This window comes from Cellulosimicrobium sp. NPDC057862, assembly GCF_042797035.1.
Classification (GTDB): domain Bacteria; phylum Actinomycetota; class Actinomycetes; order Actinomycetales; family Cellulomonadaceae; genus Cellulosimicrobium.
The window spans coordinates 112,930-168,323 of sequence record NZ_JBHVMH010000001.1; the positions used below are offsets into that span (position 1 = coordinate 112,930).

Consider the following 55,394-nt stretch of genomic DNA (forward strand, 5'->3'; position numbering starts at 1 on the left):
ACGAGCGAAGCGTCCGTGGACCCATCGCTCGCACCGTGACGCAGCGGCCGTTCGGGCCGGTCGGCCGTCGCGCGCGAGGTCAGGAGTCGAGCGACGCGAGCACCTCGTCGACGGCCGTCCAGAGCTGGCGGCGGACGCCGAGGTCCTCCGTCTCCGTGTCGGGGTCGCCCCAGGGCTGGTCCAGCCAGGGCGGCGTCGCGACGAAGTGGCTCGCGCCGTCGCCGTGGATCGCGACGGTCGTCCTGGCTCCCCGGTCGGCGAGGCTGCCCTCCGCGCGCCGCAGGAACGCGCACGAGTCCCACAGCTCGTCCTCGGTGCCGCACGCGAGCACGACGGGACCGTCGATCTGCTCGACGGGGATCCGGGCCTCGGGGCTCGCCGCGGTCTGCGCGTGCACGTCCGACGAGCACGGGAGGGGCTCGTCGCCCAGCGTCCAGGCAGAGCGCGTGTAGTCCGGGTACCCGCACATCACGGCATCGGCGCCGACCGGGGCGATCGCACCGTGCACGAGCTCCGGCCGGTTCGCCGCGAGCCACAGCGCCATCTCTCCGCCGCGCGAGACGCCGAACGCGAGGACGGCGTCGTCGTCCACACCCGGCTGCTCCCGGAGCCACGCGAGCGCGTGGAGGAACGTCTCGACCGGCACCTCCTCGAGCGACGACGGCTGGTCGACGCCCTGGAAGTACCCGATGCCGAGCGCCGGGTATCCCAGGCCGGCGACTGCCTCGGCGATCATCCGCCCGCCCTGCGACCCGCCGTCGGACCCGCCGAACGCGAGGACGGCGGGACGCGGGTCGTCGGCGGAGAGCCCTTCGGGGACCACGTACGCCCCGGGGAACCCCTCGGCCCCCGTCTCCCGGACGGTGACGTCGAAGGTCGGAGTCGGCCCGTCGGTGGCGGGGCCGGACGTCGGGTCGGTGGTCGGGTCGTCGGAGGCCGCACCCGCGGTGCACCCGGTGAGCACGACGGCGGCGAGAACGACGAGAGCGCACCGGCGGGTCGCGGTGCCGTGCGGACGGTCACGTCGTCGTGGGGCCATACGCCACCCTAGCGAGACGGGCGAGCACGGGCGACCACGGGCGAGCACGGGCCTGGATCGTCCCGGGGATCTCCCGGATCGGTGCCGCCATGTCTTCGGCGAGCGTCCTTTCTCACGGTCCAGCGACGTGACACTCCGCAGATGCGGGTCTATCGTCGCGATCATGCCGCACTTTCGGATTCGCGAGGCCGCGAGCCTGCTCGGGGTCAGCGACGACACCGTCCGCCGATGGGTCGACGCCGGCGACCTCGCCGCGAGCGTCGACGGCGCCGGGCGCAAGGTCGTCGACGGCGCGGAGCTCGCGCGCTTCGCCGTCGCCCAGTCGCACCCGACGCCCGACCCGTCCGGTGTCGCGCGCTCGGCGCGCAACCGGTTCGTCGGGATCGTGACGGACGTCGTCAGCGACACCGTCATGTCCCAGGTCGAGATGCTCTGCGGGGGCCAGCGCGTGGTCTCGCTCATGAGCACCGAGGCCGTGCGCGAGCTGCGTCTCGAGCCCGGAAGCCTGGCCGTCGCGGTCGTCAAGGCGACGACCGTCGTCGTCGAGACCCCTGGAGGAACCGCGTGAGCGCGTCCGCACGGCCCCGCACGACCACCCGCACGACCGCCTCGCGCCGCCGCGCCCGTGGAGCCCTCGCCGCGCTCGGGACGGCGGCCCTCGTCGCCGCGCTCGCCGCGTGCGGCACCGGTGCGGACGCCGGGGACGACGCCGCGCCGTCGGACGGCGCCACGGACGCCGCGAGCACGCCGGCCGAGGAGCGCACGCTCACGGTCCTCGCCGCGGCGTCGCTCCGCGACGTGTTCACGGACCTCGCGGCCGACTTCGAGGCCGAGCACGACGGCGTCACCGTGGCGCTCTCGTTCGCCGGGTCCGCCGACCTCGGCGACCAGATCCTCGCCGGGGCGCCGGCCGACGTCTTCGCGTCCGCGGACGAGCGCAACATGACCCGGGTCGTCGACGCGGGCGACGCGTCCGACCCCGTCGCCTTCGCGACGAACACGCTGACGATCGTCACCCCGCCCGGCAACCCGGCCGGCGTCGAGACGTTCGCCGACCTCGCGCGCGACGACGTCAAGGTCGTCGTGTGCGCGCCGGAGGTCCCGTGCGGCGGCGCGACCGACACGGTCGCCGAGGCTGCCGGCGTCACCATCCACCGCGTGAGCGAGGAGGCCAACGTCACCGACGTGCTCGCCAAGGTGACGTCAGGAGAGGCCGACGCCGGCCTCGTGTACGTCACTGACGCGACCCTCGCGGGCGACGACGTCGACGTGGTGGACGTGCCCGAGACCGACGCCGCGCTCAACGTCTACCCGATCGCGCTCGTCGCGGCGGCCGAGGAGGCCGGTCCGGAGCAGGTCGAGCTCGCGCAGGCGTGGATCGATCTCGTGACGGGCGACGCCGGGCAGGCCGCGCTCGCCGCCGCGGGCTTCGGCGCCCCGGACGCGGCGACGCCGTGACGTCCGCCCCGCCCCGCCGGTCCTGATGCGCGGGCTCCCCCGCTGGGTCCTCGTCCCGGCGCTGCTCGGCGCGCTGTTCGTCGTCGTCCCCGTGGCGGCGATGGTCGCGCGCGTCGAGCTGGCGCCGGGGCCGGACGGGACCGGCGGCTTCTGGGCCCTCGTGACGTCTCCGGCCGCGCTCGACGCCCTCGGCCTGTCGCTGCGCACCGCGCTCGTCGCGACGCTGTGCTGCGTGCTGCTCGGCACGCCCATGGCGCTCGTCCTCGCTCGCACGACGTTCCCCGGGCAGCGCGTCGCGCGCGCCCTCGTGCTGCTGCCGCTCGTCCTGCCGCCGGTCGTCGGCGGCATCGCGCTGCTCCACACCTTCGGGCGCCGCGGGCTGATCGGCCAGCACCTCGAGGTGCTGGGGATCGAGGTCGCGTTCACCACGACGGCCGTGGTCCTGGCCCAGACGTTCGTGGCGCTGCCCTTCCTCGTCCTGAGCCTCGAGGGCGCGCTGCGCACGCAGGACACGCGCCTCGAGGACGTCGCCGCGACGCTCGGCGCCCGCCCGACGACGGTGCTGCGCCGCGTCACGCTCCCCCGCGTCCTGCCGGGGCTGCTGTCGGGCGCGGTGCTCGCGTTCGCGCGGGCGCTCGGGGAGTTCGGCGCGACCCTCACCTTCGCGGGCGCTCTCCAGGGCGTCACGCAGACCCTGCCGCTCGAGATCTACCTCCAGCGCAGCGCCGACCCGGACGCCGCCGTCGCGCTCTCGTTCGTGCTCGTCGTGGTCGCGGTGCTCATCACGGCGGCCGTCCACGGTCCGCGCGTGCTCGGGGGTCCGGGTGCGCGCACGGCGCGTCCCCGGCGGGGGGCGCAGGACGCCCGCGCGGCGGGCACCGTGCCCGACGGCGGTCGGCGCGTCCGCGCGGACCTCTCACCCGGGAGCGGCGAGGGCCGGGCGGCGGTACCAGGCGCCGACCCGACGCCACGCGCCGAGACGCCCCCCGCCGCGCTCACCGTACGTGCCGTCGTGCCGGAGCGCGGCCTCGACGTCGACCTCGCGCTCGCCCCGGGCGAGGTCGTCGCGGTGCTCGGCGCCAACGGGGCAGGAAAGTCCACGCTCGTCCAGGTCGTGGCGGGCCTCCTCCCGCCCGGCGACGCGCACGACGCCCGGGTCGCCGTCGGGGACGACGACGTCACGCGGGTCGCACCGCGCCGCCGTCGGCTCGCGTGGCTCAGCCAGCGACCGCTGCTCTTCGAGAACCTCTCGGTCGAGGACAACGTCGCGTTCGGCCTCCGGGCACGCGGTGTGCCGCGTGCCCGCGCCCGCCGCGAGGCGCGGGCCGCGCTCGGGCACGTCGGCGCCGCCGACCTCGCGACCCGGCGCTCGACCGACCTCTCCGGCGGGCAGGCGCAGCGGGTCGCGATCGCCCGGGCGCTCGTCACCGACCCGCGCGTGCTCCTGCTCGACGAGCCGCTCGCGTCGCTCGACGTCGGCGTCGCGCAGCACGTGCGGTCGGTGCTGCACCACGCGCAGCGCGACCGACCCCGCACGACGCTCCTGGTGACCCACGACCTGCTCGACGTGCTGCTGCTGGCGGACCGCGTCGTCGTGCTGGAGGACGGCCGCGTCGTCGAGGACGGCCCGGTGGACCGGGTCCTCACGCGGCCGCGGTCCCGGTTCGCGGCCCGCCTCGCGGGCGTCAACCTGCTCGCGGGGAGCGTCGTGCACGTCGCCGTGCCGGAGCCCGTCACGGTGGGGAGCCTCGGGACGGGGCCGGGCAGGCAGGGCTCCGGCGGGGCGGACGCGGCTCTGGTCCCGACCGAGGCGGGACCGGACGAGGAGGCCGCCGCACGCGAGGCGACCCTCGCCGTCGACGGCACGCAGGTCCGTGTGCGCGGGACGGCGGACGAGCCGCTCGCCGCCGGGGACGGGGCCGTCGCGGTGTTCGAGCCGCGCACGGTCGCCGTCCACCGGGCGACGCCCGGGGGCAGCCCCCGCAACGCGTACCGGGTGGTCGTCACGAGCGTCGAGCCGCACGGTCCGCTGCTGCGCGTGTGGGGGCGCGTGACCGGCGAGGGCCCGGGCGACCCGGCCGCGGGGGCGACGACCGCCGTCGGGCACGACGCCCCGCGCCTGGCTGCGGACCTCACGCCGCGAGCCGTCGCCGAGCTGCGCCTGGTCCCGGCCGAGCGCGTCTGGTTCGTCGTCAAGGCGGCCGAGGTGCGCGTCCACCCCCGCTGACACGCCGAACCCGGGGTCGTTCCCCACGACGCGCCGGTCGTGAGGAACGACCCCGGGTTCGGCACCGCGGGCGTCAGACGGCGGCCGGTGCCTCCGGAGCGGGGGCGACGACCGCGTCCTCCGGGGTGGTCCGCGCGCCGCGGGACCACTCGCCGCCGCGTGCCGTGACCGCGACGAGCAGGACGACGAGCCCGACGGCCGTCATCGCCGCACCCGCCCACAGGGGCGACGTGAAGCCGAGCCCGGCGGCGATGGTCAGTCCGCCGATCCAGGCGCCGAGCGCGTTGCCGATGTTGAACGCGGCGATGTTCGCCCCCGACGCGAGGGTCGGCGCGCCCTGCGCGAACGACATGACGCGCATCTGGAGACCCGGGACGGTCGCGAACCCGAAGGCGCCCATGAGGACGAGGCTCACGACGGTCATCACCTGGCTCGTCGCGGTGAGCGCGAAGACGCCCAGCACCACGGTGAGCGCCGCGAACAGCACGACGAGCGTCGTGCCGAGGCGGCGGTCTGCCGCGCGCCCACCGACGAGGTTGCCGACGAACAGCCCGCCGCCGAACAGCACGAGCAGCCACGGGACCGACGCCGACGTGAACCCGCCCACCTCGGTGAGCGTGAACGCGATGTACGTGAAGGCGCCGAACATCCCGCCGAACCCGAGGACGGTGATGGCGATCGAGAACCACACCTGCGTGCTGCGGAAGGCGGCGAGCTCGCCGCGCAGCCCGGTGCGGGCCGACGCGCCGCCCGTGCCCGGGGCGACGGCCCCGCCGGGTGCCGTGGCGTCGTCGCGAGACCCGACGCGGGACGGGACCAGGAGTGCGATGCCCGCGAGCGCGACGACGCCGATGGCGGTGATGGCCCAGAACGTCGCGCGCCACCCGGCCGCCTGGCCGAGGAACGTGCCGAACGGGACGCCGAGCACGTTCGCGGTGGTCAGCCCGGCGAACATGATCGAGATGGCCCCGGCGCGCTTCTCGGGTGCGACGAGGTCGGCCGCGACGACGGCGCCGATCCCGAAGAACGCGCCGTGGCACAGCGCCGCGACGACGCGGCCGAGGAGCATGGCCTCGTACGTCGGCGCGACGGCCGACAGCAGGTTGCCCGCGATGAACAGGACCATGAGGCCGAGCAGGGCCTTCTTGCGGTCGACGCGCGTGAGGGCTGCGGTGAGGCCGATCGCGCCGACCGCGACGGACAGCGCGTAGCCCGAGATGAGGTAGCCGGCGACGGACTCGGTGACGCCGAAGTCCGCGGCGACCTCGGGCAGCAGGCCCATGATGACGAACTCGGTGAGCCCGATGCCGAAGCCCCCGATGGCGAGGGCCCAGAGGGCGACTGGCATGACGATCTCCTGGTACGGGACGTGGGGGTGGGGTCAGGTGGACCAAAGCGTGCGCACGCGTTCACCTGGCGCCTGCACTAGTTGCAGACGCTTGCTATCGATAGTTGCACACGCCGATTAGTTGCACAAGCGCTATAGTTGTGGGGTCACGCTCGCACCCGAGGAGGACGCCATGGGCATCGCCGACGACGCCGTCGAGGTCCGCGCGCAGGGCTGGCGCACGCTCGCCGCGCTGCACGGGCTCATCGACGCCGCGCTCGAGCGCGCCCTGCAGGCCGAGCACGACCTCTCGGTCGTCGAGTACACCGTCCTCGACGCGCTCTCCCGGCAGGACGGCTGGCACATGCGCATGCAGCAGCTCGCGCGCGCCGCCGCCCTCTCCCCCAGCGCGACCACCCGGCTCGTCAACCGGCTCGAGGACCGCGGGCTCCTCACGCGCATCCTGTGCCAGGACGATCGCCGAGGGATCTACACCGAGCTCACGCCCGCGGGCGAGGCGCTGCTGCTCGCCGCGCGGCCCACCCACGACGCAACCCTCGAGGCGGCCCTGCACGACGCGACCCAGGCGCCCGAGCTCGCGTCGCTCGTCGACGCGCTGCACGCGCTCCCGGCTCCCGCCGGCGCGGCATAGCCCGCCCGACGCAGCCTCGCCCGACGCGGCGCCACGATCGACCGTCCGGTCAGGCCCGCTGGTCGACCCCGCCGAGCGCGGCGCGGACCTCGCCGACGATCGCCGCCATCGCCGCCTCCGCCGCGCGCGGGTCGCCGTCCGCGACCGCGCGCGCGACCGCCTCGTGCTGGTCCAGCGCCTCGGGGACGGGGGACGCGGGCATGAGGCCCAGGTGGGTACGACCGCTGAGCACCGCGGCGACGACCCCGGCGAGGGCGCCGAACATCTCGTTGCCGCTCGCGCGCAGCAGCAGCTCGTGGAAGCGCACGTCGAGCGCGAGGAACTCCTCGAGATCCCCCGCCTCCCCGAGCATCCGCATGCGCGCCGCCGCCGCCACGAGCTCAGCGCGCTCGTCGTCGGTCGCGAACCGCGCGGCGCCCGCGGCGGCCAGCGGCTCGACGGCGTGGCGCAGCTCGGTGAGCGTGCGGAGCTGCGGGTCGCGCCCCGGACCCTCCAGGCGCCAGCGGATGACGCGCGGATCGAGCACGTTCCACTCCTCGATGCCGAGGACGACGAGCCCGACGCGACGCCTCGACCGCACGAGGCCGAGCCCTTCGAGCAGCCGCATGACCTCACGCGCGACGGTGCGCGAGACGCCGAACTCGGACCCGATCGACTCGAGCGTGAGCGGCGCGCCCGGCGAGACGCCTCCGCTGGTGATACGGCGTCCGAGGGCGTCGAGCACGGTGGTGTGCAGGACCGTCGTCGCCATGGTCAGCAGCCTAGCGGCGCCCATTGGTGATATCAATCACTTGCCAAAGGTGCTACCAATACCGCACAGTGGTCGGCAGTGGGGACCACGACGGTCGCCACCCGGGACGGGTTCCCGCCACGAGACGGCACCCCGACCGGACGCCCCGCCCGACACGGAAGTCGACACGATGGACACGGACGTCAGCACCACGGTCCGCGACGAGAGCGCCGCGACCGCCCAGGACCCGGCAGAGCGCACGGAGCCGCCCCAGCACCTCGTCGTCATGGGCGTCGCGGGCTCGGGCAAGACGACGGTCGCGACGCTGCTCGCGCAGCGCCTCGGGACCGAGTACGCCGAGGCCGACCAGTTCCACCCCGAGGCCAACATCGCCAAGATGAGCGCCGGGACGCCGCTCACGGACGAGGACCGCTGGCCGTGGCTCGAGGCGATCCGCGACTGGCTGAGCGTCGAGGCGGACGCCGGACGCTCCGGCGTCGTCACCTGCTCCGCGCTCAAGCGCTCCTACCGCGACCTGCTGCGCACCGCGCGCGGCCGCGTCTGCTTCGTCCACCTCGACGGCAGCCCCGAGCTCCTCGCCGAGCGCATGGAGCACCGCAGCGGCCACTTCATGCCCACGTCGCTCCTGCCCTCGCAGCTCGCCACGCTCGAGCCGCTGGACGACGACGAGCCCGGCTTCACGGTCGACGTCACCCGCACGCCGGAGGAGATCGCCGACCTCGTGCTCGACCGGCGCGCCGGCTGCGGGCGGACCGACCCCGGCACCTCGACCGGCGCCTCGACCGAGACGGAGGTGCGGTGATGATCGGCACGCTCACGCAGCACGCCACGACGTTCGCCCCGTCCGCCGTCGCGGCCGTCGCGCGCGCCGCGGAGGACACGCCCGCGACCGATGCCGGGACCGCCCAGCTCATCCTCGCCGCCGTCGTCGGCATCGCGACGATCGTCGTGCTCATCGTGTGGCTCAAGCTGCACCCGTTCCTGGCCCTCATGATCGGCTCGGCGGTGCTCGCGGTCGTGGCCGGGATCGACTTCGTCGACGCGTTCACCAGCTTCTCCGCCGGGCTCGGCTCGACCGTCGCCGGGGTCGGCGTGCTCATCGCACTCGGCGCGATCATCGGCAAGATGCTCATCGACTCCGGGGGCGCCGACCAGATCGTCGACACGATCCTCGGCAAGACGACGCCGCAGCGCCTGCCGTGGGCCATGGCGCTCATCGCCTTCGTCATCGGGATCCCGCTGTTCTTCGAGGTCGGCGTAGTCCTCCTCGTTCCGGTGGTCATGCTCGTGGCCAAGCGGGTGCGCACCAACCCGATCCTCGTCGGCATCCCCGCTCTCGCCGGTCTGTCGGCGCTGCACGGCCTCGTGCCGCCGCACCCCGGGCCGCTGCTCGCGATCGACGCGCTCGGAGCGGACCTCGGCCTGACGCTCGGCCTCGGCCTGCTCGTCGCGGTCCCGACCGTCGTCGTGTCCGGCCCCCTGCTCGCCAAGCCCCTCGCGCGCTGGGTGCCGCTCCCGCCGCCCACGTCCGTGCTCGGCGTGTCCGAGCGCGACGAGGACGCGCCGCGCCCGAGCTTCACCGTCTCCGTGGGCGTCGTCCTGCTGCCCGTGGTCCTCATGCTCGCGCGCACCCTCGTCGAGGTCAGCGGGTCCATCGACACCGGCTGGGGCCGCGTCTTCGAGTTCATCGGGACGCCGCTCGTCGCGCTCCTCATCACCGCGCTCGTCTCGCTCGTCGTGCTCGGCTCCGCGCTCGGCCGCACGCGCGACCAGGTGAGCAAGCTCGTCGACTCCTCGTTCGCGCCGATCGCGGGCATCCTCCTCATCGTCGGCGCCGGCGGCGGCTTCAAGCAGACGCTCGTCGACTCGGGCGTGGGCGACGTGGTCGCGAAGGGCATCTCGGACGCGAACATCACGCCGCTGCTCGCGGGCTGGCTCGTCGCCGTCCTCATCCGCGTCGCCACCGGGTCCGCGACCGTCGCGACCATCACCGCCGCGGGCATCATGGCCCCCATCGCCGCGACCCTCCCGCCGACGCACGCAGCGCTGCTCGTGCTCTCCATCGGCGCCGGGTCGGTGTTCCTGTCGCACGTCAACGACGCGGGCTTCTGGCTCGTCAAGGAGTACTTCGGCATGACGGTCGGGCAGACGTTCAAGACGTGGTCGCTCATGGAGTGCGTCCTGTCCGTCGTCGCGCTCGTCGTGATCCTCCTGCTCGGCCTCGTGGTCTAGCGCCCCGGGGCGGGGGCTCACGCCGGGTCGTGCCGCGCGTGGAAGTCCCGCAGCGCGGCACCGACCTCCTCGGGACGCTCGAACGGCAACGAGTGGGTCGCGCCGGGCCAGACACGGGCCTCGACGTCGGCGACGTTCTCCCGTGCGCGGGAGACTGCCGCGTCGGGGTCCGCGTTCACCGCGCTGTCCCCTGCCATCGCCGCCCAGACGGGCACGGCGAGAGCGCGGAGCTGGTCCGACGTGAAGAGCGCCGGGAACGACCGCCGGGAACGATAGTGGCGGGTCCCCGCCGCGATCACGGCGGTCACCGGGTCGTCCGGGTCGATCCGGTCGGTCCCGCCGATGCGGGCCAGCGCGACGTCGCGCCAGCGCTGCGGCAGGAACGGCACGGTCGACGGGATCGACAGCAGCACCACCTGTCAACGGATGCGCGAGAAGGTCTGCACGGGGTCGAGCAGGCTCAGCGACGCCACGCGGCCCGGGCGCCGCACCGCGAGGTTCGTCGCGCTCCACCCACCGAACGAGTGGCCGACCACGTGCACCCGGTCCGCGCCCATCCCGGCCAGGGCCTGGTCGATCCACGCGGCCTGGGCGTCCGGTGTCCGCAGCGGCGCGGTCTGCACGCTCAGTCCCGCGTCGCCGAGGGCGTCGAGCGCGTAGACCGGACGGTTCTCGAGGAGCGCCGGGAGGTTCGTCCCCCACATGGGGACGGCAGCGCCCCACCCCGGCAGGAGGAGCGCCGGGGTACGGTCGTGCGCACCGCTAGCGCCGTCCGACGGCGCGAACCGGTACGCGCGGACGGTCCCGAAACCTGTCGGGACGTCCCACGCGCGTTCCGGCGGCGGCAGAGCGGCCATCGCCACGCGGTAGGCGGACTCGAACGCCTCCCGGCCGGAATCGTCGCGCCATCCTCCGACCCCGGAGGAGCGGTCTTCCCGCGGCGCGGTCGTCTTCTCGGCCATGCGGCCACGGTCCCATCCTGGCGGTTGCAATGCAAGTGCATCGTAACGACCGGAGGCGTGCGAGGATCGACCCGTGCCTCGCGACGTGGACCACGACCAGCGCCGCCGCGAGATCGTCCTCGCGGTGTGGACGATCGTCGCGCGCCGAGGCATCGAGGGCGTCACGCTGCGCGGCGTCGCCGCCGAGGCCGGCATCTCCATGGGCCGCGTCCAGCACTACTTCGGCACGCGCGACGAGCTCGTGCGGCACGCGTGCCGCCTCATGGTCGAGGGCGCCCGGGCCGAGCACGCCGCGCAGGGCGAGGCGCTGCCGCCCGTCGAGCGGCTGCGGCTGCTCGTCCATCGTGCCGTCCCGACGACGCCCGGCTTCACCCTGGGCGTCGCCGTCTGGACCGCATTCCACGCGAAGAGCGTCGACGACCCCGAGATCGCGACGATCCTCGCCGACGCGCACCGGGGCGGCGTCCGCGAGGGTGCCGCCCTGGTCTCCGAGGCCCGCGAACGGGGCGACCTGCCCGACGGCGAGGACGCCGACGCGCTCGCGCTGCGCCTCCTCGCCCTCGCCGAAGGTTACGGTGCGCGCGTGCTCGTCGGCAGCCTCGACGCCGCCGACGCGCTCGCCTCGCTCGATCGCGAGATCGAACGCACCACCGCGGCGCCGCGCGCCTGAGCGCGCGACGCCGCCGCGCTCGCTCCGGGTGCTCCCTGGCCAGGACCGTCTCGACCGCGTCGCGAGGACCGCCCGGGCGCGAGGCCCGGGCGGTCCCGTCATGGTGAGCGTCAGCTCCGGTCGGTGAAGACCGGGGTGTAGGCGGCCGGGTCCGCGACCCAGGACTTCCGGCGGAAGCGCTGGAGCGACAGGCCGACGAGCGTGAGCAGCCCGGCCATCACGAGCAGCCCCAGGTCACCGCCCGCACCGGTGGTGGCGAGGGCCGTCGGGGCCGACGCCATGACGGTCGAACCGCCGGTCACGGCCATGGCGCCGTTCCCGGTGACCGGGTTCAGCACGCGGGTCACGGTGCCGTCCGTGCCGTCCGAGGTCCCCGGGTCAGCGGGGTCGGTCGGATCGGACGGGTCCGTCGGGTCCGTCGGGTCCGTCGGGTCGGTCGGGTCCGTCGGGTCCGTCGGGTCGGTCGGGTCCGTCGGGTCGGTGGGGACCGCCGCCGTCGGGCACGCGGCGGAGGCGTCGCCCAGCAGGCCCACACCCACACCACAGACCGTGACGGGGACCGTCACCGGCAGGTCGACGTCGAGGTCGGGCAGCGCGCCGAGCACGCCGTCGTCCCCGAGAACTCCGTCGAGCAGGCCGTCGTCGCCGAGCACGCCGTCCAGCAGACCGTCACCCGACGAACCGCCGCCGAGCAGGTCGTCCACGAGACCGTCCTCGCCGATGACCCCGTCCAGGAGGCCGTCGTCCCCGCCGAGCACGCCGTCGCCCAGGAGACCGTCGCCGAGCAGGTCGTCGACGAGGCCGCCGTCGCCCAGGACGCCGTCGAGCAGGCCCGAGCCGTCGGACGTGTCGCCGGAGCCGGCACCGTCGCCGGAGCCCGCACCGGCGCCACCGCCGACCGTCGCGTCGCCACCGACGCCGACCGCGACGCCCGAGACGTCCACGGGGACCGTCACCGGCACGTCGACGTCCACGTCCGCCGCGCCCGCCGGGGCGGGCTCGGGGGCGGGTGCTGGTGCTGGCGCCGGGTCCGTGGCCGGCGCCACCGCGGCGTCGCCCAGGACGCCGACGGCGACGCCCGACACGTCCACGGGGACCGTCACCGGGACGTCCACGTCGATGTCCGCCGGACCCGCCGGGGCGGGCTCCGGAGCAGGCGCGGGGGCCGGCTCGGCGGCCGGGGCGGCGGGCGCCGGGGTCACGGTCGCGTCGCCGAGGGCGCCCACCGCGACGTCGGACACGGTCACGGGGACGTGCACGGGCACGTCGACCGAGACGTCGGGCAGGGCTTCGGTCACCTGGCTCAGCGGAGCCTCGACCGAGACGTCCAGCCCGAGGTCGCCGAGGAGGTCGCCCTCGGCTGCGTGGGCCGCTCCGGCCCCGACGACCACGAGGCCGCCTGTGACGAGCGCTGTGCGCAGCGCGCGCCGAACGAAGGTGTGCATGATCGTTCTCTTTCCTGCTCAGAAGTGGCTGGCGCACGACGGCGCCGGGTCGCGTCTGCCGCGCGGGGCGCGGCGGCGGACCACCTCAGGCAGGAGAGACGGGGACCTCGAAGAACGTCGAGGGGTGCTTCGACCGCGCGTCGTCGACGACGGCGGTCCAGGACGAGAGCGCGGGGGCGCCGGCGCCGTGGCCGACCGCCGCGAGGTCGCCGCCCGACCCGGCGCGCTGCGCGCTGCCGGAGGGGGTGGGCGTGGTGCCGAGCCCGCCGTCGGCAGGGATGCCGCGAGGTGTTGCGGGACCGCCCGCAGGCGCGGCGGTGCCCGGCGGGGCGTCGACGAGGGCGGCCCCATCGTCGATCCCCGAGCGCGACACGCCGGACTCCGACGGGCCTGCGCGGTCCGCCCCGGTCGCGGGTGCGGACGGCAGCACGCCGCCCGGCGCGAGCGGGGCCGGCGGTGCCGTCGGGCCGAGGTCGGGGGCGATCGGTGCGGAGCTCTCCGGTTCCACCGGGCCGGTCGGGGCCGGAGCCTCGGGGCCCGTCCCGGGCGCCTCGGGGAGCACGGGCGCGAGCGGGTCCAGCGGCGTGAGCGGCCCGGTGACGGGACCGAGCACCGGCTCGGTGACCGGCGCCAGCACGTCGAGGACAGGGGCCAGCGCCTCCAGGACAGGCGTCACCGGGTCGAGCGCCGGAGCCACGGTCTCGAGGACCGGGTTCACCACCGGTGCGACCGCCTCGACGACCGGCGTCGCGGCCGGCACGACCGCGTCGAGGACCGGCGTGGTCACGGGCGCGACGGCATCGGTCACGGGCTGCACGACGGGCGCCACCGGCGCCACGGCCTGCTCGACCACGGGAGCGACCGGAGCGACGACCTTCTCGACCACCGGGGCGACGGGCCGCACGACCTCCTCGACCACGGGGGCGGCCGGGGTCACGACCTTCTCGACGACCGGGGCGACCGGCCGGACGACCGGGGCGACGACGTCGCGCACGACCGGCTCCACGACCTCCTGCACGACCGGGTCGACGACGGTCTGGACCGTCGAGGTCACGGGCGACAGGGCCTTGCCGAGACCGAGCGGGTCGTCCGCGGCGGACGCGCCGCCCGCGGTCGCGACGGCGAACGCGAGGCCGGCACCGAGGCCGCCACCGGCCACGAGAGCGCGCACGAGCCAGCGACGGGCGGCTGGTGCGCGCCTGCCCTGCGCGTCGTGCGTCGCGTCCATCGTGCGCCCCGTGGGTCGTCGGTGCAGCGAAGGGTCGGGCCGGCAGGCCCGTCCGGGGTCACGGTAGGCATGCCCGTGTGACGCTCACCACCGGGAGCGCCCGATTTCACCCGACGGTTGCCCCGAACACCAGGCCGAGCAGGTAGGTCGCCGCGGCGGCGCCGAACCCGATGGCGATCTGCCGCAGGGCTCGCGTGAGCGGCGAGGTCCCCGAGAGCAGGCCGACCGTGGCGCCGGTGGCGAGGAGCGCGATCCCCACCAGGAGGGCCGCCACGCCCACGGCCACGAGGCCCGTGAGGCCGAAGAGGTAGGGCAGCACCGGGATGAGCGCGCCCGACGCGAAGAAGAGGAACGACGACACCGCCGCCCCCATCGCCGTCCCGTGCGTCTCGTGCTCGTCCGTGCTGGGCGGCGGGGCGATGACGGTCTGCTGCGTGTACGTCGCGAGGACGTCGGCGGCGTGGTCCTCGGCCTCGGCGGGTGCCATGCCGCGCGCCCGGTAGACGAGCGCGAGCTCGTTCGCGTCGACGTCGAGGTCGGGGAGCGCTGCGGACGCCTGCGGGCTGGGCGTCGAGGCGTCGAGCAGCTCGCGCTGCGAGCGCACCGACACGTACTCCCCCGCGCCCATCGACAGCGCACCCGCGAGCAGGCCCGCGAGACCCGAGAGGAGGACGGTGCTGTTCGACGCCCCGGACGCCCCGATGCCGAGGATCAGCGCGAGGTTGGACACGAGCCCGTCGTTCGCGCCGAACACCGCCGCGCGGAACGTGCCCGACATCCGGTTGCGCCCGCGCGTCGCGAGCCCGCGCACGACCTCCTCGTGGATCCGCTCGTCCGCGGCCATCGTCGGTGTCGCGTCGGCGTCGGTGTCGTACGTCGAGCGCGCCTCGGCCCGCTGCGCGAGCGCGAGGACGAACACGCCGCCGAAGCGGCGCGCGAGCCAGCCGAGCGTCCGCGTGCGCCAGTCGCCGCGCAGAGGCTTGCCGACGTCGTCGCCGAGCAGGTCGAGCCAGTGCCGCTCGTGCCGCTTCTCCGCGTCCGCGAGCGCCAGGAGGATGTCGCGCTCCTCCCCGCTGCGACGGCTCGCGAGGTCGCGGTAGACGGCGGCCTCCGCGCGCTCGTCGGCGAGGAACCGGCGCCACCTCCGCACCTCCTGCGGCGTCGGCGGGCCCCCGAGGGCCGGCGACGAGCCCGGGAGCGCCACCGCCCCCGTCGGTGCCCCCACCGGGGGTTCGGGCGGCGTGCCGGACGGCTGCGCGGGTGTCGTGGGCATGCCTCCATGATCGCGATTTCCGGCCGTGCCGTGTTGCGCGCGGCCGAACGAGGTCCCGGGGGTCTCCCCGACCCGTGTTCCGGACGTCCCCAACCTCGGACCGGCCCGTCGTCCGCCGCCGTGGTTGGATCGGAGCATGACCACTGGAGAGAACGAGCTGTCCCGCCCCGAGGTCGACGCGCCGGAGGGTCCCGCCCCCACGGAGCTCGTCGTCGAGGACATCACCGTCGGCGACGGCCCCGAGGCCACGCCGGGCGCGACCGTGAACGTGCACTATCTCGGCGTCGAGTACGAGACGGGCGAGGAGTTCGACGCCTCGTGGAACCGCGGGCAGTCGATCAACTTCCCGCTGCGCAGCCTCATCGCGGGCTGGCAGCAGGGCATCCCCGGCATGAAGGTCGGCGGGCGGCGCAAGCTCGTCGTGCCGCCGGAGCTCGCCTACGGCCCCGCGGGCGGCGGCCACCGCCTGTCCGGCAAGACGCTGATCTTCGTCATCGACCTGCTGGGCGTGTCCTGACCGATCCGCTGACGAGCAGGAGGGCCCCGGTCGTCGACCGGGGCCCTCGTGCTCTCTGCCCTGCGGCCGGCGCTCGTGCGACAGGCTCTACCGCGCCGGGCCGGGGCACGTGACCAGCGCGGCGTCCGCCTCCGGGACGGTGACACCGGGCGCGGGGCTCGCGATCGCCGCCGGACGGGCGACGTCCCGCTCCCGGCGGGCCGCCCGGAGGCGGACCACGGCGTCCACGAGGACGCCGAGGAGGATCCCGCCGACGACCCCCACCACGACGGCGAGGAGCGGGCTGTCGCCGACCCAGGCGGCGGCGAGCGTGCCGATGAGGACCGAGTACGTGGCCCAGGCGACCGAGGCGACGGCGGAGAGCGCCATGAAGCGGCGCCGCGAGAAGCCCACGGCCCCCGCGGTCACGTTGACCGCCGTCCGCCCGACGGGCACGAACCGGGCACCCAGGACGACGGACGCGCCGCGCCGGTCGAGGGACCGCGTCGCCCACGCGACGGCACGCTGACCGCGCGGACCGCGCAGCGCCGGCAGCGCCCGCGTGCCGAGCGCCCGCCCGAGCGCGTAGGCGAGCTGGTCGCCGCACCACGCGCCGAGCGCGGCGACGAGCAGCACGAGCCCCCAGGCCACGCCCCCGCCGGACTGCGCCCCCACCGCGAGCATCACGATCACGGTCTCGCCGGGGATCGGCGGGAAGAACCCGTCGCCCGCGGTCGTCGCGAAGAGCGTCGGCAGCGCCCACACAGAGTCGACGAGCGCGAGCAGCCACGCCTCGACCTGTCCCCACAGCTCCACGACCCACGCGACCATGCGTCCCAGCCTCGACGGCGCGACCGCCGAGCACCATGGGGTATCCCCCCGGTTCTCCCCTGAGGTGACCCCGACCCGGCGATCGCGGACGGTGGTCCCACGACCCTCCGGTCCGGGGGACAATGTGGCTCGACGCATTCGCCTCCCCGCGCCGCAGCCGGCGGGCGGGGACGTCCGTGATCGAGGAGCGCTGTGATCACTGTCAGCACCGACGGCTCGTGCCTGAGCAACCCGGGCGGCGCCATCGGGTGGGCGTGGATCAACCACGACGGCACGTTCGACTCCGGCGGCGCCGTGAGCGGGACCAACCAGGTCGCCGAGCTGACCGCGCTGCTCCAGGCGGTCCGCGCGCACCCGGGTGCGGAGCCGCTGCTCATCGAGTCCGACTCGCAGTACGCCATCAAGTGCGCGTCCGAGTGGGTCGTCGCCTGGAAGCGCAAGGGGTGGCGCACCGCGGGTGGTCAGCCCGTGAAGAACCTCGAGCTCGTCCAGGCGATCGACCGGGTCATCACCGAGCGCGCGGGGCCGGTGCGGTTCCGCTGGGTGCGCGGCCACGTCGGCGACCCGTTCAACGAGCGCGCCGACCAGCTCGCGGGACTCGCCGCCCAGGACTGGGCCGCCGGTCGCGGCGACCTCGACGGCACGCTCGTCCCCGAGCTCGGCGACCCCACGCGACCGGCGGGTCGGGTGCCTGCCTCCGCGCCCGCCGTCTCGCACGCCGCGGCGCCGAGGCAGCCGGCGCCCGAGCCCGCGTGGGACATGGACACCCTGTTCGACTGACGCTCGGGACCGGGCGCACGGGACGGCCGCGCGGTCGCGCATGATGAGTCCGTGACGACACGCACCCCCGCCGACCTCGTCCGCGAGTTCTTCGCCGTCGTGCGCTCGGGCGACGACCCGGGCCGCGCGGCCGAGTACCTGGCTCCCCTCGTCGCGGCGCACCAGGTGACGTCCGAGGCGCCGACGACGGTCCGGCGCACCCCCGAGCAGTACGCCGAGCACGTCGAGGAGATGCTCACCGCGTACGGGCGCTTCGCCCTGACGGTCGACGAGCTCCTCGCGGACGGCGACCGCGTGTACGTGCGCTGGACCCAGCGCGGCCGCCACGTCGGCGAGGTGGACGGCCACGCGCCGACCGGGGCGGAGGTCGTGCAGGTCGCGAGCTGCGTCTACCGCGTCGCGGACGACCGCGTGGTGGAGTACTGGATGCAGATCGACCGGGCGGGCCTCGCCGCGCAGCTCGGGGCCGCGACGGCTCCTGCTCGACCGTCGGCGGCGGGTGCGACGATGGTCCGGTGACCGTCCTGCCGAGCCCGATCCCGAGCCCCGGCCCAGCGCCCGCCGAGCACGCGGTGGGCGACGGTCCGGGCCCCGTCGCGCACGCCGTGGCCGGCGAGCCGCTCGTCCGGCGCGTCCGGTCGGACCGGCCCCTGGACCTGCACCTCACGCTCGGCCGGCTCTCCCGCGGGCCCCACGACCCGACGTTCCGCCGCACGCCGTCCGGGGACGTCTGGCGCACGACGCGGATGCCCTCCGGCCCCGCGACCTGCCGCCTCGCGCAGACCGGGCCGCGCGACGCCGTCGGGCACGCCTGGGGACCGGGCGCCCACGAGGCGCTCGACGCCCTCCCCCACCTGCTGGGCGAGCACGACGACGACACCGGCTTCACCCCGCCCGCGCCCCTGCGGGACGCGCACCGGCGCAGCCCCGGCCTGCGCATCCCCCGCACCGGGCGCGTGCTGGAGGCGCTCGTGCCCGCGATCCTGGAGCAGCGCGTCCAGACGGTCGCCGCGTGGCGCTCGTGGGGCTGGCTCCTGCGCCGGTACGGCGAGCGCGCGCCGGGTCCCGCGGGCGACGCCGGGATGCTCGTCGTGCCCGACGCCGCCACCTGGGCGCGCGTCCCGTCCTGGGACTGGCACCGCGCGAACGTCGACCCGGGACGTGCGCGGACCGTCGTCGCGGCCGCTCGCGTCGCCCGCCGCCTCGAGGAGTGCGGCGCGCTGCTCGACGCGCAGGGCGCCGCCGCCGCGCACGCCCGGCTCCAGGCGGTCCCGGGCGTGGGCGTGTGGACCGCGGCCGAGGTCGCGCAGCGCGCTCTCGGCGACGCCGACGCCGTGTCCGTGGGCGACTACCACCTCGCCAAGGCGGTCGGCTGGGCGCTCGTCGGCGAGCGCGTCGACGACGAACGCATGCTCGAGCTGCTCGCGCCGTACTCCCCGCACCGCTACCGCGTCGTCCGGCTCCTGGAGCTCTCCGGGAGGGCGCACGCCCCACGGCGCGGGCCGCGCCTCTCGATCCAGGACCATCGGGCGAACTGACCGGACCTCGGGGCGCCGCGACGGCGCACGACGGCGCGCTCGGTCGTCAGCCGACCGTCCCGGCGGAGGCGAGCAGGCCGGCCTCGAGATCGTCGGCGACGCACTGCGTCGCGCGGTCCCGGGCCGACGACCCGGCGCCCGCCGCCTGCTCGGCCGCCTCCCGTGCGTCGGCGCACGCCGCCCGGCGCTCAGCCGTGGTCGCCACCGGGCTCACGTCCGCGAGCGCGGCGAGCGCCTCCGCGTGGCCCGGGAGGTCGTCCACGGAGCGCGGGGCGAGGAACCGCACCGGTCCGTCGGTCGCCGTGCCCGTCCCGTCCCAGGTCGCCACGCACTCCGCGACGTCGCAGGCCTCCAGCAGACCGGTGGACGTCGGCGGGTGGACCGGCTGGTAGTCCGAGAGCACGCCGCGAGGCTGGGGGACGGTCCCCGTACCGGCGTCGACGGTGAGCGCCCAGAGGACCGCGTGCGCGAACGTGACCCCCTCGGCCGTGGCCTCGGGCTCGACCTCGCCGCCCGACAGCAGCACGGGGAGGCTCCGCTCCTGCGCGCCGTCCGTGCCGAGCGCGTCCCACAGGAGGAGGGCGTGGTCCCCGACGCCGTCGTCCTGCGTCGCTCCCAGGACGAGCGCGTGCCGCTCGTCCGGGCTGACGAGCACGGCAGTCGACGTGTCGGGCGTCGTCCAGACGGGCGGGGGGAGGGTCGTGGCGTCCACGAGCGCCCCGAACGTGGCGTCGTCCCCCACGTGCACGTCGACGCGCGCGGGGGCCTCCCCGGCGGACCCGTGCAGGACGAGCAGGAAGCGCTGCCCGTCGGCCCAGGCGTCGAGCCCGGTGTCGAGGACCGTGAGCCCGTCGGCGCGTTCGACGCCGCGCGCCCGCGGGTCCATGAGCCGCACGCCGTCGACCGGCTCGAGGTCCGGGGCGGACGCTGCGGACGGTGGCGCCGCCGGCGCCACCGGTGCCGCGTCCTCCAGCGCGGGCAGCCCGACTGCGCCGCCCACGACCAGCGTCGCGGCCAGACCGGCCCCGACCGCCGCGCTCCGGGCGCGTCGGCGGCGCAGACCGCGTCGCACGCTCCCCAAGGCCACCTCTCCCGACACGTGCGACCCGCGCACGCCGGCGTCGGCCCGTTCCCGCAGCAGCGCCGCGTACTCCTCGTCCGTGCTCATCCCTGCTCCCCCGTCGTCGTCCTGGGCACCGGCCGGCGGCCGGTGTCGTCGTGCTCCTCCGTCACGCGGAGGATGGTGCGCAGGCGGGCGAGGCCGCGAGCCGACGCCGACTTCACGGTGCCCACCGGGACGCCGAGCTCTGCGGCGGTCTCCGCCTCCGAGAGGTCGAGGAGGTGCCGCAGCACGACGACCCGACGCTGGCGTGCGGGCAGCTCGCGCAGCGCACGCACGAGCTCGTCGCGCACGCCCACGGCCTCGGTCACGTCGCTCCGGGCACCGAGACCGGCGTGCAGCGCCTCGTCGGTGAGCAGCACGGTCGGCCGCGCGCGGCGCCACGTGTCGATCCGCGCGTTCGACAGCACCCGGCGCGCGTAGAGGAAGGGGTCGCCGGCCCGTGCCCGGGACCACGACCTGTACGTCCGCTCGAGGGTCGTCTGGAGGAGCTCCTCCGCCCGGTACCCGTCCCCCGCGAGGAACAGGGCCAGGCGGTGGAGCCCCTGCCCGTGCCGGTCGACGAAGGCGACGAACTCCGTGTCCCGGTCCGCGGCGGTCACCACGACGCGGATGCGTCCCCCTGGCGGCGCATCCACCTCGTCGAAACCTGCCTCGGCACTCGTCACGCGTCCCCCTCGTCGACCGGCCCGCGAGGCCGTTCCCTCGCGCACGCCTCTTCACACGCCGCCGGGACGCCCGAGGTTCCGTCCGGGCGCACATTCGTCCACACGGATCTCCGGACGGTCGCCCCGGAGCGTCCGCCGGGGTCCGGACGCGCGACGGCCCGGCCCCGGATCGGTTCCGGGGCCGGGCCGTCGCGCGTCGCGCCTCCCGCCGAGGCGGGCGACGCCTGGTTCACTCGGGGAGCGCGCACACCCCGTCGACGCAGACCGCGGCGTCGTCCGCGCCGACGAGCGTGAGCCCGGGGGCGCTCTCGCGGTGCGGGGCTGCGGCGTCGGCGGCGCTCACGCTCATGAGCGTGGTGCGACGCGGGTTCGCGATGGAGTGGTAGAGGTTCGTCGTGGTGTCGGTCATCTGAGGCCTCCTCGTGGGAATCACGGGCGCCGGTGCACGTGTGGAGCCGGCGTCGGTGCGGGCTGCGTCCCAGTCTCCGTGATACCGAGTCGCAGGTCCACCGCACCGGGGTGTGAGATACGTCGCTCTCCGAACCTGGTCTCGCAGAGCGGACAGGTCAGGCGGCGTCGCGCTCCGCGACCGCCTGCTGCAGCACCTGGACGAAGACCGCCGGGTCCTGGGCGCCCGAGACGCCGTACCGGCCGTCGACGACGAAGAACGGCACCCCGTTGATCCCGTAGGCGCGCGCCTGGTCGATGTCCGCCTGGACGTCCTCCGCGTAGCGCCCGTCCTCGAGGGCGGCGACGACCTCCGTGCGGTCGAGCCCGACCTCGGCGGCGAGGTCGGCGAGCTCCTCGACGCGGCCCACGTGCCGGCCCTCCTCGAAGTACGCCTTGAGGAGGCGCTCCTTCATCTCGACCTGCTTGCCGTGCGCCTTCGCGTGGTGCAGCAGCTCGTGGGCGGTGAGCGTCTTGGTGTGCTGGAGCGCGTCGAAGTCGTAGGAGAGGCCCTCAGCGGCGGCGAGCTGGGTCATCTGCCCGAGCATCTGCTCGACCTGCGCGCGCGGCATGCCCTTGTGCCCCGCGAGGAAGTCCACCTCGGTGCCGTCGAAGTCGACGGGCGTGTCCGGCGCCAGCTCGAACGAGTGGTACTCGATGTCGACCTGAGGTCCGTCGCCGGCCTCGGCGAGCCGACCGAGCGCCGTCTCGATGCGCCGCTTGCCGACGTAGCACCAGGGGCACGCGACGTCGGACCAGATGTCGATCTTCACCGTGGGGGCGGACACGTCCGTCGCGGCGGGGCTGTTCGTGGTCATGTGACCGTTCAACCATCTGGACGACCGCACGATTCCCTCGCGGGCCGGCGTCAGGGCGTGACGTGCGCCGCACGGTAGAGGTCCTGGAGCACCAGGATCTCCGCGCCGTGGTGGATCAGCTCGCGGTTCATGTGCGCGACCAGGTGGACGAACGGCGCCTGGGCGTCGATCTCCGTCGCCTGGCTCAGCCCGACGGTGAACGCGCCCTCGTCGGGCAGCGCGTCCACGCCCGCCCGCCACCGGTCCACCTCCTGCCGCAGGCCCGCGACCGCCGGCCCGACCTCGCCCGAGAACGCCACCGCGTCCCGGCGACGCTCGTGCGGCCCGAACGTCCACTCCCACCGCTCGAAGAAGGCCTCGGTGAGGTGCGCGACCAGCCACCCGATCGTCCTCGGCTGCGACGAGTCCGGACCCTCCGGCCACTCCATCACCCAGTCGCCGACGCCGAGCGTGCGCGGCGTGCGCTCCGTGCCGCGGCGCACGACGCGCAACGAGTCCGGGCCGGGCTCCCACTCGAGCTCCGCCTGGGTGAGGGTCGCGAGCCGCTCCGCGACCTCGAGCCACGAGAACCCGAGCTGGCCGCGCACGACGGCGAGCGACGTCGGGACCGTGAGGATCGACCAGTCGAACTCGGGGCTCCCGTACGCGATCTCCCCGTCCGCCGTCTCGTGCACCATGTCGCTTCCCTCCTGCGGCGCCGTCGCCGCCCGTCGTCTCGGTACCGACGCTAACGGGGACCACCGACGCCGGCGCGCGAGAATGGGTCTCGACCTCTCCGTCTCCCGCCTCGTCCACCGGAGTCCTCGTGCGCGTCCGCCCCCGTACCGTCCTGCTCGTCGCGACCGGGATCGCCGTCGTCCTGCTCGGCGCCCTCGTCGTCTTCCTCGCGATCAACGGCGTCGACGGCATCCCCGGCTGACGCCCCGACGCGCGCCCCGGGCGTCCCCGGGTGATCCTGCTGGAGGACCCCCGCAGGAAGGCCGACCCGTGACCGCGACCGACACCTCCCCCGACCCGCAGCTCGTCCTCGTGCGCCACGGCGAGACGGAGTGGAGCGCGAGCGGTCGGCACACCGGCCGGTCGGACATCCCGCTCACCGTCGCGGGCGAGCAGCAGGCCGTCGCGGCCGGTGTGTGGCTGCAGCGGTGGGCGGACCACCGGGGGCGACGCCCCGCCGTCGTCCTCTCGAGCCCGCGCCAGCGAGCGCGCCGCACCGCCGACCTCGCCGGGTTCCCCGACGCCGCGACCGACGACGACCTCGCCGAGTGGGACTACGGCCCCGTCGAGGGCCGGACCGCGGTCGCGGTCGGCGAGCAGCTCGGGCACGAGTGGCTGATCTTCCGGGACGGCGTGAACGTGCTCGCCGCCGCGAACGGGCACCGCGGCGAGGAGCTCGCCGAGGTCGCCGCCCGGGGCGAGCGCGTGCTCGAGCGGGTCGAGCCGACGCTTCGGCGCGGTGACGACGTCGTCCTGTTCGCGCACGGGCACCTGCTCCGCGTCCTCGCGACCGTGTGGCTCGGGGTCGACCCGTCCCTGGGCGCACGGTTCGAGCTCGGCACGGCCGCGATCTGCCTGCTGGGCTACGGGCACGGGCTGCGCACGGTCGAGGGCTGGAACCTCTCGGCACAGGCCTGAGCCCGGGTGGCCGACCGGCGGGACGGCCCTCCCCCTGCGGACCGCGAGGTGGCACGATGCTGCCCATGGGTCTGAGCGAGAAGCACCTCACCGAGGGTGAGCACGTCGTCATGGAGCTCAAGGAGCACGCCAAGGCGATGTTCTGGCCGTTCGTGCTGCTGGTCGTGCTCGTCGCCGCCGTCGTCGTGACGGTCGTGCTCGTCCCGAACGACGTCGTCCGCTGGGTCGTCGCGGGCCTCGCCCTCGTCGCGGCGATCGTCTGGGTGCTGGTGCCGTGGCTGCGCTGGCGGACCACGGAGTACACCGTGACCAACAAGCGCATCGCGATGCGCTCGGGCATCATCACGCGCACCGGCCGTGACATCCCGCTCTACCGCATCAACGACGTGAACTACGAGAAGGGCCCGATCGACCGGATCTTCGGGTGCGGGACGCTCGTCATCTCCGACGCGACCGACAAGCCGGGCCTGAACCTGCACGACGTGCCCGACGTCGAGAACGTCCAGGTCCGCCTGCACGACCTGCTGTTCACCGCCGACGACGGCTCGGACGACGGCGAGTGGCCGCCGAACGAGCCGCCGCGCGGCCCGCGCGCCCCCCGCATCCCGCGCGCGGAGCGCTGACGCTCAGTCCTCGATGCCTCGCCCGACCGCGATCTCGGCGCGGGCCAGCATCTCGTCCGTCAGCGCGACGTCGCCCTCGAGGTGCGCGACGATGAGGCGGCGCGCGACGTCCACCGCGCGCTCGGGGTCCGCGCCGCGCCCGTTCCACGCCCCGAACCAGTCGGCGAGGGTCACGCCGTGCTCGGGCCGGTAGCACACCGTCACCGCGTCCCCCGCGCGCAGCTCGCCGTTGCGCACGACCCGCAGGTACGCGCCCGTCCTGTTCGCGGCGGTGAAGCGCTTGACCCACTTGTCCTCGCCGAGCCGGCGCGCGAACGTCGAGCACGGCGTGCGGGGCTGGGTGACCTCGAGCAGCGCGGTACCGACGGACCAGCGCTCCCCCACGACGGCCTCGCTCACGGGGATGCCCCGCACGCGCAGGTTCTCGCCGAACAGGCCGGGCGGGACCTCGCGCTCGAGCTGCCCGACCCACCAGTCGGCGTCGTCCTGCCCGTACGCGTACACGGCCTGCTCCTCGCCGCCGTGGTTCGCCCGGTCGGCCTGGAGGTCCGCGTAGAGGCCGAGCCGGCGCACCTTCACGGGCCCGTCGACGGGGCGCTTGTCGATCGCCGTGACGCCGACGGGACCCGCGTCGGGCAGGAGGGCGTGGACGCGGCAGACCGCGAGGACCTCGCCCGTCGGGGCGCTGGAGGCGAGGTCGGTCACGGGCGCGGTCGCGGGGGACGCGGAGAGGTCGGTCGACGGGAGGGGCGGTGCGGCGGGAGACATCCCTCGATTCTCGCAGCGCGCGGTGCCTGAGGACACCGGGGACCAAGGTCTCGGGACCGGTCTCACCCCGCGCGGGTAGCGTCGCCGGCATGAGCGCCACCCGTCCCTCGCGCTGGGAGCAGAAGACCGCCGCCGACCCGTCGCACTCCACCTGGTACGTCGAACGGTTCCGGGCGATGGCGGCGCGCGGGGCCGACCTCGCGGGCGAGGCGCGGCTCGTCGACGCCATGCTGCCCCGCGGCTCGCGGGTGCTCGACGCCGGGTGCGGGCCGGGGCGCGTCGGCGCGGAGCTGTTCGCGCGCGGCCACGCGGTCGTCGGGGTCGACGTCGACCCGGTCCTCGTCGAGGCCGCGCGCGCCGACCACCCGGGTCCCGACTGGCGCGTGGGCGACCTCGCCGAGCTCGACCTGCCCGCCGAGGGCGTCACCGAGCCGTTCGACGCGATCGTGTGCGCGGGCAACGTCGTGACGTTCCTCGCGCCCGGGACCGAGGTCGACGTCCTGCGCCGCTTCCGTACGCACCTCGCGCCGGGCGGGCGGGCCGTCGTCGGCTTCGGGACCGGGCGCGGCTACGCACCCGAGCGGTTCCTCGCCGACGCCGAGGAGGCCGGGCTGCACCTCGACCTCGCCCTCGCGACGTGGGACCTGCGCCCGTGGTCCCCGGACGCCGACTTCCTCGTCGCCGTGCTCGCGGCCGACGCGGCGCCCTGAGCGCCGGCACCGACCGCGCGGCTCAGGCGGGCGTGAACGTGAACGTGACCGCCCCGCTCGACGTCCCCGGCTCCCCCTCCACGTCGTCGACGTGGAGCATGCCCGCGCCGTGCAGGTCGATCGTGTCCCCGAGGTCCGCGCGCAGGACGTCCTCGCCGCGCGGCGAGCGGACCGCGAGCTGCGCGAGCGCGCGCCCGGCCCCGACGCCGACGCGCATCACCCCGACCCGGACGTCGGCGAACTCCGCCTGCGCCCCCTGCGGGACCCGCGCCCGGCGCACCTCGTCGTTGCCTGCCATGCGTCAGCCTCCCGTGTAGACCGAGTCGAAGTTCTCCTTGTACTCCTGCTCGGTGAGCCAGAGGTCGCCGACCTTCTGCTCGCCGTCCAGCATGCCGCCGCCGGGTCCCCACGGGTTGACGACGTGGATCTTCAGCTCGCCGTCGACCTCCTTGACCTCGGTGACGACGTACGCGTGGTTGGGGACGATGCGGCTGTCGTCGACCTCGTCCTCCCAGAACCAGAAGGCGTCGTCGTCCTCCGTGCCCACCGCGACCGGCCCGTCCTGCAGCCGGTCCTGGATGTCGGACAGGCTGAGCTCGCCCGACCGCTCGGCCGGGCGGCCCGTGATGGCCTCGAACGCGTCGTCGGAGTGCCCGCCGTCGATGTCCTGGTAGTCGCCACCGAAGTACTCGGCCGCCGCCTTCTCGTAGATCGAGACCCAGTTCGGCTCGCCGTTCTGGCCCCCGACGCCGTTCTCCGGGACGGTCGGCTCCACGACGATCTCGACCGGCTCCCCGTCCTTGTACATCGTCACGGTGTACGTGCCGTCGTCGTTGAGCCGGATGTGCTCGCGCAGGAACTCCGGGTCGGTCGTCGTGACCGCGCCGAGGCCGGCGAGGAACCAGCAGTCCCCGACCTGGCCCTGGTTGATGTCGTCGATCGAGAAGTCCTCGTTCTCGAGGTCGATCGGCGGGACGTCCTCGTAGTCGCCGAGGTCGTCGGTGAGGCCCGGGTCACCGGGCCGGTCGCCGTCCTCGCCCGGCGTGCTGCGGTCGCCGCCGCCTCCGCCCGACCCGCCCCCGCCAGGACCGCCGACGCCATCGGTGCTCGCGCTCTCCTGCTGGTCCGCCTGGCGCACGACGGCGGTCGCCGCGTCGCCGAGGACCGCACCGACCGCCGCGACGGCCGGGCCGTGCGACGTGGACCACTCGCCGCGCAGCGCGTCGCCGTCCGGCCCCTCCCAGGGGCTGGACGTCACCAGCGCGTCGAGCTCGCCGCGCAGCGACGTCAGCCTGTCGGCGGCCTCGGACAACCGCTGTCCGAGCTGTCGCAGCTGTGCGACGTCCGCCCCGTACATCCCGCTCATGTCTCCCCCTCGCCCGCAGGTCGCCGAGACGGTACCGCCGCGCGCCCACGCCGGTCCATGGGTCGTGCTCCCCATCCACGGGTAGCCGCCCATCTGACCACGCGTCCGACCGCGCTGGTAGCGTCCCCCGCGGACTCGCACGCGACGACCGAGGGGGATCCATGCCGGAGCAGGCCACGACACGGCGCGAGGGCGCGACCACGCGGGCCGCGGGGGTGGCGCTCGTGCTGGCTGCCCTCGCCGCGCTGGCCGCCTGCGGTGCCGACGAGCCGACGGAGCCGGCGCCCGCCGCGGACGCCGTCACGGAGTACGAGCAGACCCGGCAGGACGCCCTCGCAGCCGTCCAGGACGTCTACGGCACGGACGGCTGGGCCGACGTCGACGGGAGCGCCTCGGCGACGGCGCAGGACGACGGTCGCTGCGTCGTCTTCCTTCCCGACGCCAGTGCCACGCCGGGGGGCGCGGACGCGTACGCCCTGCTCGCGGAGGTGCCCGCCGCGCTCGCCCCGGTGCTCGACGAGCACGGGTTCGGCGAGCCCTCCGACGTCGTCGAGGCCGAGCACGGCGGGTCCGCCTCGGTCGAGGCCGAGGACCCGGCGGGGTGGTCGGTGCGCGTGACCGCCGACGGCGACCTGGTCCGCCTCGACGTGTCCGGCCCGGTCGACCTCGACCCGTGCGACGAGGCCGGCCTGCCGGAGCTCGGCTGAGCCGTGCCGTCGTACCGCGTGACCCTCGCCGTGGGCCTGCTACGCCCGGGCGCCGACCCCGAGGCCGTGCTGCCCGCCGCCGCGGCGGCGGCGCGCGCCCTGACGACGGTCGAGGCGTACGACGTCGGCGTCGTGCGCGGCGAGGCCCGGGTCACCGTCCGCTTCCTCGCCGACACGGACGCGGCCGCGCACGGCGTGGCCGACGCCGTGGAGGCCGGGGTGCGCGCCCACGCCGCGACGTCGGGCGGTCGCCTGACCCGCCGCTGGGGAGCGCGCTGGCACCCTGCCTGACCGCCGCACCTCCCGCCGCGCGACGTGGGCGCGGGACCGGTTCAATGGACGGACCTGTCACCGACGCCGGGGAGGCGCACCCGTGGCCACGAGGACCGGCCTGTTCCGTCGCAAGTCCGTCGAGGACTCGCTCGCGGCGATCGACGACCCGGAGCGCTCGCTCAAGCGCAGCCTGACGACCTGGGACCTCGCGGTCCTGGGGGTCGCGGTCGCGGTGGGCGCGGGCATCTTCTCCGTGGGCGCGACGGCCGCCGCGAACTACGCGGGGCCCAGCGTGATCGTCTCGTTCGTCATCGCGTCGATCGTGTGCGCTCTCGCCGTCATGTGCTACGCCGAGTTCGCGTCCGCGATCCCCGTCGCCGGGTCGGCGTACACGTTCTCCTACGCGACCATGGGCGAGCTCGTCGCCTGGATCATCGGGTGGGACCTCATCCTCGAGATGCTGCTCGCGTCGGCGGTCATCGCGAAGTTCTGGGGCGTGTACCTGGGGGACGCGTTCGGGCTGTTCGGCATCGACCTGCCGCTGACGATCCCGATCGGTCCGGTCGACCTCGAGTGGGGCCCGGTGTTCATCGTCGCGGTGTTCACCACGCTGCTCGCGATCGGCACCAAGCTCAGCACGCGCGTCAACAGCGTGTTCACGGTCATCAAGGTCGGGATCACGCTGTTCGTCATCGTCGTCGGGTTCTTCTTCGTCGACGCGTCGAACTACTCGCCGTTCGTGCCGCCCAGCCAGCCGGCCCCGGAGCAGACCGCGCTCGAGCAGCCGCTCGTCGGGTTCCTCACGGGGCTCGAGCCCACGACGTACGGCGTCATGGGCCTGCTCGCGGGCGCCGCGCTCGTGTTCTTCGCCTTCATCGGGTTCGACGTCGTCGCGACGACGGCCGAGGAGGCCAAGGACCCGCAGCGCACGCTCCCGCGCGGCATCCTCGGCGGCCTCGCGATCGTCACGGTCCTGTACATCCTCGTGACGCTCGTCGTGACGGGCATGGTGTCGTACACCGAGCTCGCGGAGTCCGACGCGCCGTCGCTCACGACGGCGTTCATCCTCGTGGGCGCGGACTGGGCCGGGCGGGTGATCTCCGTGGGCATCCTCATCGGGCTGACGACGGTGATCATGGTGCTGCTCCTCGGCCTGACCCGCATCGTGTTCGCGATGAGCCGCGACGGCCTGCTCCCCCGCGGCATCTCCCGCACCTCGCACCGGTACCACACGCCGATCCGCCTCCAGGTGGGGGTGGGGATCGTCGTCGCGCTCATCGCCGGGCTGTCCCAGGTGGAGCTGCTCGAGGAGATGATCAACATCGGGACGCTCTCCGCGTTCGTCCTCGTGAGCTTCGGCATCCCGATCCTGCGCCGCTCTCGGCCCGACCTGCAGCGCTCGTTCAAGGTGCCGTGGTCGCCCGTGCTGCCGATCGTGTCCGGCGTCGCGTGCCTGTGGCTCATGGCCAACCTCACGACGCTCACGTGGCTCCGGTTCCTCGGGTGGGTCGCTGTGGGCCTGCTGATCTACGCGTTCTACGGCTACCGGCACTCGGTCGCAGGTCGCGACGCCCTGAAGGGTGACGTCGCCGCGTAGGCGCCGCCGCGTCGGTACCGTGGGCGCGCATGAGCGCCACCGAGACCGCGATCACCGCCGACCTCGTCCGTGAAGCTCTGGCGGAGCAGCACCCCGACCTCGCCGGGCTGCCGCTCCGCGAGGTCGCGGGCGGGTGGGGCAACCAGATGTGGCGGCTCGGGGACGACCTGGCCGTGCGCGTGCAGCGCATGGACCCGACGCCGGAGCCTCAGCTCAAGGAGCGGCGGTGGCTGCCCGTGCTCGCGCCGCGCCTGCCGCTCCCCGTGCCCACGCCCGTGCGGCACGGCGAGCCGTCCCCGCGCCTCCCGCGGCACTGGACGGTCATGACGTGGGTGCCCGGCGAGCCGCTGGACCGCGGCGCGATCACCCGGGGTGAGCACGCCGCCGACGCGCTGGCGGGCTTCCTCCGGGCACTGCACGTCGCGGCGCCCGCCGACGCTCCGAACTCCACGGACCGGGGCGCCCACCCCCGCGACGCCACGGCTGGCTTCGAGGGGTTCCTGCGCGCGGTCGCCCTCGACGACGCCGACACCGTCCGCGCCGTCTGGGACGACGCCGTCGCGGCCCCCGCGTGGGAGGGGCCGCCCGTGTGGGTGCACGGGGACCTGCACCCCGCGAACGTCGTCGTCGCGGACGGGACGCTCGCGGGCGTCGTCGACTTCGGCGACCTGTTCGCGGGCGACCCCGCGTGGGACCTCGCCGCCGCGTGGGTGCTCCTGCCCGCCGGCACCGCCGCGCGGTTCTTCGACGCCTACGCGCGCGCCGACGACGCGACGGTCCGGCGAGCGCGCGGGCTGGCGGCGCTCAAGGCCCTCTTCCTCCTGCTCATGGGGAACAACGGGGACGAGGGCCTGCCCGGCGGTAAGCCCCACTGGGGACCCCCGGGCCGGGCGGCGCTCGACCGCGTCCTGGCAGGCTGAGCACGGCGGACGCACACAACCTACGCAACCGTAGGTTACGGTGGCGTAGTGAACACTCTGGCGACGAGGCCGTGGACCGACCGTTACGCCCCCGGCGTCCCGACGGACGTCGAGGTCCCCGACGAACCGGTCACGGCCGCCCTCTACCGCGCGGCCGAGCGCTGGCCCGACCGCGTCGCGGTCGACTTCTTCGGCGCGACCACGACCTACGCCCGGCTCGTCGCGCAGGTCGAGCGCGCCGCGAGCGCCCTGCACGACCTCGGCGTGCGCCACGGCGACCGCGTCGCGCTCGTGCTGCCCAACAGCACGTCGCACGTCGTCGCGTTCTACGCCGTCCAGCGCCTCGGTGCCGTAGTGGTCGAGCACAACCCCACGTACACCGCCGACGAGCTCGCCCACCAGCTCGCCGACTCCGGGACGACCGTCGCCGTCGTGTGGACCAAGGCCGTGCCCGCCGTGCTCGAGGCCCGCTCGCACGCGCCCGGCCTGCGCACCGTCGTCGGCCTCGACATCGCGCGCGACCTGCCCCGCGGGAGCCGCCTCGCGCTCCGCCTGCCCGTCGCCCGCGCGCGGGTCCAGCGCGACGCGCTGCGCGGCCCCGTCCCCGCCGGCGTCCCCGACTGGCACGACCTCGTCCGCCGGGCGCGGGCGCTTCCGCCGGCGCTCCCCCACCCGGGCGCCGACGACGTCGCACTCCTCCAGTACACCGGCGGCACCACGGGAACGCCCAAGGGCGCGGTGCTCACGCACCGCAACCTCGTCGCGAACGTCGTGCAGGGCCAGGCGTGGGCGACGTTCGAGGAGGGCGCCGAGACGGTCTACGGCGTGCTGCCCTTCTTCCACGCGTTCGGGCTGACGTTCTGCCTCACCCTGCCCGCGCACATCGGCGCGACGCTCGTCGCGTTCCCCAAGTTCGACCCCCAGGCGTTCGTCGCCGCGCAGGCGCGCCGCCCCGCGACGTTCCTGCCCGGCGTCGCGCCCATGTTCGACCGGATCGTCACCGCTGCCGGTGACGCGCCCGGGGCAGGCTCCGACCTCTCCTCGATCCGCCTCGCGTTCGCGGGCGCCATGCCGATCACCGCAGAGACCGCGCGGCGCTGGGAGGACGCGACCGGAGGGCTGCTCATCGAGGGCTACGGCATGACCGAGACGTCGCCGGTCTCGCTCGGCAACCCGTGTTCCGACGACCGCCGCCCCGGAACGCTCGGCCTGCCCTTCCCCAGCACCGAGATCCGCGTCGTCGACGCCGACGCGCTCGACGAGGGCGACCTGCGCGACGCCGACCCCGAGCCCACGGACGACCCCGCCGCGCCCCGCACCGTGCGCGGCGAGCTCCTCGTGCGCGGCCCGCAGGTGTTCCGCGGGTACTGGAACCGCCCCGAGGAGACCGCGCACCAGCTCCTCGACGACGGCTGGCTGCGCACGGGCGACGTCGTCCGGGTCGCGCTCGACGGGCCCGACGCCGGCCTCGTCACGCTCGTCGACCGCATCAAGGAGATGATCGTCACCGGCGGGTTCAAGGTGTACCCCTCCCAGGTGGAGGACCACCTGCGCGGGATGCCGGGCGTGCGGGACGTCGCCGTCGTGGGCGTCCCGGGCAGCGGCTCGGACGAGCACGTCGCGGCCGTCGTCGTGCTCGACGACGCGGACGACGCCGTCTCGCCCCCGCGCGTCGACCTCGCCGCCGTGCGCGAGTGGGGCGAGAAGCGCCTCGCCCGCTACGCCCTGCCCCGCACCCTCGCCGTCGTGCCGGAGCTGCCGCGCTCCCAGATCGGCAAGGTCCTGCGCCGCGTCGTCCGCGACGACCTCCTGCACCGCGACGACGTCGAGCACCACCGCGCCTGACCGCCTGTTCGGCGCGGGGGCGGGGTTCGCCGTAACCTGGCTGACGTCGTCGGCGACGTCCGCGACGCAGGCGGGCGGGCACCGGCGCTCTCCCACCCCGTCGCCCCGAGGAGGCCCCGTGCCCGAGCCCGTCACCGCTGCGCCTGGTCCGGCAGCCCCCGACTCCCTGCCGCACGTCGTGGTGGTCGGCGCGGGGTTCGCCGGTCTCGCCGTCGTCAAGGGGCTCGCGAAGGCGCCCGTGCGCGTGACGCTCGTGGACCGCCGCGTCTACAACACGTTCCAGCCGCTGCTCTACCAGGTCGCGACGGGCGGGCTGAACCCGGGCGACGTCACGTACTTCCTGCGCGGGCTGCGGCTCAAGCAGAAGAACGTGCGGGTCGTGCACGAGCACCTCGTCGGCATCGACCACGAGGCGCGGCGCATCCGTCTCCTCAACGACGAGTGGGTCGACTACGACTACCTCGTCGTCGCGAACGGCGTCACGGCCAACTTCTTCGGCACCCCGGGCGCCAAGGAGAACTCGTTCCCCATGTATTCGCGGTCCCAGGCGATGAAGATCCGCGACACGCTCTTCATCCGGCTCGAGAAGGCGGCGGCGAACCCCGGGACCGACGAAGGCCTGCGCGTCGTGGTCGTGGGCGGCGGCGCGACGGGCGTGGAGGTCGCGGGCGCGCTCGCCGAGCTGCGCACGGCGGGCCTGCGCCCCGCCTACCCCGAGATCCACGGCGACGCGTTCGAGGTGAAGATCGTCCAGCGCGGCGGCGAGGTGCTGAAGTCGTTCCATCCGAGGCTGCGCCGGTACGCGGCCGAGGAGCTGCGCCGCCGCGGCGTCGGCCTGCACCTGGGCGCCGGGGTCGCCGAGGTGCTGCCGGACGCCGTCGTGCTGACGGACGGCACGCGCATCCGCTCCGACCTCACGGTGTGGTCGGCGGGCGTGCACCCGCACGAGGAGGTCGACGACTGGGGCCTGCCGCGCGGCGAGGGCGGGCGCGTCGTCGTGGGCGACGACCTCCAGGTCGAGGGCCGGCCCGGCGTCTTCGCGGCCGGCGACATCGCGATCTCCCCGGCGGGGCTGCCGCAGCTCGCGCAGCCGGCGATCCAGTCGGGCGAGCAGGTCGCGCGCAACATCGAGGCGCTGCTCGCCGGGCGCCCGACGACGTCCCTGCGCTACTTCGACAAGGGCACCATGGCGGTCATCGGGCGGCGGGCGGCCATCGCGGAGGTCGTCGGCCGGCTCCGGCTCACGCGCGGCGTCGCGTGGCTCGCGTGGCTGTTCGTCCACATCATGGGGCTCATCGGGCCGCGCAACCGGCTGACGACGCTCGCCGGCCTGGTCACGCGCTACGGGTTCCCGTTCCACCGTCGCCCGATCCCCATCGTCGGCGACGTCCCGACCGTCCGGCCGCCCAAGCGCACCGCTCCGGGTCGCGGCTGACGCCCCTCCAGGATCACCCGCCCTCGTCGCCTCCCCCGGCCGCGGCCGGCACGACCGTCACGTACCCTCGAAGACGCAAGGAAGTTTGCAGGGGCAACCGGGGGCACGTGTGGTGGCAGGACGAACGACGGCACCGTCGACGACGACGGGCCGCACGAAGAAGGACATCTCGCAGCATCGCGGAGCGCATCGCGAGGCTCGCTCGGGCACGCCGACGGTGCCGCGGCGCGCGCGCGTCGTCGTGCTCGCCGCCGTCGCGGTCGCGGCGCTGGCCGGGTGCCGCGCCGAGGCCCTGCCCGGCGGCCCCGGGAGCCCGACGCCCTCGCCCACGGCCGAGCCGACCGGCAACCCGACCGCTGAACCAACCGAGGGCCAGACCGAGGGCCCGACCGACGGCCCCACAGACACCCCGACCACCGGGCCCGGCGCACCGGTCCTGCCGGGCGGCTCCGACGGCGTCGAGGTCTCGGTCGAGATCGAGCCCGCGTTCCCGATGCCGAACCTCGTGGAGACCAGGCTCAAGCAGGCGCGCGCCGAGCTGGAGAAGCGCGGCGCCGCGAGCGTCGTCGTGGTCGACGCGCGCGACCCGGGCGCGGGCATTCTGCCGGGCGCGTCGAACGGCTGGACGGTGTGCGCCCAGGATCCTGCGGGCGGCGACCTCCTCCGCGCGTCGGCAACCGTGACGCTCGCCGCGGCGCCGAACGCGCGACACTGCCCCTGACGCCGTCCCGGGTGGCGGCGTCGGCCGCGGGAGAGCACGGTGGGATCCTCACCGCGAGGTCGGCCTGACCGTCTCGAGATCGGCCTCCTGAGGGTCGATCTCGCCCGCTCGGGTCGACTTCGACGTCAGCAGACAGGAGTCCGCCGCATGAAGATCGCCCTCGTCGGTGCCCACGGCAAGGTGGGCCGGCTGCTCGTCCCGATCCTCGTCGACCACGACGCCGCCGTGACCGGGATCGTGCGCGCCGAGGAGCAGCTCCCGCTCGTCCGCCGGCTGGGGGGCGAGCCGCTCCTGCTCGACGTCGAGTCCTCCTCGACCGACGAGCTCGCCGCCGCGCTCGGCGGGTTCGACGCCGTCGTCTGGTCCGCCGGAGCGGGCGGCGGGAACCCGGATCGCACCTACGCCGTGGACCGCGACGCCGCGAGCCGCACGATGGACGCGGCCGCCGCTGCGGGCGTGGACCGCTACGTCATGGTGTCGTGGATCGGTTCTGTGCCCGACCACGGCGTCGACCCGGACTCGAGCTTCTTCGCCTACGCGGACGCCAAGCTCGCCGCCGACGACCACCTGCGCGGCACCGACCTCGACTGGACCATCCTCGGGCCGGGCACCCTGACCGACGACGACCCGACCGGTGCGATCCGCGTCGTCGGCGACGGCGCCGACGGGCTCGACGGCGCCGACGACGTCCCGGGCGGCGCGGCCTCGCAGGTCTCGCGCGCGGACGTCGCGATGGTCGTGGCGCAGGCCGTGCGCACCCCCGCGACGGTCGGCCGCTTCGTCCGGTTCACCGACGGCGACACCCCCATCCTCGAGGCGCTCGACCGGTAGCCGTCAGCGCCCGAGGCGCCGGTCCACGCGCTCGCGGAGGTCGAGCGCCGTACGGCGCCACGTCGCCGCGCGCGCCACGACCGACCCGACGCTCGTGTCCTCCGCCCGCACGTGCACGACCTCGACCCCGCGCTCCGCGGCCGTGCGGACGATCGTGTCCGTCGCACCGCGCAGCGCGAGCTGGAGCAGGACGGACGTCGCGCTCGCCTGCGCCTCGCCCGTCCCGAACCGCCGCCGGTAGACGACCTGCGTGACCACCCGGTCGAACATCGGGTCCGGTCGCGCGTTCGCGTCGTCGTCCGCGTCGTCGTCAGGCAGGTCCGCGGCCCTGCCCTCGACGCCGGCGGCGCCGAGGAGCGCGTGCGCGTCGGCGACGACGTCGTCGCCGTCCGCGTCCGGCGGCAGCACGGCAAGGTAGAGCGAGAGCAGGAGCTCGCTGATCTTGCGCAGCACCCACGCGCGGCCGGGCAGCGGGGGCAGCGCCACGACGTACTGCGCGAGGTTCACCTCCAGCGCCTCGGCTGACAGGCACGTCCACGCGGGCGCCGTGCGGACCTCGACCACGCGGTCCCAGTCCACGTCCTTGCCGTCGAGGCCCACCCGCTGCGGGCCGATCGTCACGGCGCCGAACCGGTCGAGCAGCGCGAGCGGCGCCGTCGCGAACCGCGGCACGTACGGGACGAGCCGCACGACCCCCTGGACCGACACGTCCCACTCGCGCTCGAGCGGGTACGACGGCCGCGGGTAGGCGGCGATCGCGCGCCGCACCCACTCCGCGACGACCTCGTCGAACGCGCCGTCGTCCGCCGCGTCGTCGAGCGGACCGCCGTCCGCGCCGTCCGCGCCGTCGTCCGCGAGTGCCTCGACGAGCGCGTCCTCGAGCGCGGCGTCGAGGTCAGGTTCGGGAGCGGCCTCGGGCGCCGGGCCGACGTCGTCGTGCCGCGCACGACGGCCGGGGAGCGCGACGGGCAGCGAGAAGGAGGGCCGCGGGATGGTGGGGCGCGGCAGCGACGGGAGGGCGGGGACGCGCAGGAGGCGCTTCTCGCCGAGCAGCCGCGCGAGGGTGCTGCGCTCGTCGCCCGACGTCGTGCCGGGCAGGTCGGGGCCCTCTCCCGGCTCGTCGTCCGTCGTCGTGAGGAACGGTTCCTTCGCCACCTGACCCCCTTGTCCACCGCGCCACCCGACGGCGCACCGCGGGCCAGCGTAGACCCGGCGGGACCCACCCCGCCGACCGGTCGTGGCGCGCGACGTGCTGCCCACGGCGCACGTCGCCGGACGCGGGCGGGGCCGCCCTCCTGTGGAGGACGGCCCCGCCCGTCAGGGTGACCCGGCTGCGTCAGCCGCAGGCGATCGCGTCGTACGCGACGTCGTACGTCTGGGTGTGGTTCTCCCCGCCGCCCGCGAGGCGCGCGACGACGCTCACGGTGCCGGCATCGACCGACGCCGACCGGGTGGAGAACGACTGGTACGCGTTCGCGTCGGGCGCCACCTGGCCGAACGCCCGCTGGCCGAACGGCGTCACGAGCCGCAGCGAGACGGGCTCGTCCTCGCCGTTGGTCGCGCGGACGGCGACGTAGGCCTTGCCGTTCAGGCACCGTGCCTCCGCCTGGATCGCGTCGACGCGCGGGTTGCCCACGCCGTTGATCGCGAACGTGTCCTCGGACAGCGACGCGACCGCGTGCCCGATCGCGCGCGACATGATGTCGAGCGCGGTCGCGTCGACGTTGTCGATCGTGTCGCCCGGCGAGTGGTAGTTCGGGTCGTAGAAGATGCCCTCGGTGCCGCCGAACAGCGCGACCTCCTCGGCCGTCTTCGAGCCGTCCGCGCCGGTGAACAGGCCGGACGCCGGGACGCCGTTCTCGATGAACGCCTGGTAGTCCGAGCGGCCGGAGAACTCGGTGTCGACCCACGCCTGGTCGATGCCGTCGAAGTAGTCGGTGAACACCGCCTCGGTCTCGGCCGAGCCCGGCGGCACCTCGACGGGCGCGGGGTACGTCGACTCGTTCGCGTCGTACACGCCGATGATGTAGTTCGGCGAGCCGACCATGTCGAAGTTGAGGTACGTCGCGATGTCGTCGAGCGCCGCGGGGTCGTTCGCGGCGAGGTCGCTCACGTAGTGGGTCGAGCCGCGCAGCCCGACCTCCTCCGCGCCCCACCACGCGAACCGCACGGCGTTCTCGACGTCCTGGCCGCCGTCGGTCGCGGCGGCGAGCTGGACCGCGACCTCGAGGATCGCCGCGGAGCCCGAGCCGTTGTCGTTGATGCCCGGCCCGTCCTCGACGCCGTCGAGGTGCGCGCCGACCATGACGACGTTGTGGTCGCGACCGCCCGGCGTCTGGGCGAGCACGTTGAACGTCTCGAACTCCTCGACGTGAGTCTGGAGGTCATAGGTCGCGACCGCCTCGGCGCCGCCCGCGATCGCCGCGAGGATCGCCTGGCCGTCGGCCTGCGTGATGCCGACGGTCGGGACCCAGACGTCGCTCGCCTCGCCGAGGGTCGGGTTCAGCGCGCCGTCGGTGTTGTTGTAGAGGATCACGGCGGCGGCGCCTGCCTCCGCGGCGAACCGGGCCTTGTCCGCGAACGGGCACGCGCCGCGGCTGACCAGGGCGACGGCCCCCTCCACGGCGACCCCGTCCCAGGTGTCGGCGGTGCAGCCCTGGACGAGCGCGTCGGCGGGCTGGACGATCGGGGCCGTGACGCCGTCGTCCGGGGTGTCGGGGGCGAACTCGGCGGGGTAGACGTCCGACGTCACCTCGACGCCGGCCGCGGTGAGGGACAGGTCGTCGATGACCAGGTCCTCGAAGGTGAAGTACTGGCGCTCGGGCTCGTAGCCGGCGGCCCGCAGGGTGTCCTCGACGTAGACGGCGCTCGCCTCGTAGCCGGGCGTCTCCATCGCGCGGTTGCCGCCGTTGGCGTCCGCGATGTCCTGCAAGTCCTGGAGCCGCTGCATGACCGCGTCGCCGGTGACGAGGTCCTCGAGCGGGGGCGGTCCGTCGGCGGCTCGGAGGCCGCCTCCGGGGGCAGCACCGACGGGCGCTGCGGTCAGAGCCGCGAGCACGAGGCTCGCGGCGGCGGCAGACGGGACGATCGTTCGTGGTCTCACGCATCCTCCTCGACAGTGGCCCCCGCCGACCGACCCCGGTCGTGTCGGGGTCCGGCCGAGTCGCACACGAGACGCGACGCTGCGGAGGCTCGTGTGCTCGCGAGCGTAGGCCCACGGGGCCCGGCGCGAAAGCCCTGCGCGTGCACGGGTCGCCGCGCGGACCGCCCGGGTGGTGACGAGGCGTGGGCGGCGTCGGGCAGACTGTGCCCGTGCCCGGATTCGCCGTCGTCGACCTCGAGACCACGGGATTCTCCCCCCGGCTCGGCGACCGGGTCGCCGAGGTCGCGGTGGTGCTGGTCGACGCTGCGGGCCAGGTCGAGGACGAGTGGTCCACCCTGGTCAACCCCGAGCGCGACCTGGGTCCCCAGCACGTGCACGGCATCGCGGCGGCCGACGTCGCGCTCGCCCCGACGTTCGACCGCGTGGCCCCCGCGCTCCTGCGCCTGCTCTCCGGGCGCGTCCTCGTGGCGCACAACGCGGCGTTCGACACGCAGTTCCTGCGCGCGGAGATCGGGCGCGCGGGCATCGCGGCCGCGATCGACCCCGTCGCGTGCCTGTGCACGCAGCAGCTCGCGGGCCGCTATCTCACGGGATCGCGCGCGCTGGCCGCGTGCTGCGCCGCGGTGGGGGTCGTGCACGACGACGTCCACTCGGCCCTGGGGGACGCGCGCGCCACCGCGGGGCTGCTCGGGTACTACCTCGACGTGGCGGCCGACGACGAGTGCTGGGACGTGGCGCGCGCCGCGGCCGACGGGGTGCGGTGGTCGCTGCCCGCAGCGCTGCCCGGCGTGGAGCCGGTCCTGCGCGGCGCGAGCCGCGCCCACGGGCACTGGCTCGCCGGGCTCGACGAGGCGCCGGGCGCCCGCCCGGGTGCCACGCCCGCGCGGACCGAGGGCCCGGACGTCGACACCGGGACCTACCTGCGTCTGCTCGACGCCGCCCTTCTCGACCGCTACGTCTCGCACTCGGAGCGTGCCGCACTCCTCGCCGAGGCGCGGCGGGCCGGGCTGGGCCGGGCCGCGGTCGAGGGCGTGCACCGCGACTACCTGACCGCCCTCGCCCGGGCGGAGCTCGACGCCCTCGACGGCGCGACCCCCGCGGGCGACCGCGACGACGGCGGCTTCGTCCGCGACGACCCCGCGCTGCACGAGTTCGCGGGCCAGCTCGGCCTCGACGCCGACGACGTCGCCGGGGCCGTCGAGGCGGCGCTCGGGGCGCGGCTCGCCGCGGGGCTGGCCGTCGCACCGCGCCCGGCCTTCGTGCTCGCGGACGGCGACGAGGTGGTGCTCACCGGGTCGATGTCGCGCACGCGCGAGGCCTGGGAGCGCGACGTGCGCGCCGCCGGCCTCTCCCCCTGGCCCTACGTGACGCGACGGAGCCGGCTCGTCGTCGCGGCCGACCCGGACTCGCTCTCGACGAAGGCCCGCACCGCGCGCCGCTACGGCATCCCCGTCGTCACCGAGGCGGCCTTCGCAGCGCTGCTCGCGGCCCGGGACGGGGCGAGCGGGCGCACGTCCGGCACCGGGGTGCGACGCTGGGCGTCATGAGCCCGAAGACCCCGCGCGGCGCCGACGCCCCGGTCGGGGACGGTACCGACGTCGACGCGCTCGTCGACGGGCTCTTCGCGCTGCCGCTCGAGCAGTTCGTCGTCGCCCGCACTGCGGCCGCGAAGGAGGTCAAGGCGTCGGGGGACGCCGTCGGCGCAGAGCGCGTGGCGCGGCTCGCCAAGCCGACCGTGGCGGCGTGGGTGGTCAACCAGGTCGCGCGCGAGCGGCCCGACGACGTCGCCGCGCTCGTCGCCCTGGGGGACGAGCTGCGCGACGCGACGGCGGACCGCGACCGCACGCGCATCAAGACGCTCGACCGGCTGCGGCGCGAGCGCGTGGAGCGCGTCGTGGCCGAGCTGCGCGACGCGGGAGAGGTCGCCGGCCGGGCCGTGTCCGCGACGGCGCTCGACCGGCTCGCCGAGACGCTCACGGCCGCCGTCATGGACCCGGACGCGGGCGCGCTCGTCCGTGCCGGTCGGCTGTCGCAGGCCCTCCAGCACGTCGGGTTCGGCATCGTCGACGAGGGCGGCGAGCCCGCCGACGTCGTTGAGCTCCGGGCGCGGACCGGCGGCACCGGGGGCGGGCCTGGTGACGCGGACCCGGGGACGAGCACGCGGCGCGGCGGGCGCGGCGCCCGGTCCGCGCGGGTCTCCGACCCGGCCGACGGCGAGCCTCCCGAGGAGGATGCCGTGGCGGCCGCCGAGCGCGAGGTCGAGGAGACGGCGGCCGAGGTCGACCGCTTCGAGGCCGAGCGGGACGAGGCGGACACGCGAGCGCGCGCGGCGAGCGACGCCGTCGGGCAGGTGGAGGACGAGCTCGGCCGGGTCGAGGACGAGCTGGCCCGGCTCGCCGACGAGCGGGAGGACCTGCGTGCGCGGCTCGCCGACGCCCGCGCGGCCGAGTCCGCCGCGCAGGAGACGCTCACCGCCGCGGACGAGCTCCTCGACGCCGCGGAGGAGCGCGCCGCGGCCGCCCGCAAGGCCCGTCGCACCGCACGCCGCGGTTGAGCCGGACCGGCCGGCCCCGGCGTCCCGCGAGCGGGCGGTCCGCGGACCGGCACGCTACGGAGCTCCACGAGTAGGGAATCCCCGTACGCCGGTGCGGGAGAACCACACGATCGGCCGCCGACCGTTGACCTGCGGATGGTGCGGCGGCACCGTCGGCCCATGCCCCGCACCGCACGCGGCGACGACGCCCACTCGTTCCCGGCCCCGATCTCCGTTCCGACCTCGGCCTCGACCCGGCCCCGTCGCGGCCTCACGGCGCTCGTCGGGACGGTCGGAGCCTGCGCCGCGCTCGCCGGGGCGCCCGCCCTCGCCGCGAGCGCCGCGGCGAGCGACGCCGTCGTGCACGTCGCCACCGCGAACGAGCTGCGCACCGCGCTCGCCGCCGCCGCGCCGGGGCAGACGATCGAGCTGGCCGACGGCACGTACGTCGGCAACTTCAAGGTCACGGGACGGGCCGGGACGGCGAGCGCGCCCGTCGTGCTGCGCGGGAGCGCCGCGGCCGTGCTGCGGACGTCGAGCGGCGGCGGGAACGTCCTGCACCTGACCGACGCCGACCACTGGACGGTGCAGGGCGTCACCGTCCAGCACGCGCAGAAGGGCATCATGGTCGACTCGTCCGACCACGTGACGATCGACGCCGTCACGGTGCACGACCTCGACATGGAGGGCATCCACTTCCGGTCGTCGAGCGCGTACGGGGTCGTGCGCGGCTCGACCATCCACGACACCGGACAGAACCTGCGCGGCATGGGCGAGGGGGTCTACGTCGGCTCGGCGAACGACTACTCCGACCGCTCCGACCACGTGCAGATCTTGGACAACACGATCGGCCCGCTCGTGCGCGGGGAGAACGTCGACGTCAAGGAGGGGACGACGGGCGGGCGGATCGCGGGCAACACGTTCGTCGGCGACGGGCTCACGGGCGCGAACTACGACGACTCGTGGGTCGACGTGAAGGGGAACGACTACGTCGTCGAGGACAACGTGGGGACGGCGACGACGAAGTCGGGCTTCCAGACGCACCAGCAGTCGCCGGGATGGGGCTGTGGGACGGTGTTCCGCGGCAACCACGCCGACCTCACCGGGGCGACCGGCGGCGGCCGGTACGCGATCGAGGTGACGGTGCACGACCCCGTGACCTGCCCGGTCACGGTGACCGACGACAACACGGTCGTCGGCGGCGACGGGCTCGTGAACCCGGGCGTCCCCGTGACGGCCGCGGGCGGCGGCACCCCGACCCCTGACCCGACCGACGAGCCCGACCCGGACCCGACGAGCACCCCGACCCCGGAGCCCGAGCACCCCGAGGAGTGCGTCGACACCTCGCTCGCCGCGTGGTCCGCGACGACGGTCTACGTCGGCGGCGACCGGGTGCTCCTGGGCGGCAGCCTGTGGCAGGCGCGCTGGTGGACCCGGGGCGAGGCGCCGTCGTCCGCCGCGTGGGGACCGTGGCAGCACGTCGCCCTCTGCTGATCCGTCGACCGGCTCCCGCCGCGCGACGACCCGCTCAGTCCCGCGCGGGCGTGCGGTCGTCCGCGACGGCGTCTCCCGGGGTGGTGAGGAGGTCGCGCGCCTGCTCGGCCGCCCGGGCGATGCTCTCCCCCACGAAGTCGAGGAAGCGCGCCATGTTCTCCAGCCGCGCCCCGGCGGGGCTGCTCCGACCGAGGATCGCGACCCCCTGGCGAGCGGTCTCGGCGAGCTGCGCGTTGTTCCGGGCCGCCGCGATCATCGACTGGAACCAGACGTCGCCGTCGGCGACGTAGCGCTCGCGCCGGCCCTCGCCCCGCTCGCGCACGACGAGGCCGTGGCTCTCCAGGACCGGGATGGCCTTGGAGATCGACGCCGGGCTCACCCGGAGGCGATCGACGAGCTCGGCGGCCGTGAGGCTGCCCGTGTCGGCGGTGTACAGGCAGGTCAGCACGCCCGCCGCGATCCGTGGCAGGCCCTGCTGCATGAACAGGGTCGTGAACGTCTCCTCGTACGCACGGACCGCGTCCGTGCCGCCGGGCGACGACGGCGGCCCGCCATCCCGACCAGGCTCCCGGCGGCGGCGGGCGCGGCGCTCGGTGGCGTGCTGCGCGAGGTCGGGCCGGTAAGCGCCGGGTCCGCCGTTGCGCATCACCTCGCGGGTGACGGTCGACGTCGGTCGGTCCAGCCGGCGGGCGATCTCCGCGTACGAGAGGTCGTCGGCCAGCCCCAGGGCGATCTGCTGGCGCTCCTGCCTCGTGAGCCTTCCTCCGGGCATGGCGGTCCTCCTCCGTTCGTGCCGACCGCCCGAGGCTAGCGTTCACCCGTCGTCGATGCAACGCGGGAGATCGTCTCATGTTGCGTTACGCGCACTCTCATTGCACCAGTTTATGCGCTCTGAACTGCGATGATGCATACTAACAGCAACATTGCTCTTGCCGTCTAAGTGAACGCTACGTAGCGTTCACGGTGTTGGAAATCACCAGGGCCACCTTCCAGGAGCTGATCACGATGCACACCTTCGACACCCCCGCCCCGATCACCACCGTCATCGACGCCCCCGCCGCCCGGGTCCAGCTCATCGCCTCGGGCCGGGCCGACACCGTCGTCGAGGTCCTCCCGCTCGACGCGTCCAAGAACCGCGACGTGACGGCGGCCGAGCGCACCACGGTCGAGCACCGCGACGGCGTCCTTCGCATCGCGACCGCGCCCGCGAAGCACGAGGCCTTCGGCCCGTCCGGCACCGTCGAGGTGACCGTCCAGCTCCCCGCCGGGTCGCGCGTCGAGGTCACGGGCAGCGGCGAGCTGCGCGGCGTCGGCCGGCTCGGGGACGTCACCGCCACCGACGAGTACGGCGCGATCACGCTCGACGAGGCGGCGTCCGTCCGCCTGGTCACCCAGGCCGGCGACGTCTCGGTCGGTCGCCTGACCGGTCCCGCCGAGATCACCACCGCCCAGGGAGACGTCCGGGTCGCCGAGGCGGAGCGCGGCACGGTCGTGCTCGGCACCCAGAAGGGCGACCTGACGATCGCCGCCGCGCCGGGCGTCTCCGCCTCGCTCGACGCCAGCACCGGGTACGGCCGGGTGAACAGCTCGCTCCGCAACGACGGCACCGCGGGCCTCCAGATCCGCGCGACCACCACGTACGGCGACATCACCGCACGCAGCCTCTGAGCGCGGCGCTCCGCCGCCCGTTCCCCGCCGGGGAGCGGGCGGCGTTCGTCGTCCGCGAAAGCGGGACTGAGCCGGTCCCGCTCACGGTTGGACAGGTCAGGACGCCACGGGCAGACCGTGGCACGACAGACCTGGAGGTCCCCATGATCAGCACCTACACCGTGGCACCGTTCCGCCCGCTGCCCACCGAGCGCGTCGTGCGCCAGCTCTGGACGCGACCCAGCGGCGCGCCCGTCGCGTCGACGGGGTACGCGCCCGCCGCCGACGTCTACCGCGAGGGCGACGACCTCGTCGCCCGCTTCGACCTGCCGGGTGTCGACCCCGAGCGCGACGTGACCGTCGAGCTCGAGGGTCGTCGCCTCGTGGTCCGCGGCGAGCGCCGCGACCAGCGTGTCGCCGAGGCCCCCGCGGCCGAGGTGGCTGACGGCGAGCAGCCCGAGGCGGGCACGGACGAGGCGGGCACCGACGAGGCGACCGAGGTCGCTCCCGTCGGGCGCCGCGTCCGCGAGGTGCGGTTCGGCGAGTTCCGCCGCACCGTGACCCTGCCGAAGACCGCGGAGGCCGAGGCCGTCCGCGCGTCCTACGACGCGGGCGTGCTCACCGTGACCGTCGCCGGCGTGTTCGCCGGCCGCGCCCCCCAGCGCATCGAGGTCACGCGCGCGGCCTGACCGCACCGCCGGCGCGGCGTCCGACGTCGCGCCGGCACCCTGACCCCGGTCGCGCCCGCCCCCTGCGCGACCGGACCACGACGGGGCCGGCACCTTCGGGTGCCGGCCCCGTCCGTCTGCCCGGCTCAGCCGAGCAACGACCGCAGGGCCTCCGTGACCAGCGCGTGGTCGTCGCCCTGGGCGAGCCCGGAGACCGTCACGACGCCGACGATCCCGACGCCCTCGACCCGGACGGGGAACGCGCCGCCGTGGGCGGCGTACTGCTGCAGCGGGAGCTCGTGCTGGTCGGCGAACGTCGTCCCCTTCGCGCGGGCGCGCAGCCCCACGAGGTACGACGACGCCCCGAACCGCTCGACGACCCGCACCTTGCGCTCGACCCAGGAGTCGTTGTCCGGGGTCGTGCCCTCGCGTGCCGCGTGGAACACCTGCTGCGGTCCCTTGCGGACGTCGATCGTCACGGGCAGGTCGCGCTCGTCGGCGAGCTCGACGAGGAGGCAGCCGAGCCGCCAGGCGTCGTCGTGCGTGAAGGCGCGGAGCACCAGGTCGCGCTCGTCCGCCTCGACGGAGGCGATGAGGGCGGCGAGGTCGTCGGGCGTCGTGGTCATGCCGCTCATCGTGGCACGATCACGCCGTGACGACGACGCCGCCCTCGCCCGCCCGCAAAACCCTCGACCTGCTCGACGTCTCCCTCCTCGACCGGGCGTCGGGCGTGCTGCTCGGCCAGGCGGCAGGCGACGCGCTCGGGGTGCCGTACGAGTTCGCGCAGCCGCCCGGCCCCGGTCAGCGCGAGGCGGTCGCGGTCATGCGCGGCGGCGGCCTCGGCCCGTACGCCCCCGGCGAGTGGAGCGACGACACGCAGATGTCGGTGTGCGTCGCCCGGGTCACTGCCGCCCACGACGTGCTCTCCCCCGTCCCGGACGCGCTCGGCGCGACGCCGCTCGACGAGGTCGCGGCCGCGTTCGAGGCGTGGCGCACCGGGGGCGCGACCGACGTCGGGACGCAGACCGCGTCCGTGCTGCGCGACGCCGCCGCCCGCCGGGGACCTGCCGCGACGCGCCTGCGCGAGGCGTCGGCAGCACTGCACGCGGCGACCGGACGCACGGCCGGGAACGGCGCGCTCATGCGCACGGGCATCGTCGGGCTCGTCGCGCTCGTCGACCGGGACGCGACCGCCCGCGCGGCACGGGCCGTCGCGGGGATCACGCACACCGACCCGCTCGCCGCCGAGTCGTGCGTGCTCTGGTCGGAGGCGGTGCGCGTCGCGGTGACCGAGCAGCGGCTCGACGTGCGCGCGGGCCTCGACCTCCTCGACCCGGACGCCGCGGCGCGCTGGTCCACGTGGATCGCGGACGCCGAGCTCGCGCGGCCCACGGCGGACCTGCGGCAGAACGGCTTCACCGTCACCGCCCTCCAGGCCGCGTGGCACGCGATCGCGACGACCTCCGCGCCGCAGGGCTCGACGTTCGCCCACCGCGACCACCTGGCGGCCGCGCTCCAGGCCGCCGTCTCGATCGGCGGCGACACGGACACCGTCGCGGCCATCGCCGGCGCGCTCCTCGGCGCACGCTACGGAGCCCGCGCCGTGCCGCCCGAGTGGGCGACCGCCGTCCACGGCTGGCCCGGGATCTCCCGGCGCCAGCTCACGGCGCTCGCACGGCGCACCGCGCAGGGCGGCCTCGTCCGTTCCGGCGCGCTCGCGCCGTCGGGGGCCGAGCCGGTCCGCACCCAGTTCTGCCCGCTGTGCGGGACGCTCGTCCGGTGGAACCCCCGCTACCCGCGGCACGTGTGCGCGTGGTGCTCGTCCGACGTCGCCGACGAGTCAGGCCGGGCGGTGTCCCTCACCAACGTCGACCTCGGGGGCGGCTACCAGGCGCACTACCTCGACGGCTCCCCCGCGTCCGGCGCTGTACGGGGCGGACGCGTCTGGATCGGTGGCGTCGAGCACCAGGCACGCGACGCCCGCTTCGGCGGGATCGTCGTCGAGCCGCTCGACGACGCGCCCTGACGCCGAACCCGGGGCCGTTCCCCAGCGCGCGCTCGCGCTGGGGAACGACCCCGGGTTCGGCGGGGCGGCTCAGCCGCAGGTGATCGCCGGGTAGGCGACGTCCTGCGCGGAGGAGGCTCCGCCGTCGGGCAGGGTGCCCGTCACCGTGACAGAGCCCGCCTCGGTGGCGACGGACCGCGTCGAGAACGACTGGTACGCGGCCTTGCCCGGCGCGACCGCCGCGAACGTGCGCGAGCCGAACGGCGTCGCGAGAGTGACGTCGGCGGGCACGTCGCCGGTGTTCGTCGCGCGGACCGCGACGTACGCGGTGCCGGCGAGGCAGCGCGCGCTGGTCTCGACGTCGAGCGCGGGTCCCGCCGCGTCCTCGCGCTCCAGCGTCACCTGGTCGACGACGCGCTGCGACCCGGTCGCGTAGGTCGTGACCGTGAGCGACGTCGGCGTGACGTCGAGGTCGGAGTAGCTCGCCTCGCGCGACTGCTCCCAGCGCGCGGTCCAGGGCTTGGCGCCGTCGAAGTCGTAGAACTTGGAGCCCGACGACGAGTTGCCCGTGAGGTAGAGGACCTGGTCCTCGTCAGGGGTCAGGACGTCGCCCTCGGCAGGCGCCGCGGCCGGGACGACGGGCGTCGTGCCCTCCATGAGGTACGAGCGCGTGTAGATGTGGTCGTGGCCCGCGAGCACGAGGTCGACGCCGAGGTCGCTGAAGACGGGCGACAGCGCGTCGCGCATCCGCACCACGTCGGTGTCGCGCGAGTGGAACGCCTGGCTGTAGAGCGAGTGGTGGAACGTCACGACGACCCAGTCGTACGCGTCACCGTGCGTGCCGACCACGTCGCGCAGGAACGCCTCGTGCCCGGCGATCTGCTCGGTCGACGAGTCGTTCGAGTCGATCGCGACGACGAGCACGTTGTTGTACGCGTACCAGTAGTCGCGGCGCTGCTCGGTCGAGAGGTTCGGCATCGCGTAGTGCTGGTCGTAGAGCGCGGACGCGGTGTCGTGGTTGCCGTCCTGGACGGCGAACCGCAGCTCGCGCATCTGGCGCGGCGCGAGGAACCCGGTGTACTGCTGGGTGCTGCCCGCGTTCTCCACCTGGTCGCCGGCGGAGATGAGGAACGCGGTGTCCGGGTGCAGCGCGGTCATCGTGTCGAGGTTCGCGGCCCACCGCGTCGCGTCGTTCGCGGCGTTGCCGCTCGCCCCGATCTGCGCGTCGCCGATGAACAGCGCGCTGAACTCGTCGCCGAACGTGCCGGTGGTGAACGTCGTCGGCTCCGACCAACCGGTCGCCGCGCTGCCGACGCGGTAGGCGTAGGCCGAGTCCTCCTCGAGCCCGGCGATCGTCGCGTGGTGGTAGGTCGCGCCGTCCGCGGCCGTGCCGCTCCGGGACGACGACGTCGCGGCCGCCGGCCAGTCGACCTCGCCGCCCGCCCCGTCGGCGCGGGCCCACTGCACCTCGCCCGCACCCGGCAGGGTCGAGAACCAGGCGACGTTGGCCTGCGTCTCGTCCGCGCCGACGTTGAGGGCGACGTCGCGCACCTCGCCGTGCGTCGGGACGAGCGAGCGCACGTCGAGGTAGATGTCCGAGCTCGTCGGCGCGTCCTGGTAGAGCGCGACGGAGATCGTGTTCTCGCCCGGCTCGAACGCGTCGGACGGGACGACGAACGTGCCCGTCACCGGGTCCGTGCGGCCGTTGCCGTGGTACTGGAGGTTCTCCGTGATCTCGCGACCGTCGTCGCCCAGGCGCACGACCTCCTCGCCGTTCACGTAGACGATCGCGGCGTCGTCGTAGACGATCTCGCCCTCGAACGCGGGGACGCCGTCGAGGTCCGCCGCGGTGAGCTCCACGTCGGTGCGGAAGAAGAACGTGGGGACGTCCGTCGTCGTGCCCTCGATGTACTGGGTGAGGAGCGTGGTGATCGGGAACGCGGCGCCGATCCCCGTCGCGGCGCCGCGCTTGGCGCCGAACGCGCCGGTCGCGGTCTTCCACGCGGAGTCGTCGAACGCGGTCGTCGTCCAGACGCGCTGGTCCGCCGAGGCGCCGGCCGGGTTCGTGTTGTCGTCGAGGTAGCGCCAGGTCGTGCCGGACGCCGAGAGCAGGGACTCGTCGGCGGCGGCCGTCGGGGTCGCGGTCGCGGCGACGAGCACCGTACCGACGAGCGAGACGGCGAGCGCCGACGCCGCCGCGCGCGTCAGCGCGCCGGGCAGCCGGGAGGCGTGCAGGTTCATGGGTTCCTTCGCAGGTCAGGGGTCCGCGCGGCGACGACCGTCGGACCACCGTGGCGGCGCCGGACCCGTGGTGGGAAGCGCTGTCACCGTAGGGAGCCCGGATGGCGCGCACCCGTCCGCCCGGTGAACTCCCGACGGCGGGCAGGTGGCCGTCGCGGACGTGCCCGGAGCACGACGACGCCGCGCCCCCGAGCCCGGGGACGCGGCGTCGAGAGTGCGAGGTCGCGGGTCAGGCGTCCTGGCGGCGGCGCAGGACGAGGACCGTGACCCCCAGCGCGACGAGCACGAGAGCCGCGAGCGCGACGCCCCCGGCCTGCAGGCCGGTCGTGGCCAGGCCGTCGGAGCCGCCGTCGGCGGCGGGAGGCGTCGGCGCGTCGGGCGTGACGGGCGTGGTCGGGGTCGTGGGCTCGGTCGGGGTGGGGGTCGACGGCGTGGGCGCCGGCTCGACCGGCGCGTCCGCCGTGTTGGTCAGCACCACCGCGACGTCCGCCGTCGTGCCGATCTCGACGCGCACGGTCCCGTCGTCGCCCGGCTCGACGGCGGCGCCGTCCACCTGCCACGTCGGCTCGCCCCACTCGACGCCCTCCACGGCGGGGAAGCCCGGCTCGGACAGCACGACCTCGGTGCCGAACGGGAGGTCGTCGACGGTCGCGGAACCGTCGACGGGCACGGTGAGCTCCCCCGTCGTCCCGTTCGCGTCGTACGCGACGGTGAAGGTCGTCCCGGCCGGCACGGTGGAGGCCGCGTCGCCCGCGACGTGCTTGGTGACCGTGAGGCTGCCGGTCTCCACGACGGGCTCGGTGGCGCACGGGATCGATCCGGCGAAGAGGTAGGCGTGCGCCTCGCCGCCGAGCAGCGTGAGGTTCCGCGTGACGACCTGGCCGTCGAGCGGGGACGCCTCGACCGTGAGGTCCGCGGTCGGGGCGTACACCGACCCGTCGAGGCGCGTCCCGCCGGTGCCGAGGGTGACCGCGCCGTCGAGCTGCGAGAGGTCCCACAGGACGTAGCGGGCCGCCGCACCCTCGGCGCCGAACACCGAGCCGCGCAGCTCGGTCGTCCCGGCGGGGACGGAGACGATCAGCGGGGCGTCGGCCGACGGGAGCACGCCGTCCGCGAACTGCACCGTGTACGCGTTCGCGATCGTCGCGTAGTCGACGACGTTCGGTCGCCCGGGCTCGAGCGCCGAGAGCACGACGCGGTCACCGGCGTCCTCGACCACGGTGAGCACGTGGGCCGCGCCGCTCGGCACGAGGTCCGCGAGGCACTGACGCACCTCGGCCGGCTCCGTGGCGCCGGTCTCGACGTACGCGGCGACGGAGTCGCGCTCGGTCGCCACGGTCGCGGCGCCGTCGGGCCACTTCTGGTTGGTCGCGTCGATCGACGGGGCCTCGTCCACCTCGGTGCGGTACCGCACCCAGTCGCCACGCTGGTACGTGCCGAACGCGGGGTCGTCACCGACGACCTTGAGGTAGCCCTCGAGCGCGGGCCCGCTGCCTGCCGGGACGCCCGCGTTGGTGATCTGCGCGAGACCCGAGGTCGGCGCGTACGACCCCACGAGCAGTCGGGTCGGGTCGCCGTCCACGGTCGGGATCGCGTAGTCCGCGGTCCCTGCCACCTGGTGGACGATCGCGTACGTGCCGCCCTCGGCGCGGACCGTCAGCTCGCCGCCGACGGCGACGGACCCCTCCGTCTCGTGGTTGTCGAGGCGGGCGTCCTCGCGTGCGTAGACGCTGAAGCCGCCGGCCAGGTCGAACGGGTTGATCGCGTCGGCGGCCACGGCGCTCGTCGCGGGGACGACGAGGCCGGCACCGGCGAGGAGGCCGACGGCGAGGAGCGCGGCGGCGGGGCGTCGACGACGGACGCGGCGGGGGGTCGAGGGGAGCTGCTGTTCAGGTGTCAGGGTCGAGCGGGTCATCACTACCTGGATCTCGGTGTCGCGGGCGACGAGGTCGGACGCCCCGTCCCGACCACCGTAGGCAGACCTGGACGGTCGTCCAGGTCCGAGCGCGGGTGAAGTCACACCGGTGTGAGCAACCCCACCAGGCGCGGTGGTCGATGTCTCCGCAACTGTCGACGATGTCCGGATCGCGCATCCGCGATGCAGCGCGGCGCGCGGGCATCCCTGCCCAGGTCAGCGTCCCGCGACGGCCCGGACGTGGTCGCGCGCGCCTGCCTCCAGGTCCGCTCGGAGGTCGTCGAACCGGGCGACGCTGGCCGCGCCGGGCCAGTCCGAGGGCAGCGCTGCCGGGGGCAGTCCCGGGTCCGCGTACGGGATCGGCCGCCAGTCGTCGACGGCGCGCACCCACCGGGCGAACGCGGCGCGCGGCGAGTCGTCCTCCGCGACGGACGGGGCGTCGTCGGGCACCGCGCCCTGCCCTGGACCGGAGACCCCGTGCCGCGCGAGGAACCCGCGGTGCAGCGCCGCGATCCTGTCGAGGTCCCACCACCGCGCGGCGGCCTCGGCGAACGTGCCCGCGACGCGCGGCTGCCCGGCGACGAACACCGTCGCCACGTCGCGGACGTCCAGCGCGGCGAGGATCTCCTCGACCTCGTCCACGAGGTGGCCCGGTGCGATCCACAGCCCGTCGGCGACGCTCCCGGCCCCGATCCACGCGAGGTGCCGCCGGAGCTGGTGGCGCACGTCGCGCCGCTCCTCCGGCAGCGAGTACGACACGAGGCACCACGGGTCGCCCTCGCCCTGCTGCCGGTAGGCGAAGATCCGCCGGTCGCCCTGCTCCAGCATCCGTCCGGCGCCGGACGCGAGCCGGTATCCGGCGCGCCCGTCGACCGCCTCGGGAACCAGCAGGCCCTTGGCCTTGACACGCGAGACCGCGCTCCGCGCTCCCCCGGGTTCGACGCCGAGCGACCCGAGGAGCTCGACGAGGTCGGACACCGCGACCGTGCCGCCGAGGTCGCGCACGTACAGCCCGACGACGGTGCGCAGCAGGGACGTCGTGCTCCCGGGCCGGGAGTCGAGGTCGTCGAGGATCACGCGGTGCCGTCCGCGGCCGCCGACGCGCCCGTGGTCGTCCGGGCGCCGAGCACGTCGAGCAGCGCGTCGCGGACCGCCTCGACGCCGACCCGCACCTCCTCGAAGCTCGTGGAGAGCGGGGACAGACCGAGGCGCAGGCCGTCCGGACGACGGAAGTCGGGGATCACGCCGCGCTCCCACAGGAGCGGGAGCGTCGCCTCGAACGCGTCGTGGTCGACGGTGACGTGGCTCCCCCGCCGGTCCGGGTCGCGCGGCGACGCGTACCGCGCGCCGAGCGGGAGCAGCAGGTCGTCCACGAGGGCCGTCGCGTGCTCGGTGAGTGCGACGGACTTCGCACGCACCGCCGCGATCCCCGCCTCGTCCACCAGGTCCAGCATGTCCTGCATCGCGAGCATGCCGACGATCGCCGGCGTGCCCGAGAGGAAGCGCCGGACGCCGTCGTGCGGCGCGTACGCCGGGCCCATCTCGAACGGCGCGGCGCTGCCCATCCACCCCTGGATCGGTTGGGTCAGCGCGCCCTGGAGGTCCGCGCGCACGTAGCCGAACGCCGGCGCGCCCGGCCCGCCGTTGAGGTACTTGTACGTGCAGCCCGCCGCGAGGTCAACGCCCCACGCGTCCAGCTCGACCGGCAGCGCCCCGACCGAGTGGCACAGGTCCCACAGGACGAGAGCGCCCGCGTCGTGCGCGAGCGCGGTGATCGCGGCGGCGTCGCTCACGTACCCCGACCGGTACGCCACGTGGCTGAGCAGCACGAGCGCGGTGCGGTCGGAGAGGACCTCCGCCACCTGCCCCGGGGTCACGCCGCCGTCGTGGTCGGGCGCGATCCACCGCAGCGTCGCGCCGTGCTCGCGCGCGACGCCCTCGAGCACGTAGCGGTCCGTCGGGAAGTTCCCGGCGTCGAGCACGATCTCGTCGCGGCCGGCGACCTGCGGCGCCGAGAGCGCGGCGCGCACGAGCTTGTAGAGGATCACCGTCGTGGAGTCGCCGACGAACGTCTGGCCCGGCGCCGCGCCGAGCGTCACCGCGCCGATCCGGTCGCCGACCGTCAGCGGGAGGTCGTACCACTCCTCGTCCCAGCCGCGGATGAGCCGAGCGCCCCAGCGCTCGGTCGCGAACCGCGCGAGCCGCTCGGCCGACGCGCGCGTGGGCCGGCCGAGCGAGTTCCCGTCGAGGTAGGCGGTGACCTCGTCGGAGTCGACGAAGGCTTCACGGAACCGCGCGAGCGGGTCCGCGGCGTCGAGCGCGGCGGAACGGGCGGCGTGGTCCTCGGTCATGGTCGTCCTTCAGGGTCTCGGTCCAGGTGGAGGTCGTCGTCGCGGCCGTCCGGGTCGGGGTCGGCGTCCGGGGCGCGGCCCGTGGCGCTGTCGCGCTCGACGACGACGGCGCGTGCGAGCCACGCGGCGACGTCGTCGGGGTCGTCCGGGTCGGGCGGGTCGCCGGGGACCCACGTCGCGAGCGGTGCGTGCGCGTTCCGACGCCCCGTCCCGGCGTGCGTCGCCCGAGCGTCTGCGAGCCGCTCGGCCGGAGCGTCGTGCGTGAGGGCCGCCACGAGGCCGCGCGCGTCGAGACCCGCGGCCGCGAGCGCCCGCAGCTCGCGCGGGTTCACGCCGAGCGGCAGCGGCCCGTTGCCCAGGTCGGTGCCGTAGACGACGGTGCCGCCGAGCGCGACGAAGCGCCGCACGTTGTCGATCGCGACGTCCTGCTCGGCCGTCGGGCTCCCCCACCCGTGCACGTCGAGCGTGCTCACCCAGCTCACCCGTGACCCGCCGAGCACGACTTGAGGGTCGTTGTCCGGCCTTTCTCGACCGTCAGGTCGTCCTCGATCGCGGGCAGCGACGTGCTCGGCGAGACGCAGCGGCGGGCCGGGACGCAGGCGGGCCGACACGCGGGGGCTCGCCATCGCGGCGAGGAGGTCGTCGGGCAGGCGCTCGGAGAACGGGGCGTGCGCGAGCCGGTCGACGCCCGCCTCGAAGGCGCGCGCCGCCATGCCCCGACCCTCGACGTGCGCGACGACGTCCCGGCCCCGCGCGTGGGCGTGGCCGACGAGCGCGGCGAGCGTGACGTCGTCGGGCACGGGACCGGCGTCGGAGTGGAGGGCGACCTTGACGAACGACGCGCCCGCGGCGACCTGGTGGTCCACTGCGGCGACGGCCGCCTCGGCCGAGCCGACCTCCTCGACCGACCCCGGCGGAGCCCACGACCGGTCCGACGGGTAGCCGCCCGGAGCGGTGAGGAACGCGCCCGCGAACGCCACCTCCGGGTAGCGGGGTCGCCCGGGCCACGTGCGTGCGACGTCGGGGACCCACCCGAGGTCGTGCACGACGGCGATCCCGCCGCGCCGCACCGCGACGGGGTCGACGAGGCCGAGGTGCACGTGCGCGTCGACGAACGGCGGGAGCCAGGTGCCGCCGTCGCCCGCCCGGCCGAGGCGTTCGGCGCTCACGACCGCCCGATCTCCGTGCGCACCGCGAACAGCTCGGGGAAGAACGTGAGGTCGAGCGCCTTCTGGAGGAACCCGACGCCGCTGGACCCGCCCGTCCCGCGCTTGGTGCCGATGATGCGCAGCACCGTCTTCATGTGGCGGAACCGCCAGAGCTGGAAGTTGTCCTCGAGGTCGACGAGCTCCTCGCACGTCTCGTACGCGGACCAGTGCGCCTCGGGGTCGTCGTAGATGCGGCGGAAGACCTCGACGAGGTCGTCGTCGAGCGTGTGCGCGACGGTGAGGTCGCGGTCCAGGACGCGCTGCGGGACGTCGTGCCCGTGGCGGGCGAGGTGGCGCAGGAACTCGTCGTAGACGCTCGGCTCGGTGAGCAGCCGGGCGAGCTCGGCGCGGGCCTCGGGCTCGGCGTCGAACACCGCGAGCATGCGCGCGTTCTTGTTGCCGAGCAGGAACTCGACCGCGCGGTACTGCCACGACTGGAAGCCCGACGCGTGCCCGAGGAACCCGCGGAACTGCGCGTACTCGCTCGGGGTCAGCGTCGCGAGCACGGACCACTGCTCGGTGAGCGTGCGCTGCACGTGCTTGACCCGGGCGATGCGCTTGAGCGCGGCGCCCAGCTCGTCGGCGGCGAGCAGGTCGCGCGCGGAGAGGAGCTCGTGCAGCACGAGCTTGAGCCAGAGCTCGGTCGTCTGGTGCTGGACGATGAACAGCATCTCGTCGTGGTGCTCGGGGTCGCTCACCGGCTCCTGTGCCGCGAGCAGCGTGTCGAGGTGCAGGTACGACCCGTACGTCATCTGCTCGCGCAGGTCCGTGACGATGTCGGACTCGAGCGCGCGCTCGTTCGGCGCGGGCAGGCGTGCGTCGGCCATCCGGCGAGC

Annotated in this window: 55 protein-coding genes; 28 read left to right on the top strand and 27 right to left on the bottom strand. The window is 75.2% G+C overall.

Annotated elements, in window-relative coordinates:
- Positions 1-79 precede the first annotated feature (79 nt).
- Positions 80-1,039 carry an acyl-CoA thioester hydrolase/BAAT C-terminal domain-containing protein gene (locus tag ACFVN3_RS00485; RefSeq protein WP_378229449.1) on the bottom strand — a complete coding sequence of 320 codons (960 nt, stop codon included), beginning with the start codon at positions 1,037-1,039 and terminating at the stop codon, positions 80-82.
- A 163-nt stretch (positions 1,040-1,202) separates the two neighbouring features.
- Here ACFVN3_RS00485 and ACFVN3_RS00490 point away from each other — a divergent pair, with 163 nt between their 5' ends.
- From ACFVN3_RS00490 to ACFVN3_RS00500, 3 genes are read left to right on the top strand one after another with little or no spacing between them, the layout of a single operon-like run.
- Entirely contained in the window at positions 1,203-1,607 is a 405-nt protein-coding gene (locus ACFVN3_RS00490; RefSeq protein ID WP_378229451.1) for a molybdopterin-binding protein, read from the top strand.
- Positions 1,604-2,497, top strand: a complete 894-nt coding sequence (gene modA / locus ACFVN3_RS00495; RefSeq protein ID WP_378229453.1) for a molybdate ABC transporter substrate-binding protein — start codon at positions 1,604-1,606, stop codon at positions 2,495-2,497. Before ACFVN3_RS00490 ends, modA begins: the two co-directional genes overlap by 4 nt.
- 25 nt (positions 2,498-2,522) lie before the next feature.
- Positions 2,523-4,724, top strand: coding sequence for an ABC transporter permease (locus tag ACFVN3_RS00500; protein WP_378229455.1), 2,202 nt, complete (start codon positions 2,523-2,525; stop codon positions 4,722-4,724).
- A 73-nt stretch (positions 4,725-4,797) separates the two neighbouring features.
- Here the strand turns inward: ACFVN3_RS00500 and ACFVN3_RS00505 are convergent, their stop codons facing one another.
- Positions 4,798-6,072: an MFS transporter gene (locus ACFVN3_RS00505; RefSeq protein WP_378229457.1), complete on the bottom strand. Its 1,275-nt coding sequence runs from the start codon at positions 6,070-6,072 to the stop codon at positions 4,798-4,800.
- Between the two features lie 172 nt (positions 6,073-6,244).
- On the opposite strand from ACFVN3_RS00505, the gene ACFVN3_RS00510 reads away from it, so the two are divergent.
- On the top strand, positions 6,245-6,703 hold the full coding sequence (locus ACFVN3_RS00510) for a MarR family winged helix-turn-helix transcriptional regulator (RefSeq protein ID WP_378229459.1): 459 nt from the start codon (positions 6,245-6,247) through the stop codon (positions 6,701-6,703).
- A 49-nt stretch (positions 6,704-6,752) separates the two neighbouring features.
- On the opposite strand, the gene ACFVN3_RS00515 is transcribed toward ACFVN3_RS00510, so the two are convergent.
- Positions 6,753-7,454, bottom strand: coding sequence for a FadR/GntR family transcriptional regulator (locus ACFVN3_RS00515; RefSeq protein WP_378229461.1), 702 nt, complete (start codon positions 7,452-7,454; stop codon positions 6,753-6,755).
- Positions 7,455-7,623: 169 nt separating this feature from the next.
- On the opposite strand from ACFVN3_RS00515, the gene ACFVN3_RS00520 reads away from it, so the two are divergent.
- On the top strand, positions 7,624-8,256 hold the full coding sequence (locus ACFVN3_RS00520; RefSeq protein ID WP_378229463.1) for a gluconokinase: 633 nt from the start codon (positions 7,624-7,626) through the stop codon (positions 8,254-8,256).
- Positions 8,256-9,686 carry a gluconate:H+ symporter gene (locus ACFVN3_RS00525; RefSeq protein WP_378229465.1) on the top strand — a complete coding sequence of 477 codons (1,431 nt, stop codon included), beginning with the start codon at positions 8,256-8,258 and terminating at the stop codon, positions 9,684-9,686. The genes ACFVN3_RS00520 and ACFVN3_RS00525 overlap by 1 nt, the downstream gene beginning before the upstream one ends.
- Before the next feature lie 17 nt (positions 9,687-9,703).
- Here the strand turns inward: ACFVN3_RS00525 and ACFVN3_RS00530 are convergent, their stop codons facing one another.
- Positions 9,704-10,102, bottom strand: coding sequence for an alpha/beta fold hydrolase (locus tag ACFVN3_RS00530; protein ID WP_378229467.1), 399 nt, complete (start codon positions 10,100-10,102; stop codon positions 9,704-9,706).
- A 3-nt stretch (positions 10,103-10,105) separates the two neighbouring features.
- Positions 10,106-10,648, bottom strand: coding sequence for an alpha/beta fold hydrolase (locus ACFVN3_RS00535; RefSeq protein ID WP_378229469.1), 543 nt, complete (start codon positions 10,646-10,648; stop codon positions 10,106-10,108).
- 73 nt (positions 10,649-10,721) lie between these two features.
- On the opposite strand from ACFVN3_RS00535, the gene ACFVN3_RS00540 reads away from it, so the two are divergent.
- Positions 10,722-11,318 (top strand): TetR/AcrR family transcriptional regulator, encoded by a 597-nt coding sequence (locus ACFVN3_RS00540; protein WP_378229471.1) that lies wholly within the window; start codon positions 10,722-10,724, stop codon positions 11,316-11,318.
- Positions 11,319-11,428: 110 nt separating this feature from the next.
- Here the strand turns inward: ACFVN3_RS00540 and ACFVN3_RS00545 are convergent, their stop codons facing one another.
- The 3 genes from ACFVN3_RS00545 to ACFVN3_RS00555 form a co-directional block, all read right to left on the bottom strand.
- Positions 11,429-12,763 (bottom strand): hypothetical protein, encoded by a 1,335-nt coding sequence (locus ACFVN3_RS00545; protein WP_378229473.1) that lies wholly within the window; start codon positions 12,761-12,763, stop codon positions 11,429-11,431.
- An 85-nt stretch (positions 12,764-12,848) separates the two neighbouring features.
- Complete coding sequence (locus tag ACFVN3_RS00550; RefSeq protein WP_378229475.1) at positions 12,849-13,991, bottom strand: hypothetical protein; 1,143 nt, start codon at positions 13,989-13,991, stop codon at positions 12,849-12,851.
- 106 nt (positions 13,992-14,097) lie between these two features.
- Positions 14,098-15,264: a VIT1/CCC1 family protein gene (locus tag ACFVN3_RS00555; RefSeq protein WP_378229477.1), complete on the bottom strand. Its 1,167-nt coding sequence runs from the start codon at positions 15,262-15,264 to the stop codon at positions 14,098-14,100.
- A 136-nt stretch (positions 15,265-15,400) separates the two neighbouring features.
- On the opposite strand from ACFVN3_RS00555, the gene ACFVN3_RS00560 reads away from it, so the two are divergent.
- Positions 15,401-15,781: an FKBP-type peptidyl-prolyl cis-trans isomerase gene (locus ACFVN3_RS00560; protein ID WP_087470098.1), complete on the top strand. Its 381-nt coding sequence runs from the start codon at positions 15,401-15,403 to the stop codon at positions 15,779-15,781.
- Positions 15,782-15,868: 87 nt separating this feature from the next.
- Here ACFVN3_RS00560 and ACFVN3_RS00565 read toward each other — a convergent pair whose 3' ends face one another.
- Complete coding sequence (locus tag ACFVN3_RS00565) at positions 15,869-16,591, bottom strand: DedA family protein (RefSeq protein ID WP_378229479.1); 723 nt, start codon at positions 16,589-16,591, stop codon at positions 15,869-15,871.
- 192 nt (positions 16,592-16,783) lie between these two features.
- On the opposite strand from ACFVN3_RS00565, the gene ACFVN3_RS00570 reads away from it, so the two are divergent.
- The 3 genes from ACFVN3_RS00570 to ACFVN3_RS00580 are packed head-to-tail and all read left to right on the top strand — an operon-like array spanning position 16,784 to position 18,909.
- On the top strand, positions 16,784-17,371 hold the full coding sequence (locus tag ACFVN3_RS00570; protein WP_378229481.1) for a ribonuclease H: 588 nt from the start codon (positions 16,784-16,786) through the stop codon (positions 17,369-17,371).
- A gap of 51 nt (positions 17,372-17,422) precedes the next feature.
- Positions 17,423-17,890: an ester cyclase gene (locus ACFVN3_RS00575; protein WP_378229483.1), complete on the top strand. Its 468-nt coding sequence runs from the start codon at positions 17,423-17,425 to the stop codon at positions 17,888-17,890.
- On the top strand, positions 17,887-18,909 hold the full coding sequence (locus tag ACFVN3_RS00580) for a DNA-3-methyladenine glycosylase family protein (RefSeq protein ID WP_378229485.1): 1,023 nt from the start codon (positions 17,887-17,889) through the stop codon (positions 18,907-18,909). Before ACFVN3_RS00575 ends, ACFVN3_RS00580 begins: the two co-directional genes overlap by 4 nt.
- A 46-nt stretch (positions 18,910-18,955) precedes the next feature.
- On the opposite strand, the gene ACFVN3_RS00585 is transcribed toward ACFVN3_RS00580, so the two are convergent.
- The 5 genes from ACFVN3_RS00585 to ACFVN3_RS00605 all read right to left on the bottom strand — a co-directional run bounded on the left by ACFVN3_RS00585 (position 18,956) and on the right by ACFVN3_RS00605 (position 22,639).
- Positions 18,956-20,077: a hypothetical protein gene (locus ACFVN3_RS00585; RefSeq protein WP_378229487.1), complete on the bottom strand. Its 1,122-nt coding sequence runs from the start codon at positions 20,075-20,077 to the stop codon at positions 18,956-18,958.
- Positions 20,074-20,697 carry a SigE family RNA polymerase sigma factor gene (locus tag ACFVN3_RS00590; RefSeq protein WP_378229488.1) on the bottom strand — a complete coding sequence of 208 codons (624 nt, stop codon included), beginning with the start codon at positions 20,695-20,697 and terminating at the stop codon, positions 20,074-20,076. The genes ACFVN3_RS00585 and ACFVN3_RS00590 overlap by 4 nt, the downstream gene beginning before the upstream one ends.
- A gap of 229 nt (positions 20,698-20,926) precedes the next feature.
- Positions 20,927-21,106 carry a hypothetical protein gene (locus tag ACFVN3_RS00595; protein WP_378229490.1) on the bottom strand — a complete coding sequence of 60 codons (180 nt, stop codon included), beginning with the start codon at positions 21,104-21,106 and terminating at the stop codon, positions 20,927-20,929.
- A gap of 157 nt (positions 21,107-21,263) precedes the next feature.
- Positions 21,264-21,962 carry a DsbA family protein gene (locus ACFVN3_RS00600; RefSeq protein WP_378229492.1) on the bottom strand — a complete coding sequence of 233 codons (699 nt, stop codon included), beginning with the start codon at positions 21,960-21,962 and terminating at the stop codon, positions 21,264-21,266.
- 50 nt (positions 21,963-22,012) lie between these two features.
- A complete protein-coding gene (locus tag ACFVN3_RS00605; protein ID WP_378229494.1) occupies positions 22,013-22,639 on the bottom strand; it encodes a DinB family protein in 627 nt (208 codons plus the stop codon).
- Between the two features lie 310 nt (positions 22,640-22,949).
- Between ACFVN3_RS00605 and ACFVN3_RS00610 the strand changes: the two genes are divergently transcribed.
- Positions 22,950-23,597: a histidine phosphatase family protein gene (locus tag ACFVN3_RS00610; RefSeq protein ID WP_378229496.1), complete on the top strand. Its 648-nt coding sequence runs from the start codon at positions 22,950-22,952 to the stop codon at positions 23,595-23,597.
- A 65-nt stretch (positions 23,598-23,662) separates the two neighbouring features.
- Positions 23,663-24,220: a PH domain-containing protein gene (locus ACFVN3_RS00615; protein WP_378229498.1), complete on the top strand. Its 558-nt coding sequence runs from the start codon at positions 23,663-23,665 to the stop codon at positions 24,218-24,220.
- Positions 24,221-24,223: 3 nt separating this feature from the next.
- Here ACFVN3_RS00615 and ACFVN3_RS00620 read toward each other — a convergent pair whose 3' ends face one another.
- Entirely contained in the window at positions 24,224-24,988 is a 765-nt protein-coding gene (locus ACFVN3_RS00620) for an MOSC domain-containing protein (protein ID WP_378229500.1), read from the bottom strand.
- A gap of 89 nt (positions 24,989-25,077) precedes the next feature.
- On the opposite strand from ACFVN3_RS00620, the gene ACFVN3_RS00625 reads away from it, so the two are divergent.
- A complete protein-coding gene (locus ACFVN3_RS00625) occupies positions 25,078-25,698 on the top strand; it encodes a class I SAM-dependent methyltransferase (RefSeq protein ID WP_378229502.1) in 621 nt (206 codons plus the stop codon).
- A 22-nt stretch (positions 25,699-25,720) separates the two neighbouring features.
- Here ACFVN3_RS00625 and ACFVN3_RS00630 read toward each other — a convergent pair whose 3' ends face one another.
- The gene (locus ACFVN3_RS00630; protein ID WP_047231154.1) at positions 25,721-25,996 is read right to left on the bottom strand and encodes a hypothetical protein; all 276 of its coding nucleotides are present in this window, start codon (positions 25,994-25,996) and stop codon (positions 25,721-25,723) included.
- Between the two features lie 3 nt (positions 25,997-25,999).
- On the bottom strand, positions 26,000-27,064 hold the full coding sequence (locus ACFVN3_RS00635) for a C2 family cysteine protease (protein ID WP_378229504.1): 1,065 nt from the start codon (positions 27,062-27,064) through the stop codon (positions 26,000-26,002).
- Positions 27,065-27,225: 161 nt separating this feature from the next.
- Between ACFVN3_RS00635 and ACFVN3_RS00640 the strand changes: the two genes are divergently transcribed.
- The 8 genes from ACFVN3_RS00640 to ACFVN3_RS00675 all read left to right on the top strand — a co-directional run bounded on the left by ACFVN3_RS00640 (position 27,226) and on the right by ACFVN3_RS00675 (position 35,393).
- Positions 27,226-27,771: a hypothetical protein gene (locus tag ACFVN3_RS00640; protein ID WP_378229506.1), complete on the top strand. Its 546-nt coding sequence runs from the start codon at positions 27,226-27,228 to the stop codon at positions 27,769-27,771.
- 3 nt (positions 27,772-27,774) lie between these two features.
- Positions 27,775-28,062: a hypothetical protein gene (locus ACFVN3_RS00645; RefSeq protein WP_378229508.1), complete on the top strand. Its 288-nt coding sequence runs from the start codon at positions 27,775-27,777 to the stop codon at positions 28,060-28,062.
- Positions 28,063-28,144: 82 nt separating this feature from the next.
- Positions 28,145-29,641, top strand: a complete 1,497-nt coding sequence (locus ACFVN3_RS00650) for an amino acid permease (RefSeq protein WP_378229511.1) — start codon at positions 28,145-28,147, stop codon at positions 29,639-29,641.
- Positions 29,642-29,670: 29 nt separating this feature from the next.
- Positions 29,671-30,561, top strand: coding sequence for an aminoglycoside phosphotransferase family protein (locus tag ACFVN3_RS00655; protein ID WP_378229513.1), 891 nt, complete (start codon positions 29,671-29,673; stop codon positions 30,559-30,561).
- 48 nt (positions 30,562-30,609) lie between these two features.
- Positions 30,610-32,406 (top strand): AMP-binding protein, encoded by a 1,797-nt coding sequence (locus ACFVN3_RS00660; protein WP_378229515.1) that lies wholly within the window; start codon positions 30,610-30,612, stop codon positions 32,404-32,406.
- 118 nt (positions 32,407-32,524) lie between these two features.
- On the top strand, positions 32,525-33,841 hold the full coding sequence (locus tag ACFVN3_RS00665; RefSeq protein WP_378229517.1) for an NAD(P)/FAD-dependent oxidoreductase: 1,317 nt from the start codon (positions 32,525-32,527) through the stop codon (positions 33,839-33,841).
- 112 nt (positions 33,842-33,953) lie between these two features.
- A complete protein-coding gene (locus tag ACFVN3_RS00670; RefSeq protein ID WP_378229519.1) occupies positions 33,954-34,562 on the top strand; it encodes a PASTA domain-containing protein in 609 nt (202 codons plus the stop codon).
- 147 nt (positions 34,563-34,709) lie between these two features.
- Positions 34,710-35,393 carry an SDR family oxidoreductase gene (locus tag ACFVN3_RS00675; protein WP_378229521.1) on the top strand — a complete coding sequence of 228 codons (684 nt, stop codon included), beginning with the start codon at positions 34,710-34,712 and terminating at the stop codon, positions 35,391-35,393.
- A 3-nt stretch (positions 35,394-35,396) separates the two neighbouring features.
- Here ACFVN3_RS00675 and ACFVN3_RS00680 read toward each other — a convergent pair whose 3' ends face one another.
- Together ACFVN3_RS00680 and ACFVN3_RS00685 are read right to left on the bottom strand one after the other, a co-directional pair.
- Entirely contained in the window at positions 35,397-36,548 is a 1,152-nt protein-coding gene (locus ACFVN3_RS00680; RefSeq protein ID WP_378229523.1) for a hypothetical protein, read from the bottom strand.
- Between the two features lie 181 nt (positions 36,549-36,729).
- Positions 36,730-38,496 carry a M28 family peptidase gene (locus ACFVN3_RS00685; protein ID WP_378229525.1) on the bottom strand — a complete coding sequence of 589 codons (1,767 nt, stop codon included), beginning with the start codon at positions 38,494-38,496 and terminating at the stop codon, positions 36,730-36,732.
- Positions 38,497-38,705: 209 nt separating this feature from the next.
- On the opposite strand from ACFVN3_RS00685, the gene ACFVN3_RS00690 reads away from it, so the two are divergent.
- From ACFVN3_RS00690 to ACFVN3_RS00700, 3 genes are all read left to right on the top strand, one after another.
- Entirely contained in the window at positions 38,706-40,043 is a 1,338-nt protein-coding gene (locus ACFVN3_RS00690; protein ID WP_378229527.1) for an exonuclease domain-containing protein, read from the top strand.
- Positions 40,040-41,050, top strand: coding sequence for a hypothetical protein (locus ACFVN3_RS00695; RefSeq protein ID WP_378229529.1), 1,011 nt, complete (start codon positions 40,040-40,042; stop codon positions 41,048-41,050). Before ACFVN3_RS00690 ends, ACFVN3_RS00695 begins: the two co-directional genes overlap by 4 nt.
- A gap of 159 nt (positions 41,051-41,209) precedes the next feature.
- Positions 41,210-42,523: a right-handed parallel beta-helix repeat-containing protein gene (locus ACFVN3_RS00700; protein WP_378229531.1), complete on the top strand. Its 1,314-nt coding sequence runs from the start codon at positions 41,210-41,212 to the stop codon at positions 42,521-42,523.
- A 34-nt stretch (positions 42,524-42,557) separates the two neighbouring features.
- Here the strand turns inward: ACFVN3_RS00700 and ACFVN3_RS00705 are convergent, their stop codons facing one another.
- Positions 42,558-43,295 carry a helix-turn-helix domain-containing protein gene (locus tag ACFVN3_RS00705; RefSeq protein ID WP_378229532.1) on the bottom strand — a complete coding sequence of 246 codons (738 nt, stop codon included), beginning with the start codon at positions 43,293-43,295 and terminating at the stop codon, positions 42,558-42,560.
- 194 nt (positions 43,296-43,489) lie between these two features.
- Here ACFVN3_RS00705 and ACFVN3_RS00710 point away from each other — a divergent pair, with 194 nt between their 5' ends.
- Both ACFVN3_RS00710 and ACFVN3_RS00715 read left to right on the top strand, forming a co-directional pair.
- Positions 43,490-44,191 carry a DUF4097 family beta strand repeat-containing protein gene (locus ACFVN3_RS00710; protein WP_378229534.1) on the top strand — a complete coding sequence of 234 codons (702 nt, stop codon included), beginning with the start codon at positions 43,490-43,492 and terminating at the stop codon, positions 44,189-44,191.
- A gap of 143 nt (positions 44,192-44,334) precedes the next feature.
- Entirely contained in the window at positions 44,335-44,859 is a 525-nt protein-coding gene (locus ACFVN3_RS00715; protein WP_378229536.1) for an Hsp20/alpha crystallin family protein, read from the top strand.
- 125 nt (positions 44,860-44,984) lie between these two features.
- On the opposite strand, the gene ACFVN3_RS00720 is transcribed toward ACFVN3_RS00715, so the two are convergent.
- Positions 44,985-45,464 (bottom strand): heme-degrading domain-containing protein, encoded by a 480-nt coding sequence (locus ACFVN3_RS00720; RefSeq protein WP_378229538.1) that lies wholly within the window; start codon positions 45,462-45,464, stop codon positions 44,985-44,987.
- 26 nt (positions 45,465-45,490) lie between these two features.
- Between ACFVN3_RS00720 and ACFVN3_RS00725 the strand changes: the two genes are divergently transcribed.
- Positions 45,491-46,864 carry an ADP-ribosylglycohydrolase family protein gene (locus ACFVN3_RS00725; RefSeq protein ID WP_378229540.1) on the top strand — a complete coding sequence of 458 codons (1,374 nt, stop codon included), beginning with the start codon at positions 45,491-45,493 and terminating at the stop codon, positions 46,862-46,864.
- 69 nt (positions 46,865-46,933) lie between these two features.
- Here the strand turns inward: ACFVN3_RS00725 and ACFVN3_RS00730 are convergent, their stop codons facing one another.
- From ACFVN3_RS00730 to ACFVN3_RS00755, 6 genes are all read right to left on the bottom strand, one after another.
- On the bottom strand, positions 46,934-49,084 hold the full coding sequence (locus ACFVN3_RS00730; protein ID WP_378229542.1) for a fibronectin type III domain-containing protein: 2,151 nt from the start codon (positions 49,082-49,084) through the stop codon (positions 46,934-46,936).
- Between the two features lie 229 nt (positions 49,085-49,313).
- Complete coding sequence (locus tag ACFVN3_RS00735; protein WP_378229544.1) at positions 49,314-50,999, bottom strand: collagen-binding domain-containing protein; 1,686 nt, start codon at positions 50,997-50,999, stop codon at positions 49,314-49,316.
- Between the two features lie 216 nt (positions 51,000-51,215).
- The gene (locus ACFVN3_RS00740; protein WP_378229546.1) at positions 51,216-52,076 is read right to left on the bottom strand and encodes a PaaX family transcriptional regulator C-terminal domain-containing protein; all 861 of its coding nucleotides are present in this window, start codon (positions 52,074-52,076) and stop codon (positions 51,216-51,218) included.
- Complete coding sequence (locus ACFVN3_RS00745) at positions 52,073-53,350, bottom strand: kynureninase (protein WP_378229548.1); 1,278 nt, start codon at positions 53,348-53,350, stop codon at positions 52,073-52,075. The genes ACFVN3_RS00740 and ACFVN3_RS00745 overlap by 4 nt, the downstream gene beginning before the upstream one ends.
- Positions 53,347-54,519 (bottom strand): hypothetical protein, encoded by a 1,173-nt coding sequence (locus ACFVN3_RS00750; protein WP_378229550.1) that lies wholly within the window; start codon positions 54,517-54,519, stop codon positions 53,347-53,349. The genes ACFVN3_RS00745 and ACFVN3_RS00750 overlap by 4 nt, the downstream gene beginning before the upstream one ends.
- The gene (locus ACFVN3_RS00755; protein WP_378229552.1) at positions 54,516-55,385 is read right to left on the bottom strand and encodes a tryptophan 2,3-dioxygenase; all 870 of its coding nucleotides are present in this window, start codon (positions 55,383-55,385) and stop codon (positions 54,516-54,518) included. Before ACFVN3_RS00755 ends, ACFVN3_RS00750 begins: the two co-directional genes overlap by 4 nt.
- Positions 55,386-55,394: the final 9 nt, after the last annotated feature.

Bases quoted from the DNA above. Each gene is read 5' to 3' on its own strand.
- ACFVN3_RS00485 (WP_378229449.1), bottom strand. From the start codon at position 1,039: ATGGCCCCACGACGACGTGACCGTCCGCACGGCACCGCGACCCGCCGG.
- ACFVN3_RS00490 (WP_378229451.1), top strand. From the start codon at position 1,203: ATGCCGCACTTTCGGATTCGCGAGGCCGCGAGCCTGCTCGGGGTCAGC.
- ACFVN3_RS00500 (WP_378229455.1), top strand. From the start codon at position 2,523: ATGCGCGGGCTCCCCCGCTGGGTCCTCGTCCCGGCGCTGCTCGGCGCG.
- ACFVN3_RS00505 (WP_378229457.1), bottom strand. From the start codon at position 6,072: ATGCCAGTCGCCCTCTGGGCCCTCGCCATCGGGGGCTTCGGCATCGGG.
- ACFVN3_RS00510 (WP_378229459.1), top strand. From the start codon at position 6,245: ATGGGCATCGCCGACGACGCCGTCGAGGTCCGCGCGCAGGGCTGGCGC.
- ACFVN3_RS00515 (WP_378229461.1), bottom strand. From the start codon at position 7,454: ATGGCGACGACGGTCCTGCACACCACCGTGCTCGACGCCCTCGGACGC.
- ACFVN3_RS00520 (WP_378229463.1), top strand. From the start codon at position 7,624: ATGGACACGGACGTCAGCACCACGGTCCGCGACGAGAGCGCCGCGACC.
- ACFVN3_RS00525 (WP_378229465.1), top strand. From the start codon at position 8,256: ATGATCGGCACGCTCACGCAGCACGCCACGACGTTCGCCCCGTCCGCC.
- ACFVN3_RS00535 (WP_378229469.1), bottom strand. From the start codon at position 10,648: ATGGCCGAGAAGACGACCGCGCCGCGGGAAGACCGCTCCTCCGGGGTC.
- ACFVN3_RS00545 (WP_378229473.1), bottom strand. From the start codon at position 12,763: ATGCACACCTTCGTTCGGCGCGCGCTGCGCACAGCGCTCGTCACAGGC.
- ACFVN3_RS00550 (WP_378229475.1), bottom strand. From the start codon at position 13,991: ATGGACGCGACGCACGACGCGCAGGGCAGGCGCGCACCAGCCGCCCGT.
- ACFVN3_RS00555 (WP_378229477.1), bottom strand. From the start codon at position 15,264: ATGCCCACGACACCCGCGCAGCCGTCCGGCACGCCGCCCGAACCCCCG.
- ACFVN3_RS00560 (WP_087470098.1), top strand. From the start codon at position 15,401: ATGACCACTGGAGAGAACGAGCTGTCCCGCCCCGAGGTCGACGCGCCG.
- ACFVN3_RS00565 (WP_378229479.1), bottom strand. From the start codon at position 16,591: ATGGTCGCGTGGGTCGTGGAGCTGTGGGGACAGGTCGAGGCGTGGCTG.
- ACFVN3_RS00585 (WP_378229487.1), bottom strand. From the start codon at position 20,077: ATGAGCACGGACGAGGAGTACGCGGCGCTGCTGCGGGAACGGGCCGAC.
- ACFVN3_RS00595 (WP_378229490.1), bottom strand. From the start codon at position 21,106: ATGACCGACACCACGACGAACCTCTACCACTCCATCGCGAACCCGCGT.
- ACFVN3_RS00600 (WP_378229492.1), bottom strand. From the start codon at position 21,962: ATGACCACGAACAGCCCCGCCGCGACGGACGTGTCCGCCCCCACGGTG.
- ACFVN3_RS00605 (WP_378229494.1), bottom strand. From the start codon at position 22,639: ATGGTGCACGAGACGGCGGACGGGGAGATCGCGTACGGGAGCCCCGAG.
- ACFVN3_RS00615 (WP_378229498.1), top strand. From the start codon at position 23,663: ATGGGTCTGAGCGAGAAGCACCTCACCGAGGGTGAGCACGTCGTCATG.
- ACFVN3_RS00620 (WP_378229500.1), bottom strand. From the start codon at position 24,988: ATGTCTCCCGCCGCACCGCCCCTCCCGTCGACCGACCTCTCCGCGTCC.
- ACFVN3_RS00625 (WP_378229502.1), top strand. From the start codon at position 25,078: ATGAGCGCCACCCGTCCCTCGCGCTGGGAGCAGAAGACCGCCGCCGAC.
- ACFVN3_RS00630 (WP_047231154.1), bottom strand. From the start codon at position 25,996: ATGGCAGGCAACGACGAGGTGCGCCGGGCGCGGGTCCCGCAGGGGGCG.
- ACFVN3_RS00635 (WP_378229504.1), bottom strand. From the start codon at position 27,064: ATGAGCGGGATGTACGGGGCGGACGTCGCACAGCTGCGACAGCTCGGA.
- ACFVN3_RS00640 (WP_378229506.1), top strand. From the start codon at position 27,226: ATGCCGGAGCAGGCCACGACACGGCGCGAGGGCGCGACCACGCGGGCC.
- ACFVN3_RS00655 (WP_378229513.1), top strand. From the start codon at position 29,671: ATGAGCGCCACCGAGACCGCGATCACCGCCGACCTCGTCCGTGAAGCT.
- ACFVN3_RS00675 (WP_378229521.1), top strand. From the start codon at position 34,710: ATGAAGATCGCCCTCGTCGGTGCCCACGGCAAGGTGGGCCGGCTGCTC.
- ACFVN3_RS00695 (WP_378229529.1), top strand. From the start codon at position 40,040: ATGAGCCCGAAGACCCCGCGCGGCGCCGACGCCCCGGTCGGGGACGGT.
- ACFVN3_RS00700 (WP_378229531.1), top strand. From the start codon at position 41,210: ATGCCCCGCACCGCACGCGGCGACGACGCCCACTCGTTCCCGGCCCCG.
- ACFVN3_RS00705 (WP_378229532.1), bottom strand. From the start codon at position 43,295: ATGCCCGGAGGAAGGCTCACGAGGCAGGAGCGCCAGCAGATCGCCCTG.
- ACFVN3_RS00715 (WP_378229536.1), top strand. From the start codon at position 44,335: ATGATCAGCACCTACACCGTGGCACCGTTCCGCCCGCTGCCCACCGAG.
- ACFVN3_RS00720 (WP_378229538.1), bottom strand. From the start codon at position 45,464: ATGACCACGACGCCCGACGACCTCGCCGCCCTCATCGCCTCCGTCGAG.
- ACFVN3_RS00730 (WP_378229542.1), bottom strand. From the start codon at position 49,084: ATGAACCTGCACGCCTCCCGGCTGCCCGGCGCGCTGACGCGCGCGGCG.
- ACFVN3_RS00735 (WP_378229544.1), bottom strand. From the start codon at position 50,999: ATGACCCGCTCGACCCTGACACCTGAACAGCAGCTCCCCTCGACCCCC.
- ACFVN3_RS00745 (WP_378229548.1), bottom strand. From the start codon at position 53,350: ATGACCGAGGACCACGCCGCCCGTTCCGCCGCGCTCGACGCCGCGGAC.
- ACFVN3_RS00755 (WP_378229552.1), bottom strand. From the start codon at position 55,385: ATGGCCGACGCACGCCTGCCCGCGCCGAACGAGCGCGCGCTCGAGTCC.